This is a genomic window from Enterobacter cloacae complex sp. P38RS (genome assembly GCF_014930775.1).
In the GTDB taxonomy this organism is placed as follows: domain Bacteria; phylum Pseudomonadota; class Gammaproteobacteria; order Enterobacterales; family Enterobacteriaceae; genus Enterobacter; species Enterobacter bugandensis.
This window is the reverse complement of record NZ_JADBRS010000002.1, coordinates 460,740-503,428: the sequence shown is the minus strand read 5'-3', so window position 1 is coordinate 503,428 and position 42,689 is coordinate 460,740. Positions and strand designations below refer to the sequence as shown.

Sequence of the window (42,689 nt, the reverse complement as noted above, 5' to 3'; positions counted from 1 at the left end):
CGGAAACGGGTGAGCATTTCCGGATTCTTACACAGCCACTGGATCGGTCAACCGATCCTTAACTGATCGGCATTACAACCTGGGTTGCCGTTTTGCATTTACCTACGCTACATGATTCGCCGCGATATCCAGCAGCGCCATCTCTTCGCTGTTCAGCAGCTTTTCGATGTTCACCAGAATCAGCATACGCTCGCCGAGCGCCCCCAGGCCGGTCAGGTATTCGGTCGACAGCGTGACCGCAAACTCCGGCGCAGGACGAATCTGGTCAGAGGTCAGGGAAAGCACGTCAGATACGCCATCCACCACGATACCCACCACGCGCTGTCCCAGGTTGAGGACGATCACCACGGTATTGTCGTTGTAGTCAACGTCGCCCTGGCTGAACTTCACGCGCAGATCCACGATGGGCACAATCACGCCGCGCAGGTTGGTGACGCCTTTAATAAACGCAGGCGTGTTAGCGATGCGGGTAACCTGGTCGTAACCACGAATTTCCTGCACTTTCAGGATATCGATGCCGTACTCCTCATCGCCCAAAGTGAATACCAGGAACTCCTGCCCTGATGGCTCGCCCGCCAGTTTCGTTACATTACTCATACCGGTCATGTTATTACCTTCTACTTAATCAGGCGGCTGTGTACGCCACACGTTGTTCACGATTTAATCCCTGAAGCGCCGACACGTCGACGATCAGCGCTACGCTACCATCCCCCAGAATGGTGGCAGCAGAAATACCCGGCACCTTGCGGTAGTTGCTTTCGAGGTTCTTCACCACCACCTGGTGCTGACCAATCAGCTGATCGACCAGCAGCGCGTAGCGACGGCCCGCGCTTTGCAGGATCACCACGATACCCTGCGTGGCCTCGGTCTTCGCCCCGTCCACTTCAAACACTTTCCACAGCTCGACCAGCGGCAGGTACTCACCGCGCACTTCGAGGACGCGCTCGCCGCCCGCCAGCGGATGCAGATCTTCTTCACGCGGCTGGAGGGATTCCATCACCGCGTTCAGCGGCAGAATGAAGACTTCGTCCGCGACTTTGACCGACATGCCGTCGAGGATCGCCAGCGTCAGCGGGAGCAGGATGCGGATGGTGGTGCCGGAGCCCTGTTTAGACTGGATCTCAACGTGGCCGCCCATCTCCTGAATGTTACGTTTCACCACGTCCATGCCGACGCCGCGTCCGGAAACGTCCGTCACCTGCTCGGCGGTCGAGAAGCCCGGCGCGAAGATCAGCATGCCCACTTCTTCGTCGGTCATGTTTTCATTCACCGCCATCCCCTGTGAAATGGCTTTCGCCAGGATGCGCTCGCGGTTAAGGCCCGCGCCGTCGTCGGTCACTTCGATGCAGATGTTCCCGCCCTGATGTTCCGCAGAGAGGATGAGATTCCCGACTGGAGATTTCCCGGCGGCAATGCGGTTTTCCGGCAGTTCAATACCGTGGTCGAGGCTGTTACGCACCAGGTGCGTTAACGGGTCGATGATGCGCTCGATCAGGCTCTTATCCAGCTCCGTAGAGCTGCCCATCAGGGTCAGTTCAATCTGCTTATTCAGCTTGCTGGCAAGGTCGCGCACCAGGCGCGGGAAGCGGCTGAAGACATATTCCATCGGCATCATGCGGATGGACATGACCGATTCCTGCAGGTCGCGGGCATTACGCTGAAGCTGGCCCATGCTGGTGATCAGATCGCCGTGCGTGACCGGGTCGAGTTCGTTAGAACGCTGCGCCAGCATGGACTGGGTGATCACCAGTTCGCCAACCAGGTTAATCAGCTGGTCAACCTTCTCAACGGCAACGCGAATGCTGGTGGACTCACTGGAGCGCGCGGCAGGTTTTTCACCACGGCCAGGCACCGCGGCCTCTTTTGGCACCGCCTTCAGCACCGGGGCCGCTGGGGCCACAGCCGGTGCGGCGGCCTGGGCAACGACAGCAACCTCTTCTTCTGCAGCCGGAGCTGCTACCGCGGCGGCTTCCGTTTCGAAGGCGATCTGGTCGGCTTCAATGACAAAGCACAGCACCGCCACGATATCGTCCTGACTGATACCGTCATCGAGGGTCGCTGCGAGGCTGTCTTTGCCTTTCACTACGTTACTTAATTTCGCCAGGTTACCCAGCTCTTCTTCCAGCAGGTTAACTTCGCTCTCTTTCAGGCGTGACAGCACAACGCGCAGCTTGCCCGCTTGCGCGGCGGCTGGCGCGGCCTCTTCAGCAGCAGCCGCATCGACAACGCTCAGCTTTGCCACAGGGACAACGGCTGCAGCGACCTCACCTTTTGCTTCCAGGGCGAGCTGGCGCAGCGCATTGCAGATGTATTCAAAGCTGGCGGCATCAGGCTCTGCCGAACTTTTATAGGCGTCGAGCTGTTCCTGCATAATATCTTTGGTTTCCAAAAACAGGTTGATAATGTCGGTATTGAGCTGCATCTCACCGCGTCGTGCTTCATCAAGCAGGTTTTCCATTAAATGGGTCGTTTCCTGCAGGATGGTAAATCCAAACGTTCCGGCTCCGCCTTTAATAGAATGCGCCGCGCGGAAGATGGCATTGAGCTGCTCGGAGTCCGGTGCTTCGGGCACCAGATCGAGCAAATGTTGCTCCATATCCGCCAACAGTTCGTCGGCTTCATCGAAGAATGTCTGGTAAAAATCGCTAATATCCATGCTCACGCTATCACCTCGGATTGGCTGGTGGCGATGTTGGAACGGCAGCCGCAGGGACGGCCCCAGGCTGTTTTAAATCGTCCAGTGACTCATTCTGACTTTCGGCGTTTTCGTGCAGGATGGCCTGCTCCGCCTGCTGGTTCAGCACTAAAAGACTGATACGACGGTTGATGGCGTCATCCGGCCCGCGGTCGGAGACCCGCATGGTTGCTGCCATGCCGACCACGCGCAGTACCTTGCCATCATCAAGCCCACCTGCCACCAGCTCGCGACGCGAGGCGTTGGCACGATCGGCAGAAAGCTCCCAGTTGCTGTATCCCTTCTCCCCACTGGCGTACGGGAAGTCATCCGTGTGGCCCGACAGGCTGATTCGGTTAGGAATGCCGTTCAGCACCGGCGCAATGGCGCGTAAAATATCGCGCATGTACGGCTCAACTTCCGCACTCCCGGTTTTAAACATCGGGCGGTTCTGGCTGTCGATAATCTGAATACGCAGCCCTTCCTGGACCAGATCGATTTTCAGGTGCGGCCGCAGCGCGCGCAGTTTAGGATCTGCTTCAATCAGCTGGTCGAGATCGCCACGCAGTTTTTTCAGACGCGCCTGCTCCATCTTGCGTTTCAACTCGTCGATGTTCGGCTCTTTTTTCACCTCACCCTTCTGCTGGGTGTAATCATCGCCGCCGCCAGGGATCGGGCTTTCGCTGTTAGAGATACGCGGCCCACCGGTCACCGCCGTCGCCAGCGGGGTACGGAAATATTCGGCAATCTGGATAAGCTCCTTCGGGCTGGAGATCGAGATCAGCCACATCACCAGAAAGAACGCCATCATAGCGGTCATAAAGTCGGCGTACGCGATTTTCCAGGAGCCGTGGGAACCGTGCCCGCCGCCCTTGTGCTTGCGTTTTTTGACAATGACGATCGGATGGGACTGGTTTTTCATGCGTCCTCAGTTGTCGTCTGTTGGTTTGGGTTTTTCACCGCGCGCACGTGTTCTTCAAGCTCGATAAACGACGGACGCTCGCTGGAGTAAAGCGTTTTACGGCCAAATTCAACCGCGATCGGTGGCGCGTAACCGTTGAGGTTAGAGAGCAGCGTGATCTTCACGCACTGCATCATTTTGGTGGTTTCCGCGCTTTTCTGGCGCAGCACGCTTGCCAGCGGAGAGATAAAACCATAAGCCAGCAAAATACCGAGGAAGGTGCCCACCATCGCATGGGCAATCAGCGCGCCCAGTTCAGCCGCCGGGCGGTCCGCCGAGGCCAGGGCGTGTACCACCCCCATGACCGCCGCCACGATACCAAACGCCGGAAGGGAGTCGCCCACCAGCGCCAGGCTGTTGGCCGGCACTTCAGATTCGCTTTCGTGGGTTTCGATCTCTTCGTCCATCAGCGCTTCAATTTCGAAGGTATTCATATTGCCGCTGATGATGAGACGCAGGTAATCGACGATGAAATCCAGCATCATGGCGTCCGCCAGAATGCGCGGATAGCTGGCAAAAATTTCGCTCTCTTTCGGGTTTTCGATATCCCGTTCAAGCGAGAACATCCCCTGCTGACGCGACTTCGCCATCAGGCGATAGAGCAGCGCCAGCAGATCCATATACATGCTTTTGGTGTATTTCGAGCGACGGAACAGCAATGGAATTGCTTTCAACGTGCCCTTGATCGATTTACCGTTGTTGCCAACGATAAAAGCCCCTACCCCTGCGCCGCCGATGATAATAAGTTCAGCCGGTTGATAGAGTGCTCCAAGGTGCCCGCCGGTCATCATGTAACCGCCGAAAACTGTACCGAGAACTACCAGGTAACCTAATAAGATAAGCACGACATCATCCTTCCGCTAGTGACTATGGCAAGGACGTCCAGCTCGCAGCGTTTACCGTTTGCGGGGTAAAAAAAAGCAGCGGTAATGACTTACCGCTGCTGGAATCTTGCCCACACGTTCGGGTTAAACAGCTTGTTCGATCTGTTCATCCAGCAGTTGTGGAATAATATCGGCAGCATCCCGGGAAAGTTTACGTCTTTTTACTGCCCGGGACGGCGGCTGACATAAACTACAGGCGAAGCTGCCTGCAGGCTGATGAGCATGGGTAATAAAATTGCCGTCGCAACAATTGCAGCGCGACAGTTCAAGCATTCCGCTCTCAACAAAACGCACCAGCGTCCATGCGCGGGTCAGCGCCAGCAGAGGGCCTTCTTCCTGCTGTGGGCATTGTTCAAGGTAAAGTTTGTACGCTTTGATCACGGCGTCTACGCCGCTACACAAACCGGTTTTGAGAAGATACTGCCAGGCATTACAGAACATGGAAGCGTGGATGTTCTGCTCCCAGGTCATAAACCAGTCCGTAGAAAACGGCAGCATGCCTTTCGGCGGGGGACTACCGCGTAACTCTTTATACAGTTTGATGAGGCGACCACGGCTCAGCTGAGTCTCGCTTTCCAGCATTTGTAAACGAGCACCCAGCGTAATCAGCTCCATGGCCAGCTGTATGTCACGCGCTTCCTGAACAATGCTTTTTTCGCTCATTGCTAGGCCCTTTTCTTACGGGCTGCGTCATCAGGCTGACTGATGTCGCTAAGCAAGCGAGTGGAGAGCAGGATACCGGTATGGATCTGTTGCAGATCGTCCACGCGGGATTCCTGCGTCAGACGCGTTATCGTCTGCGGATTATCAAAACGGAACTGGCACACCAGTTGATTCGTTTCCGCCAGTTTTACCATCTGCGGGAGGGTTAATCCACCCAGCATGGTTGCCATTTCTTCGTTAATACCCAGACGAAACATCGCGGACGCTTTGTCCTGACTAATTAAACGCTGCGCGAGCAGTAAATATGACAAATTGATGTCATAGATATGTTTTAGCAACTCGGATGTATGCATTGTTCCCATCCCGAATAACCAACTATTATTTTTATGCGGAAAGACCGCACCCCGTGATGTCGCCGGGAAATCACCCGGTATAAAAAAGAAAAGGCTAAATGCATAGTTGAATCTAGGTTTGTATTCATCCAAACGCGTAAGGGATGCAACGCGGTTACATCTCTTACAGGTTTTATCATTTCTTACAAATAACTAAGATTTTTCCTAATTCGACGCAAACTCTACTCGCCAGATTTGACACATACAATGCAGCCACCCTCAAATTTAAAAAAAATGTGATCCGCGTCACACAATTTAAGTGAATGTTACCCATAAATCCATCAGTATGACTTCTAATTTGCTCATTTTTTAAGCAATCAGCACTGTTTTGTATTCTTAATCGACGAATACTCATGCATACGCGTGAGAATAAGTGGCACGCAATGTGCTTTTACCCGTGCGTGCGGTATCAGCAATCGTTTACATCGCGTATGCGTCAGGGACACATTTTGATTACTTCGATAAAACATACAGTTATGCATTTCTGGCAAAAAAATTGTTTCATTGCGTGATCATTCGAAATGCGTTTATAACTTGTTAGAACGATTTAATAGTGAAAGCGAGGATTTGTGTGACTTACGTTAAGTTGTTAATTTTTTTCATTTAGGCGCATTTATCAGTTATTCTTCTTATAAGAATAATTAATGAATAATTATGATAAGCTTCACACTAATGTCGTATTCAAGTCTTGCGAAACCAGGAAATTCGCGGTAATGGTGATGAAACGCTGTCTGTCAGGCATCTAAGGAGTGCGCCATGAGTTACTCCCATCTTCTTGTTTCTGTTGCCGTTTCCCCCGAAAGCCACCAGCTTGTCGCCCGGGCCGTTTCCATCGCCCGGCCGCATAATGCGCGCATCAGCCTCATTACCCTCGCGGCCGAGCCCGAGATGTACAATCAACTGGCGGCCCCGATGCTGGAAGATATTCGTGAGGTTTTGCAGGAGGAAACGCAGCAGTTTCTGCGAGAGCTTGTCGAAAAAGCAGAGTACCCCATTGATCAAACCGTTATTGCGACGGGGGAACTGAATGCCCATATTCTTGATATGTGCCGCAAGCAGAATATTGATTTAGTGATTTGCGGGAACCATAACCACAGCTTTATATCGAGGGCTACCTGCGCGGCAAAATCTATTATTGCCTCAAGCCAGGTTGACGTGCTGTTAGTGCCGCTTGGGGGGGCTTAACCCCCCCAGAGGAATATCAGGCGAGTTTAGGGAAGGTCGCGATCTTTTTTTGCAGATCGCCTTCGTGACTTTGCGGGGCTATTTCGCGTAGATCCTGAATAAAACGCGCCTGCCAGTGATTTATATCGTTATTCCGGATCGTCTCCATCATTTCGGCATGGCGGGAAATTCGCTCCGTCAGCGGCATGGTCAGCGCGCGGTTGAGGGCATTTGCCACATCATCCCGATCGTAAGGGTTAACGAGCAGAGCTGAGGTCAGTTCGTTCGCTGCCCCGGCAAACTGGGAAAGCACCAGCACGCCCGGATCCGCCGGGTCCTGAGCCGCCACATACTCTTTTGCCACCAGGTTCATCCCGTCACGCAGCGGCGTAACCAGGCCAACGTCGGCGTAGCGGAAGACCTTCATCAGGATCTTACGGTCAAAATGCTGATTCAGATAAAAGAGCGGCGTCCAGCCCAGTTGGCCGTAGCGCCCGTTAATGCGCCCCGCTTCGGTCTCCAGCTGATGACGAATATCCTGATAGGCCTGCACTTCCCCGCGCGACGTTGGCGCGATCTGGGTATAGCGGATTTTACCGTGGTGCTGAGGGTATTTATCCAGCAGTGTTTCATACGCCAGGAAGCGTTCCGGCAACCCTTTGGAATAATCCAGACGCTCTACCGAGAAGATATTCTTCACGTGCTTGAGTTCATTCTTAAGCTGGGCCAGCTTCGGCGGCAGCGGGCCCGAGGCCTGTTCCGCAATTTCGTCGGGTTCAATACCAATCGGATAGACCTCGGTGTGGAAGGTTTTTCCCCACGCCGTATGGGTTTTGCCGCCGTTGGTTACCAGGCGCGTTTTGCCTGACACGGAGTCCAGGAACGCGAGACGGTCATTTTCGGTCTGGAAGCCCAGCAGGTCATAATCACACAGCGCCTCCAGCAGTTCTTCATGCGGCGGCAGCGCGGTGAAAATTTCCGGCGTCGGGAACGGAATGTGCAGGAAGAAGCCAATTCGGTTATTGACTCCCCTTTTACGCAGCTCTCTGGCGAAGGGGAGCAGATGATAATCGTGGATCCATAAAATATCGTCTTCCTCAATTAAAGGCAGCAGTTTATCCGCCAGCAGCGCATTCACCCGCGAGTAGCCCTCGAAGGATTCACGCTGGAATTTCACCAGGTCAAGACGATAGTGAAACGCAGGCCACAGGACCGCGTTGGAGAACTGCGAGTAATACTCGTCATAGTCTTTCTCTTTGAGCGCAAATGATGCCCACGTAATGTTCCCGCGCGTTACCTTTTTAAGCGGTTTCTCTTGTTCATTGATTTCACCGCTCCAGCCAAACCACAGCCCGCCAGCAGCTTTTAAGGCACCTAATACCCCTACCGCCAGGCCACCTGCACTGGCTTTTTTATCATCAGGCGGTGCAATTCGGTTAGAGACGACGACTAAGCGACCCATAATGGTTTCCCCCTTTGTTTTGCGCTATTTGTTGTTGTTGCTGGTTAGCGATATCAGAAATCCACTGCCAGACGGCCTCGACATTCGCCAGACGCCACTCTGCGACAGTGTCACCAGGCCCTACCTTGACGGCGATCCCTCCGGCCTGTTTCACCACGCGAAAACCGGCCTCATCGGTCAGGTCATCGCCAAAAAATACCGGTGTACGTCCCTTAAATGGCGGTTCCGCCATAAACGCCGCAATAGCGGCTCCCTTATTGATGCCCTCAGGTTTTATCTCAACGACGCACTTCCCCGGCTGCAGCGCGAGCTGCGGATGTGCATCGGCCACGCTGCGGGCAATCGCAAAGATCGCCGCTTCGTGATGCGGAGCCTGCCGATAGTGCAAGGCGAACGCCATGCCTTTCGCTTCCAGTTCCGTGCCCGGGAGCGACGCCAGCGCAGAGGAGAGTTCAGTATGTAACGCCTGAATTAAGGTATCGGGGAGTGATACAACATGCAGTTGATCATGGATATCGCGGCGCTCCGCTCCGTGTACACCGGCCAGCGGAAAGTGGTAAGGACTGGCGAGCACGTCCAGCTCGGCCATTGAGCGCCCTGAAATCAATGCCAATGCGCCCTCGTTCAGTCGAGAGAGCTGCTGCAAATTCTCTAGCACCGTATCCGGTACGACCACGTCGTCAGGATGCGGCTGGATCCCGGCGAGCGTCCCGTCGAGGTCAAAAAAGAAAGCATATTTTCCGGGCAGTACAGGCGGTGCGGTTAACAAGTCAGCCACCCTAATCCTCCTTACGGTTTACGAGAGGTAAACGCCTTTACCTCTTTCATAGCCATGTAAGTATAGACAGTGTGATGGGCCTCGCCATTTGACAACCGCCCCGCCAGCAAAACTGGCGAGGCGGTTCAGAGGTCAACTATGGTTATTAGTTGAGCAATAAAAAGTCAGCGCTGGGGTTACACGGTACGCTTCGCTTTTTGCTTGTAACGGTCGAAAATCACGGCTGCCAGCAGGATCAGGCCGCGCACGACGTACTGAGAGAACGGCGAAATATTCAACAGGTTCATGGCGTTTTCCACCGTGCCCAAAATCAGGATACCGGCCACCACATATGAGATTTTTCCGATGCCTCCTTTAAGGGAAACGCCCCCTAAAACGCACGCCGAGATGACGATCAGCTCATAACCGATAGAAGTCATTGGCTGGCCGCTGGTCATACGCGACGCCAGAATAATCCCCGCCGCGGCGGAGACCAGCCCGGAGAGCACGAAGATAATAATCTTGGTGCGTACAACCGGCACCCCTGCCAGACGAGCCGCTTCTTCATTGCCGCCGATCGCCAGCGTATTACGGCCAAAGGTGGTGCGGTTCAGCAGGAAGCCGAACAGGATCAGGCAGGCCACGGTGAGCCAGATAGGCGCAGGCAGGCCCAGCCAGTTGGCGTAGCCCAGCGTAAAGAAGCGCTCGTCTTCAATCCCTACCGCTTTACCGTCGGAGATGATATAGGCCAGACCGCGGACTATCTGCATCGTTGCAAGCGTGGTAATCAGGGCATTAATCTTCAGGCGTGCGATAACAAAACCGTTCACCAGACCGCTGATCACGCCGAGCAACAGACCGGCAAAAACGCCAATCCACAGGCTTTCCGTCATGTTGATCACCACCGCCGTGGTGACGCCCGCGCAGGCGATAACCGAGGCCACCGACAGGTCGAAATCACCGGAGGCCAGACAGAAGAGCATGCCGCAGGCCACCATGCCGGACATGGAAATCGCCAGTCCCAGCCCTTTCATATTAATGAAGGTGGCAAAATTAGGGACGAAGATTGCACAGGCGATGAAGAGTGCGGCAAAGACCACCAGCATGCCGTACTGATCCCAGATGCGTCCAAAACTAAAAGCCGACTTCGGCGCTCCGGATGTAGTAACAGAGGACATCATTAACTCCTTACTCAGGCGACAGCCTGGCTGACTTTAGGCATGGCGAGGTTCAACGCCTGTTGTTCATTCGCCTGTTCATGAAGTAATTCACCGGCGATTTCGCCTTCGCGCATCACTACAATGCGGTCAGCAACGCCAAGCACCTCAGGCAGATCGCTGGAGGCGAACAGCACCGCCACGCCGCGTTTTGCCAGTTCATATATCACGTTGTAAATCTCGTGTTTTGCGCCCACATCGATACCGCGCGTCGGCTCGTCCAGCAGAATGACCTTCATATCCTCCGACAGCCAGCGGCCTAAAATGGCCTTCTGCTGGTTTCCTCCTGACAGATTCATAATCAGCTGTTCCGGTCCCGGCGTTTTGATATTCAGCGAGCGAATATGATGGTCGGCGTTGCTCGACTCCCAGCCGTCGTTAATCAGGCAACCCGCGCGGATAAATTTACGCCGGGCGGAAATGTTGATGTTGTCGCGCACCGAATGCACCGGAATGATCCCCTCCGCCTTGCGGTCTTCCGGGCAGAGCATCATCCCGGCCCTGATTGCGTGGGCGGGTTTCTGGATATCCACCTGCTCGCCGTCAATGGAGACCTGCCCTGCGGTAATGCGTGTACCGCCGAACAGCCCTTTCATCAGCTCGCTGCGCCCCGCCCCTACAAGGCCAAACAGACCGACGATCTCACCGCTGCGTACGGATAACGAAACCGGCGTCCGCACGCCCGGCGCTTTGACGTTGTCCAGACGCAGGCGCTCGGGGCCGTACTCGCGCGGTTTCCAGTGATAGATATCGCCCAGATCGCGCCCGACCATCGCCTGAACAAGCTGGTCATGGTTAACCTGCTGCATATCGGTAAAGGTGCGCACATAGCGCCCATCCTTAAATACGGTGATGGCATCGCTCAGCGCAAATATCTCCTCCATGCGGTGCGAGACGTACAAAATGGTGCGGCCTTCCTGCCGCAGCTCGCGGATCACGCGGAACAGGTTTTCGATTTCACGCGCGGAAAGCGAACTGGTGGGTTCATCAAAGGCAATAACCCTGGCGTTACGCGCCAGCGCCTTGGCAATTTCAACCATCTGCCACTGGCCGATGGAGAGGTATTTCAGCGGGGTCTGGGGATCGACGTCCAGACCAAGATGCTTAAGCTGCAGCCCCGCTTCATAATTAAGTAGCGAACGATTCACCACGCCGCTTTTGTGCGGAAGCTGGCCTAAATAGATGTTTTCGGCCACGGTCATCTCAGGGATGAGGTGCAGTTCCTGATAGATAATGGCGACACCGGCGTTGAGCGCCGCCGTGGTATCGGCAAAGGCCACCTCTTCACCGCGAATGGCCAGCGTGCCGGTTGTTGGCGCGTAGTTGCCGCTGAGGATTTTTAGCAGCGTGGATTTCCCCGCTCCGTTTTCCCCCATCAGGGCATGAACCTGGCCGGCATAGCAGTCGAAGCTGATATCGGTCAGCGCGTTAACACCGGGAAACGTTTTCCCGATGCCGCGAAAAGAGAGATACGGATTAGACTGTTGCATAACGACTCCGTGATTCCTGTAGTGTGTACGTCTGGCCCCTTACGGCGAGTAAGGGGCACAATCACAGCGTATTACTTACCGCCCAGTCCCTTTTTCGCCAGTTCTTCTTTGAAGTTGTCGCGGGTAATCAGCACCACGTCGGTCACTTCGGTAAATTTCGGCGGTTCAGCCCCTTTGGTGACCCAGTTGTAGAGCATTTCGCTGGATTTGTAGCCGTGAACGTCCGGGCTTGGCAGCAGAGAGCCGTAGAAGCCGGTGGCCTGCGCTTTGGACAGCTCGCTCACCGCATCCACGCCGTTGATGCCGATCCCGATAACGTCAGGCGCCTTGAAGCCCTGACCTTCCGTCGCACGCACGCCGCCCAGCACGGTGTTGTCGTTCATGCCGACCACCAGCCAGTGCTTCACTTCCGGGTGCTGGACCAGCATAGAGTTCGCCGCGTCAAAGGCGCCCGGGATGTCGTTAGATTTGGTTGGCACTTTATAGATCTGTTTTTCAGGGAAGCCGGCCGCTTTCAGCGCGTCCATTGAACCGGTCGTACGACGACGCGCCGTGTCCAGCTCGTCTGCGGTGATGGCCATGACGGCGGTCTCTTTCACATCCCAGCCGCGTTTCTGCATCTCTTTATAAAGCTCCTGCCCCTGACGTTCACCGATTTTGGTCGCCGCCATCATGACCAGCGGAACGCTGTCCATCGGTTTGCCTTTGGCGTTAACGAACTGATCGTCAACCGCAATAACCTTCATGTCGTAACCGCGGGCTTTCGCCGCAATTGCCGATCCGAGTTTTGGATCCGGAGTGCAGATAACAAAGCCTTTCGCGCCGCTGGCCGCCAGGCTGTCGATGGCGTTCAGGGTTTTTTCACCGTCCGGCACGGCGATTTTAATCACTTCAAAACCTAAATCTTTTCCGGCTTTATCAGCGAATTTCCATTCGGTCTGGAACCAGGGTTCTTCCGGCTGTTTTACCAAAAAACCGAGTTTTAAATTCTCAGCGATAGCGGATTGTGACATAACGGCAGCCAGACCGATGGCCGCCAGCGCTTTAGTAAATTTGTGCATGGTAAACTCCAGCTTTAGCATTCTTTTCTGTAGGGAAGATTTGCGTGCTTCTTATTTAATCGGACTTAAAACAAGGCATTAGCGCTTACCTCGTCATAAGCGTTATTGCTGGTGATAGTTTTAGCGGGAAATTAATCATCCATAAGAGAGCCCCATCACACCGCAGAATTACAGTAATTGCGTACATAAATTCAGCGAAAAATGACATAAAAAAGGCAGGAATTGTCTGACAAATGAAAGCAGGGTAAGCAGAATTATCCATAAGATTAGCTAAGAAATCCCTGATGCCTTACGGCGGATGTCGCTGTGGCTCTCCCCTGACGGGGGTCCATGCTTTTCATCAAAAAAACGAACGCGTCATGAAAAGGCGTTATTCCGTTAAAATTGACTTAGCGCAAATTCAGCAACGCATCATATATTTGAAATGAATAATCTGTATTTATTTTTCTTACAGAGCATTATTCCGGCTAAATGTTCACGAAAGTAAATCAGTATCCCTCGAAAGACACTTAACCTTTAATATCAACAGGTTAATAAAATTTCATTTGGTGGCTATATATTTGTATTTTTGTACTATATTAAACTTTGTAATGTATGGTAAACACAGCCTAATTAAGAGTTTTCTTAATCATAAGACAAAGGTATGCTTATTTATATCGAACACAGGAAGTGAATTTTCGATCGATTTTAGTCACTGCAAAAATTGCAATTCTGTTTTTCTTCGTATTTGCCTGGCTGTCAGGTTAAGCAGCGGACATCACGTCCCACAGTCTATAAGGATATGAGTATGGCTACCCAAACGATGATGCAAAAACTTAACGCGCAGATGAACCTTGAGTTCTACGCCTCGAACCTGCACCTTCACCTAAGTGCATGGTGTTCTGAAAAAAGTCTCACGGGCTCTGCCACGTTCTTTCGTTCACAGGCACAAAGCAACGTCACCCATATGATGCGCGTCTTTAACTTCCTGAAGGCCGCGGGGGCTAACCCGGTTGTTAAAGCCCTTGATGGGATCAACGAAAATTACTCTTCTCTGGAAGAACTGTTCCAGAAAACGCTGGAAGAGCATGAGCAGCGCTGTACGACGCTCAACAAGCTGGCCGATGAAGCCAGAGCACAGCATGACATCATCACTCTTAAATTTTTACGCGATATGGATAAAGAACAGCAGCAGGACGGTATGCTGCTGAAAACGCTGGCGGATGAGATCCACAATGCGCGCCAGGCCGGTTTACGCCCGGAGCAAGCCGACCGCCACCTGCTCGATCTTGTGACGGTGCAGCACCACTAAGCGTTTAACCTGCCTTGGCCCTGGTTCAGGGAGGCAGGTTCCTTCTTATCTCCCCAACCCTCTGCTTTTGCTGAAATTTAACAAATCAGATCTCGCTCTCAATGATTAACCCTACAAAATGTAATGATTTATTTAATTACATAATCATTGACGAGGGAAAAGCATGATCACCATTGAGTTTGTTGTCATTCTCCTCTGCCTGCTGACGGGAACACGTTTCGGCGGCATGGGGCTTGGGTTAATCAGCGGTATTGGCCTTTTTATTTTGTGTTTTGTCTTTGGGCTCCAGCCCGGCAAGCCTCCGGTTGACGTCATGTTAACCATTCTCGCGGTGATAGGCTGTGCCGCTACCCTGCAGACCGCGGGTGGCCTCAACGTCATGATGCAGTTTGCTGAACGCCTTCTGCGCAAACACCCGCAGCACATCACGCTTCTCGCCCCTTTTACCACCTGGATGCTGACCTTTCTGTGCGGCACTGGGCACGTGGTCTACACCATGTTCCCCATCATTGCGGATATCGCCCTGAAAAAAGGGATCCGCCCGGAACGCCCAATGGCGGTGGCATCGGTGGCATCCCAGATGGCGATCACCGCGTCTCCGGTTTCCGTCGCCGTTGTGTCGCTGGTCTCCATCCTGGCCGCACAGCATGGGATTGGGCACGCGTGGGGGATCCTGGAAATCCTCGCCGTATCGGTTCCCGCTTCGCTTTTCGGCGTCGCGATCGCGGCCCTGTGGAGTTTACGTCGGGGGAAAGATTTAGCTGACGACGGGGAGTTTCAGGAGAAACTGAAAGACCCCAAACAGCGCGAGTTTATCTATGGCGGCACGGAGACGTTAATGAACCAGCGTTTTCCGAAGCAGGCCTACTGGTCGACATGGATTTTCTTTGCCGGCATTGCGGTGGTAGTCCTGCTCGGGGCTTTCCCCGACCTGCGCCCGTCCTTCGAGCTGAAAGGTAAAATGACGGCCCTGTCGATGAACCTCGTCATTCAGATGATGATGCTCATCGCCGGTGCCGTGATGCTGATGGCCTGCAAGGTCAATGCCTCAGCCATCTCAAACGGTGCGGTATTCAAGGCCGGTATGGTGGCGATCTTCTCGGTGTTCGGGGTGGCGTGGATGAGCGATACCTTTTTCCAGGCGCATCTCGATGAGTTAAAGCTGGCGCTGGAAGGGGTGGTGAAAAGCCATCCGTGGACGTATGCCATCGTGCTTTTCCTGGTGTCGAAGCTGGTAAACAGCCAGGCGGCGGCCCTGACAGCCGTGGCGCCGATGGGATTGATGCTGGGCATCGATCCAAAAATGCTGATCGCCTTCTTCCCGGCGTCCTACGGCTATTTTGTTCTGCCGACTTACCCGAGTGATTTAGCCTGCATCGGCTTTGACCGCTCGGGAACAACCCGCATCGGCAAATTCATCATTAACCACAGCTTTATTCTGCCGGGGCTAATTGGCGTGAGCTGCGCCTGCGCGGCGAGCTACCTGCTGGTCCAGACCTTCTTTTAACGTTTTCAACGGGCGACACGCGCGGTCGCCCGTTCGCGTTTTAATGAGACTCGCCCTGCGGCGTAAAGCGCAGTTCAATCAGCGCGATGGCTTTCTGGATCGCGCGAAGCGTCACCGGGTCGGCAGCCGCGGGATGGCTGGCAAAATCGATGTTTTTCAGCTGCGTGGACATCTTCTCGCGCACTTCAACCGGTGCAATAACGTCCAGAACATCAAGAATTTGCTTGATAACCAGCTGACAGGCGACAACGTCAGAGACCAGTTCCTGATCGGCGCTCAGGTTTTGTGACATGGGGCTTTCTCCTTATTCAAAGGCCGCCATAGTATCAAAACGTGGCCCGTGACATCTGCCCTTCATTGCCGCAGGACACAAAAAAACCCGCCGAAGCAGGTTTTTTTTATCAGAACATGGCGCCAGGCGGCACGTCTTTAAAAGTGCGGCAGTAATTGGCCCACATACTTTTCAGGATTTTGCGCAGTTTCATTGTGATGCTCCATTAACTTGTTATACAACTTTATCGTCAATGTGCCTATAATATGACCATCGTCACAAAAATCAATATTTTTGTGACGAATATCACAATTTAAACTGCGCAGTGCGCATTACCCCACGATACTGCGAACAAAATCCTCGATCGCTTTATCCTGGCAATTTTCAAAGAAGCACTGCTGGAAACGCGGGCCGGAAACAGCGGTCTTCACCAGCTCAGGATCGATGGCGCGCAGCGAGTCAAGATAGTTATCTTTTACCACGGCCGCTTTTACCTGGTTCAGAATACCGGCGTTACGCACCTGCGGCTCTTTACGCTCTGGAGGATAACCCTCCCCTTTTCGGCCGGTAAATGCCTTTTCAAAGATAAAGCGAACGTTTAGCTCCGCTCCCCAGCCAAACCCTTTGGCAAAAGGCAGAGAGAGCGCATTGCCGTTATTGATTTGCGCGAAGAGAAACGCGTCTGCGGGATCGATGCAGTAGCCGCATATCACGCCAGGGTGGATGTTTAACGACATCAGCGCCCCCTGCCCGGTGCCGCAGCCGGTGACCACGAAATCCACCGCTTTCGCATTCAGCAAAATGCTCGCCATAATGCCCAGGTGGATGTAGGTCAGGTGATGATCGTTTTCGTCGCTCATACCCACGTTGTAAACCGGGAACCCTTTTTCATCGGCTACCGTTTTCAGCTCTTTTAATATGACTGGGTTTTTAGCCGCCTGGCTGTTTTCCATCATCAGTGCAATTTTCATCGTGTCTCTCCAGAATGCGCTGCGGGCACTCCCCGCCATGGATACCTGTTCCCGTTCATTCTGGCATCAAATAAACAGACTTTCAAAGTAAATGAAATGCAGTTTTAAAAACTAAATGCACGCTCACAATTTTGTGAAGGGGAGGATCTACGCCGTCCGTTGCAAAGAGTGAGGGTAGATCGTCCGGCTATTCCTGGCATTGCAGCGGGCATCTGCGGGTACGATAACGTATTTCCATCCACTCAGAGCGAACCATGAAAAGAGCCATCGTAGCCGCTACAGTCCTGCTGCTCGCGGGATGCAGCGTTAAACGCCAGGCGGAAATCAGCAGCCTCGACGCGCCGAACGGCATTGTCCGCCTCGACTATGGCCAGGCCGTGCTGCAAAACGCCTGGTCCGATGAATATGTTAATAACGGTACCGCGGTAAAAGCCTGTCAGAACATGGGCTATGCCACCGCCTCTGCCTACGGGCAACCGGTCAAAACCTGTACCCTGACAAGCGGCTCTTTGTGCCTGAACGAGAGCGTTACTATCCAGTATAAGTGCATAGGGTATGCCGTTAACCCTAAGGCAAATAATCCCTGGTATTAACCAAAGCTGCCAGCGTTTGCTGGCGCTTTATTTAACTAAGAACAAAAATAATTCGCATTAATAAAAATAAATATCGCCAATGCGTTTTATTCCCATTCGTATTTTAAAAGAACAAATATTTAATTTTACGTTTTGCAAATAATTAAATAACAAATTATAGTGTCGCTCATTATGAACCCGTAATAATAATCCGGAGCGCCACCATGCTGAAAACTGAAATGATCGACAAGCTCAATGCACAAATGAACCTTGAGCTCTATTCATCCCTTCTCTACCAGCAGATGAGCGCCTGGTGCAGCTATCACAGCTTTGAAGGTGCGGCCGCGTTTCTGCGTCGTCACGCCCAGGAAGAGATGACCCACATGCAGCGCCTGTTTGATTATCTGACCGATACGGGCAGCCTGCCGCGCATTGAGAACGTGGCATCGCCTTTTGCTGAATATAATTCTCTCGACGAACTGTTCCGCGCCACCTACGAGCACGAACAGCTGATAACCCAGAAAATTAACGAACTGGTTCATGCGGCAATGATCGGCCAGGATTATCCAACCTTTAATTTCCTGCAGTGGTACGTTGCGGAACAACACGAAGAAGAGAAGCTGTTTAAATCCGTGCTGGATAAATTATCCCTGGTGGGTAAATCCGGCGAAGGACTTTACTTTATTGATAAAGAACTGTCGACTCTCGATACGCAGAATTAATATCAGCGCGGTGCCGGTTTCCGGCGCCGCACTAATTTACCTTTCCCTGCATTAAAACACGCATTTTATTCCCCGTACGCCCTATTTACGTCACGCCTGACCGTCGCCCCACTCAGGATGGGCAGTAGCGCAATACGTAAACCTTTCATTACACTCCTTGTAACGGTGGTTTGACGAATTACCGCTTTTGCCTTACTCTGCGCCGCAGATTTTGTTGCGGTTAAGCGTCGTTGTAGAGGAAAGCGTGAAGAACAGAACCCTGGGAAGTATTTTTATCGTCGCCGGAACGACGATTGGCGCAGGAATGCTGGCAATGCCTCTGGCTGCCGCGGGAGTGGGATTTGGGATGACCCTGCTGCTGCTTGGCACGCTCTGGGCACTAATGTGCTATACCGCACTGCTGCTGCTTGAGGTTTACCAGCATGTGCCCGCCGATACCGGGCTGGGTTCGCTGGCGGCGCGCTACCTGGGACGCTACGGCCAGTGGATCACCGGCTTTAGCATGATGTTCCTGATGTACGCCCTCACGGCCGCGTATATCAGCGGTGCCGGGGAGTTAATCGCCTCCAGCGTCAACGACTGGTTTGGCTCTGACATTACCCCTGCAACGGGGGCTATCTTCTTTGCGCTTATTGGCGGCGGCGTGGTCTGCGTGGGCACATCGCTGGTCGATCTCTTTAACCGTTTTCTGTTCAGCGCCAAAATTCTGTTTCTGGTTGTCATGCTGGCGCTGCTGGCACCGCACGTGCACAAGGTGAACCTGCTGACGCTGCCGCTGGAGCAAGGGCTGGCGCTTTCCGCCATCCCGGTCATTTTCACCTCGTTTGGCTTCCACGGCAGCGTGCCGAGCATCGTCAGCTATATGGACGGCGATGTCCGCAAGCTGCGTCGTGTGTTTGTTATCGGCAGCGCCATTCCGCTGATCGCCTACATTTTCTGGCAGCTGGTGACGCAGGGTAGCATTGACTCTTCAACCTTCGTCGGGCTGATGGCGCAGCACGCTGGCCTGAACGGTTTTCTGTTGTCTCTGCGCGAGGTGGTCACCTCGCCGCACGTGGAGCTGGCGGTTCACCTGTTTGCCGACCTGGCGCTCGCGACCTCGTTCCTGGGCGTAGCGCTCGGCCTGTTCGATTACCTGGCCGACCTGTTCCAGCGTCGCAATACTGCCGCCGGACGGTTACAGACCGGAGCCATTACCTTCCTGCCGCCGCTGGCGTTTGCGCTGTTTTACCCTCGCGGGTTTGTGATGGCGCTGGGCTACGCGGGGGTGGCGCTCTCTGTCCTGGCCCTGCTGCTCCCTTCCCTGCTGGCGTGGAAAAGCCGTCAGCAGCATCCTCAGCAAGGATATCGCGTCGCGGGAGGAAAACCGCTGCTGTGCGTTGTGTTTGGCTGCGGGGTAATGATTATTCTGGTGCAGGTGTTGATTGCCGCCGGGATGCTGCCGGAAGTGGGTTAAAGATAAAAGGGGCTATCATCAGCCCCTTTTTTTATCAGTGCAGGCAGCAGCTCTTAAACTTCTTCCCGCTGCCGCAAGGACACGGATCGTTACGCCCCACTTTCGTGCCGTTCACGACAGGCTTCTTCGCTTCCGGCTGCTGCGGGTTCTCCACCCAGTAGTTGTATAAGCGCAGGGCCGCAGGCTGGATGCTCTCGATGCTGGCGATATACTCCTCTTCGGACAGTTCATCCAGCTTCTCGCTGTTCTCTTCCGTTCCGTGCAGGGCAATCACGTCGAGATCGGCCTTCAGGGTTTCCGGCAAGGCTGACCAGTCCGTCAGCGCCACGCCGCGCATGTAGCCATAGCACCACTCTTCGACCACGGTGTAACTCTCACCGTCAACGTCGTTATAGCCGAACAGCGGCTCAAACTGATCCGGATATTCGCTCAGGCGCTCGGCAATGTCGTTCATATGCTTAAAGCAGAGATCGATAAAACGGTTCATCTCGCGATCGTTTTTCCAGCGCGGGATGTACTTCTCCCCGCCCCACACCGCCACCAGCCAGGCATCTGGCTCAACGACAACAGGGCCGGAAAGCACTGCAGTTAGCATGCCGTCCAGTTCGGACACGTCAATCACGGACGCATCGTCATGACCGTAAGACATTAATGTCTCTTCCAGCCACGCCATTTCGCTTTCATTTAATGGACCTTCCGTCATCGCGGACACTCCTGATAAAAAAGGAAAGGATCCTACCACAGATCGCACGCCTGCCCTGGCTGAAGTTTAGGTCTTTATTGCTGCAAAAGTGTGCAAATCGTGACCGTTGCACAACTTATGGGCTTTATTGTTAACGATGTGTGATCTCCGCTGTAAATTCTTCTCCTGGCGCAGGGCGGGATAACGCGGCGCTCTATACTCAAACATGTCATAACCCCGTCAAGGGGTTAACCATTCTGGCAACGTTTTTGCTTGCTGTTCTTCGCGCGACGCTGCGCATGGAAACCTCGCCGTATCACGCAGGATGCCGTTCGTTTAGTGCATTTTGTTCTTGCTCGTGTTTTTGGATTGGCTGCGCCCTGGGCGTTCAGGCTTACGCCGTGGTGCAAAAACCTCTTTGCTAAGGAACATAATAATGTCGCTGAAATTTATCAAAACGCCTGTTTCTCTTGTGCTGGCCGGTTGTCTGGTAACGGCATTTTCCGCCCGGGCAGATATCGTGATCGGTGTCGCCGGACCGTTCACGGGCCCTAATGCCACCTACGGCGATCAGTACTGGCACGGCGCAACGCAGGCCGCCGAAGACATTAACGCCGCAGGCGGTATTGACGGTGAGAAGATCAAACTGGTTCAGGGGGATGACGCCTGCGAGCCTAAGCAGGCGGTGGCCGTCGCCAACCGCTTAGTCGACCAGGATAAGGTCAACGCCGTGGTCGGCCATTTCTGCTCCTCTTCCACCATGCCCGCCTCCGAGGTGTATAGCGACGCGGGCATCATCGCGATTACTCCCGGCTCAACTAACCCGCAGATCACCGAACGCGGCATGAGCGACATGTTCCGCATGTGCGGCCGCGACGACCAGCAGGGTCAGGTCGCCAGCGACTTCATTATCGACAAGCTGAAGGCCAAACGCGTGGTCATCATTCACGATAAAGACACCTATGGACAAGGGCTGGCAGACGCCACCAAAGCGGCGCTGGCGAAGCGCGGGGTCAAGGATGTGATGTATGAAGGTTTATCCCGCGGTGAAAAAGACTTTAACGCGCTGGTGACGAAGATCGGCGCGCAAAAACCGGACGTGGTGTTCTTCGGCGGCTGTCACCCGGAAGCTGGCCCGCTGGTTCGCCAGATGCGTGAACAGGGGGTGCAGGCGAAATTCTTCTCCGGCGACTGCATTGTCAACGAAGAGATGGTGACGGCAGCGGGCGGGCCACAATATACCAACGGCATTTACATGACCTTTGGTAAAGATCCGCGCCTGATCCCGGACGGTAAAGCGGTTATCGACAAATTCCGCGCCGGTAAATTCGAGCCGGAAGGTTATACCCTCTACTCCTATGCCTCCGTACAGGCCATTGCCGCAGCCTTCAAGGCCACCGGCGGCAAGGATTCCGCGAAAGCCAGCGAGTGGCTGAAAGCCAATTCTGTCGATACGGTGATGGGCAAAAAAGCCTGGGACAGCAAAGGCGACCTGAAAGTGTCTGACTACGTGGTTTACCAGTGGGACGACAAGGGAAAATATAAGGAAGTGCAGTAACGGGACGGAGTCACGCTCAACGTCGGCGGGCTTGCCCCGCCGGCGCGTAATAAACATCAGGCTGCGCGCCTCGCGCGGCCTATAAAACGAGCGCGCTAAGATGAGTACATTCTTCCTGCAGCAGTTAGTCAATGGCTTAACGCTGGGCTCCGTCTACGGCCTGATCGCCATCGGCTACACCATGGTGTACGGCATTATCGGGATGATCAATTTCGCCCACGGCGAAGTGTATATGATTTCCGCCTATCTCTGCGCCATTGGTCTGGCGCTGCTCTCTTTCTTCGGGCTTGAGTCCTTCCCCCTGCTGATTCTGGGTACGCTGGTGTTCACCATCGCGGTAACTGGCGTGTACGGCTGGACTATCGAGCGTATCGCCTACAGGCCGCTGCGCAACTCCACGCGCCTGGCGCCGCTTATCTCCGCCATCGGGATGTCGCTTATCCTGCAAAACTACGCCCAGCTGAGCCAGGGCCCGCGCCAGCAAGGGGTGCCGACCATGCTCGACGGCGTGATTCGACTGCATCTTGGCGACGGGTTCGTGCAGATAACCTACACCAAAGTGTTTATTCTGCTCGCCTCGTTTGCCGGCATGCTGGTGCTTACGTGGATAATCAACCATACCCGGCTGGGGCGGATGTGCCGCGCGGTACAGCAGGATCGCAAAATGGCCTCTATTCTGGGGATCAACACCGACCGGATTATCTCCCTGGTCTTTGTTATCGGCGCGGCGATGGCCGGCCTGGCGGGCGTGCTCATCACCATGAATTACGGCACCTTTGATTTCTACGTCGGGTTTGTGATTGGCATTAAGGCCTTTACGGCGGCGGTGCTCGGCGGTATCGGTTCCCTGCCCGGCGCCATGCTCGGTGGCCTTATCCTGGGCGTCGCGGAAGCCCAGTTCTCGGGCATGGTGAACTCGGACTATAAAGATGTCTTCTCGTTTGGCCTGCTGGTCATGATCCTGATTTTCCGGCCCCAGGGTCTGCTCGGGCGCCCGGTTGTGGCCAAAGTGTGAGGAAGAGAATGATGACATCGCACGGTTTTTCTCTAAAGCGCTGCGTTCTGGACGCGATTTTTTCCGGGCTGATTGCGCTGATTATCTTCGGCCCGATTGCTGGCGTGGTGCTGGACGGGTACAGCTTTAACTTTGCCGGACAACGGCTGGCCTGGATGGTCGGCATTGTAATGCTGGGGCGTTTTCTCTTGAGCGCTTTTTTGGGTACCGCCGCGGGCGCTCGTTTCCAGGCTCGCTTCGAAGCCGATAACGCGGGCGTCTATGTTAGGTCTCCGGACTACAAAAGCCGCATGCGCTGGATTATTCCTCTGGTGATTGCGCTTGCGGTTTGCTTCCCGTTTGTCGCCACCAAGTATGTACTGACCGTCGCCATTCTCGGGCTGATCTACGTGCTTCTCGGTCTGGGGCTGAACATCGTCGTGGGGCTGGCCGGCCTGCTGGACCTGGGATACGTCGCCTTCTACGCGATTGGCGCGTACGGTCTGGCGCTGGGGTATCAGTATCTGGGGTTAGGCTTCTGGAGCATGCTGCCGCTGGCGGCAATCATGGCCGCCGCTGCAGGCGCCCTGCTCGGCTTTCCGGTACTGCGCATGCACGGCGACTATCTGGCGATCGTCACCCTCGGGTTCGGGGAGATCATTCGCCTGATCCTGAACAACTGGCTGACCTTCACGGGGGGGCCAAACGGCGTGTCAGCCCCTCCCCCCACCTTTTTCGGCCTGGAATTTGGACGACGCGCGAAAGAAGGCGGCGTGCCTTTTCACGAGTTTTTCCACCTGACCTACAACCCGAACATGAAGTTTATTTTTATCTACGCGGTGCTGTTCCTGGTGGTGATGCTGGTGCTCTACGTCAAACACCGCCTGACGCGGATGCCGATTGGCCGGGCGTGGGAAGCCCTGCGAGAAGACGAAATTGCCTGCCGCTCGATGGGGTTGAATCACGTCCTGGTGAAGCTCTCCGCCTTTACGCTGGGCGCGTCGACCGCGGGGATTGCCGGGGTGTTCTTCGCCACCTATCAGGGGTTTGTGAATCCGACCTCCTTTACCTTCTTTGAATCCGCGCTGATCCTCGCCATCGTGGTGCTGGGCGGCATGGGCTCTACCCTTGGCGTGGTGCTGGCCGCTTTCGTGCTTACGGTAACGCCGGAGCTGCTGCGCAGTTTTGCGGAGTACCGCGTCCTGCTGTTTGGCATGCTGATGGTGGTGATGATGATCTGGCGTCCACGCGGCCTGATCCGCATTAACCGCAGCGGGTTTGCCGTGCGTAAGGGCGTGGCGCCATGAACGGGACGATATTGCGCGTGGAACATCTGATGATGCACTTCGGTGGGATTAAGGCGCTTAACGACGTTAATCTGGACGTGCAGCGCGGCTCCATTACCGCCCTTATCGGGCCAAACGGAGCGGGAAAAACAACCGTGTTTAATTGCCTGACGGGTTTCTATAAGGCTTCCGGCGGCAATATTTTATTTTCTACCCGCACTAAAACGACCAACGTTATTCAGGTCCTCGGACAAAAATTCCAGCCGGGCGACTGGATTAACCCCGCGCAGTTCGGGCAGCGCCTGTTCTACAAAATGTTTGGCGGAACGCACCTGGTGAACCGCGCCGGGCTGGCGCGCACCTTTCAGAACATCCGCCTTTTTCGCGAGATGTCTGTCGTGGAAAACCTGCTGGTCGCGCAGCATATGCGCGTTAACCGCAATCTTCTCGCCGGGATCTTAAACACGCCGGCATATCGGCGGGCGGAAAGCGATGCCCTGGACAGGGCCTTCTACTGGCTGGAGGTGGTGGACCTGGTGGAGTGCGCCAATCGCCTGGCGGGAGAGATGTCGTACGGGCAGCAGCGGCGTCTGGAGATCGCGCGGGCAATGTGTACCGGGCCCGAGATGATCTGTCTGGATGAGCCTGCCGCCGGGCTTAACCCGGTCGAAACGCATAAGCTGAGCAGCATTATTCGTTTCCTGCGCGATCGCCATGACATCACGGTCTTACTGATTGAACATGATATGGGGATGGTGATGGAGATTTCGGACGACATTATCGTGCTCGACCACGGCGATGTGATTGCCAGAGGTAAACCCGAGCAGATCCAGCATGATGAAAAGGTCATTGCCGCCTACCTGGGTACGGATGAGAGCGAGGTGTCCCTATGAGCGAACCGCTGCTGGCTTTTCGCAAGGTGGATGTGTTCTACGGCGCCATTCAGGCGCTGAAGCAGGTCTCCCTGGAGGTCAATAAAGGTGAGACCGTGGCGCTGATTGGCGCTAACGGCGCGGGTAAATCCACATTGCTGATGTCTATCTTTGGCCAGCCGCGCATCCGGAGCGGGCAGATTCTGTTCAATGGTGACGACATCAGCCATCAATCCACCCACTACGTCGCCTCCGGCGGCATTGCGCAGGCGCCTGAAGGCCGGCGTGTCTTCCCGGATATGACCGTCGAAGAGAACCTGCTGATGGGAACCATCCCCATCGGCAACCGGTTTGCGGCTGAAGATATGCAAACCATGTTCGACCTGTTCCCTCGCCTCAAGGAGAGGCGCAAGCAGCGCGCGATGACCATGTCAGGCGGGGAACAGCAGATGCTGGCGATCGCCCGGGCGCTGATGAGCCGTCCCAGGCTGCTGTTGCTGGATGAACCGAGCCTGGGCTTAGCGCCGATAGTGGTGAAACAGATCTTCCAGACGCTGCGCGAGCTGGCCCGCAACGGCATGACCATTTTTCTGGTGGAGCAGAATGCGCACCATGCGTTGAAGCTTTCCGACCGCGGATATGTGATGGTTAACGGGCAGATCCGGTTGAGCGGCAGCGGCGAGGAGCTGCTCGGAAATCAGGAGGTGAGGAAGGCGTATTTGGGCGGATATTAAAACGCCCGCGATAGCGGGCATAAAGATGCCGTATGGATTAACCAAACACCATTATCCAAACAGATAGTGGTTTAATTCCGATCACCCTTATTTACAAAAAACTGCAACTTCCAGGCGTAATGTTTCCCTTGTTAACCATTAAGTCTATAAGGGATTAAATTATGTGGAGTGCCCATAAAGCCGCAGTTTATGCCCGCCAGCATGCGGGCGAGCATAGCCAGAAAAGATGTGCAGAATTTGTTTCAAAAGCCATTCGCGCTGGCGGTGCTAATCTGCAGAACACACATTATGCTAAGAATATGAAAAGCAATTTGATTTTGGCTGGCTTCCATCAGATTTACGGCGAGCCTGTTGAGGGTGACGTGGCAGTGATCCAGCCTACAGCCCACCACCCCTATGGCCATGCATGCATCTATGGCGGGAACGGCGTCTGGTACTCTGATTTTGTTCAGCGAACAATGTATCCGGGAAAAGAATACCGGGAAGTAAAGCCAGCGTATGCAATATACAGGCATGACTAACATGAAAAAAATAATTCTTGCTGCCCTGCTTCTGCCCACTCTCGTATCAGCTGCACAGAAGCTACCCCCTGAGGCATCCGCCGCCCTTCAGTTTAATAAGTGGTACATCTCGCAGATTCTTAGCGGGAAAGAGCCAATAAAAAACTATGAAGCGCTGAGCCGATACGTTACCCGCGAAACAATCAGCAAGCTCAAAGCCATGGATAAGCTGGATCCGGATGAATATGACGTGCCTGACGTCGATATGTTCATAAAGGCCCAGGGATATGATGATGACTGGGGCATCGTCAGTGCGCGGGCATTAGATTACGATGCCGCATGCATGCAGGTGTATATATCATTCGGCAAAAAGCGGGATCACACCGTGATTGACTGCATGGTCAAAGAAAATGGCGCATGGAAAGTTCAGTCCGTGGCAAGCGTGAATATTTCTGACAACCTGAGCGCAGAATGATATCGGCGATATGACAGGGGTACTGATGCAATGCATCTTCGCGAATCCCTGTCGTATCGCCGACAAATACACCTTCGCTCTGGATAACTGAATAACTGAATAACTGAATAACTGAATAACTGAATAACTGAATAATAACAATGATGCAAGAAAGTAGATTTCAGGCACAAAAAAACCACCTTTCGGTGGTTTCACGACACTGCTTATTGCTTTGATTATTCTTTGTTTCCCATGGTACCCGGAGTGGGACTTGAACCCACACAGCGCGAACGCCGAGGGATTTTAAATCCCTTGTGTCTACCGATTCCACCATCCGGGCTCGGGAAGAAAGTGGAGGCGCGTTCCGGAGTCGAACCGGACTAGACGGATTTGCAATCCGCTACATAACCGCTTTGCTAACGCGCCGTAAAACTTTTCTAACTGACACCCGCTATTGCGCATGTCTTTAATCTGGAGCGGGAAACGAGACTCGAACTCGCGACCCCGACCTTGGCAAGGTCGTGCTCTACCAACTGAGCTATTCCCGCATGTTATCAAGTTAACTGCTAACCACTTGATTTCATTATCGTCCGGCTTGCTGTGCCGCCGTTCGATGCGTTGCATTCTACTGATATGACGTGATGAGTCAACGTTATTTTTTGCTTGTCTGGATTGTTTGCTGAAAATTACGGCGAAACGATCACTGATCAAGCAAATCCCCGCGCGCAGCGTTCAAATATTGCAGCATTGACCACAGCGTCAGCACCGCCGCGACCCACAGGAGACCGATGCCCGCCCACTCAACCCAGGCGTTCGGGCGCCAGAGCATCCATACCAGCGAGGCCATCTGCGCGGTGGTTTTTACTTTACCAATCCAGGATACCGCCACGCTGCTGCGTTTCCCCAGCTCCGCCATCCACTCACGCAGCGCAGAGATGATGATCTCACGGCCAATCATAGTTGCGGCGGGCAGCGTCACCCACCAGGTATGATAGTGCTCAGCCACCAGCACCATCGCGATCGCGACCATCACTTTATCCGCTACCGGATCGAGAAAGGCGCCGAAACGGGTGCTCTGGTTCCAGCGGCGCGCCAGATAGCCATCAAACCAGTCAGTTACCGCTGCAATAAGGAAGATCAATGCGCAGGCGAACGGTGCCCAGACGACCGGCAGGTAAAACGCCAGCACAAAGAACGGAATGAGTACAACACGAAAGAGAGTGAGCAACGTAGGGATATTATATTGCATAGTGACGGTAACTATTTGTTGTCAGTAAAATTTAGCTCTATGTTGCTACAGAGCCCTCAATGTTTCAACGAGTAGTAGATCTTTTCTGCCAGCCCTTGCGAAATACCCGGCACTTTTGCAATTTCCTCCATACTGGCGTTGAGTAATCCTTGCAATCCGCCCATATACTTCAGCAGCATCTGGCGGCGTTTTGGCCCAACGCCCTCAATAGTCTCAAGCGTGCTCGTGTTTTTGACCTTCGCCCGTTTTTTGCGGTGGCCGCTGATGGCATGGTCGTGCGACTCATCGCGAATATGCTGAATGACGTGCAGCGCCGGGGAGTCCGGCGGCAGGCTGAAGCCCTCACCTTCCGGCTCAAAAAACAGCGTTTCCAGACCGGCCTTACGATCGGCCCCTTTTGCCACGCCTAACAGCAGCGGATGGTTTTTGTCCCACTCAACGTCGAGCGACTCGAATACCGCTTTCGCCTGACCTAGCTGCCCTTTCCCACCGTCGATAAGAATCACGTCCGGGATCTTGCTCTCTTCAATCGCTTTACCGTAGCGACGGCGCAGCACCTGATTCATGGCAGCATAGTCATCACCCGGCGTGATGCCGGTGATGTTATAGCGGCGATACTCGGCGCGAAGCGGGCCGTTGGCGTCAAATACCACGCAGGACGCCACCGTCTGCTCACCCATCGTATGGCTGATATCGAAACATTCCATTCGCTTCACTTCCGGCAACTTCAGGAGCGTCGCCAGCGCGGTTAAACGCTGGCTAACCGTCGATTGCTGGGACAGTTTAGTGGTGAGCGCCGTCGCCGCGTTGGTCCGCGCCAGCTTCAGATAGCGTGCACGGTCGCCGCGCGGTTTGGTTTGAACATTGACCCGACGCCCGGCCAGTTCGGAAAGCGAATCGGCCAGCAGGGTTTTGTCATCAAGGCTAAAATCGAGCAGGATCTCCGAGGGCAGCGTACGCATCTGGCTGCCCTGAAGATAAAACTGGCCAACAAAGGTTTCCACCACTTCACCCAGCTCGGTGCCGCCAGGCACCTTCGGGAAATAGCTGCGGCTGCCGAGCACTTTGCCCTGGCGAATAAACAGCACATGCACGCAGGCCATGCCGGCGTCGAAGGACACGCCAATAACGTCGAGATCGTCGCCGGTATTTGAGACAAACTGTTTCTCAGTGACTCTGCGCACCGCCTGGATCTGGTCGCGGATCCGCGCAGCCTCTTCAAACTCAAGTGCGGCGCTGGCTTTTTCCATTCTGGCGATCAGCTGGGTTAAAACCTGATCGTCTTTGCCAGCTAAGAACAGGCGTACGTATTCCACCTGCTGCGCATACTCGTCTTCACTGACCAGCCCGGCAACACAGGGGCCAAGGCAACGCCCAATCTGGTACTGTAAACACGGGCGCGAGCGGTTGCGGTAGACGCTGTTTTCACACTGGCGGATCGGGAAGATTTTTTGCAGCAGCGCCAGCGTCTCTCGCACGGCATAGCCATTCGGGAAGGGGCCGAAATATTCCCCTTTCGCGTGTTTTGCGCCGCGGTGCATCGCCAGACGCGGATGGGTGTCACCACTCAGAAAGATAAACGGATAGGATTTGTCGTCCCGCAGCAGCACGTTATAGCGCGGCTGGTAGAGCTTAATATAGTTGTGCTCAAGCAGCAGCGCTTCCGTCTCGGTATGCGTCACGGTGACATCAATATTCTGAATGAGTGAGACCAGCGCTTCGGTCTTACGGGAGGCAAGGTTACTGCGGAAATAGCTGGAAAGACGCTTTTTAAGATCTTTGGCCTTCCCTACATAGATAACCGTACCGCCAGCGTCATACATCCGATAGACGCCTGGCTGGCTGGTTACGGTTTTCAGAAATGCTTTTGAATCGAATACATCACTCACTGACTTAACAACGTCTCCGCGTTACATAAACCGTGCCGGATGGCCAGATGAGTCAGTTCAACATCACCATGAATGTTCAGTTTACTGAACATACGATAACGATAGCTGTTGACCGTTTTCGGGCTGAGATTCAGCTGCTCTGAGATCTCATTCACTTTCTGACCCTTGGTGATCATCAGCATAATCTGCAATTCACGCTCAGACAAACTGGCAAACGGTGATTCCGTTTTCTCGGGTTCGATCTGGCTCAGCGCCATCTGCTGCGCAATGTCGGAGGCAATGTAACGCTGGCCGGCAAATACAGAACGGATAGCATTTACGACCTCCTGCGGTGCGGCGCCTTTGCTAAGGTAACCGGCTGCCCCCGCCTGCATCACCTTCGCGGGAAGCGGATTTTCAGTATGCACGGTCAGCATGATGACTTTTGTATCAACAAAGGTACGCGCGATTTTGCGTGTTGCCTCAAGGCCACCGATACCGGGCATATTCATATCCATCAGCACCACATCGGCCGAGTTTGTGCGGCACCATTTTACAGCATCTTCCCCACAGCACGCCTCACCGGCAACTTTAATACCTTTAATATCTTCAAGAATGCGTCGTATCCCTGCGCGCACCAGTTCGTGGTCATCAACAAGAAGGACGTTGATCAAAGGAAATGTCTCCAGAATAGGGATAACGCTACTGAGTGATAATTTGGCTTATATTAACGGTTTTCATCACAAGATTAAAACGTTAAAAAATCGGCTATTCGATTTTGCTCTCGTTTTTGGAAATTAGCCTGTACAGTCCATGGAAAGAGAGCCCTTGCCATCAGAGCTTTTGCGGCTATTTTTAAGCATCTGTATTCAAAAAGTTACAAAAAGCTTGCACGCTTTCCTCGCGGAAAAACTGTTCTCAATTTTTGTAACAATAATTAACGGCAAGTAAACCAGGCGCAAACAATTAATAGCCGTACCAGAGCATCAGTTTACCGGCTGGCTCTGTTTACGCAAATAAACACTGGCGTAAAAGTACGAAAAACAACCGCTGCATTTTTTGCTGCAGCTTGTGGTATACTCCGCCGCCTTGACTTTCGTCGTCGCGCTTTAGCGCCGTTTAATAATGAGGAAAATAAATGAGCACACCTGAATTTGCCACTGCGGAGAATAACCAGGAACTGGCACAGGAAGTAAACTGCCTGAAAGCGCTGCTAACGCTGATGCTGCAGGCGATGGGCCAGGCTGATGCTGGTCGTGTGATCATTAAAATGGAAAAACAAATCGCGCAGATGGAAGACCAGGCGGAATCGGCCGTATTTGCTAACACCGTTAAGCAAATCAAACAAGCGTACCGCCAGTAACAAAAAACGGCTGGATGCAGTGCATTCAGCCGTCCACCCGTCTGTCACGCAGAACGTACTCTCTAATCAGATCAGTCCCGTAGCCGCCGCATAACAGGCAATCTGCGTCTTGTTTGGCGCATTAAATTTTTTCTGCATATTCTTCTGATGGAAGTTAACCGTATTCTCTGAAATAGAGAGAATGATCGCTATTTCCGCCGACGTCTTACCTTCCGCGGTCCATTTCAAAATTTCTCGTTCGCGTTTGCTGAATTTCATCTCAGGCGGCATAACCATCTTATCTTCAAAACGCAGCAGCGCTGTTAATGCCATTTGCACCAGCATCTGCAGCCGCAGCTCTATTTCCTCGCCGGCAAACGGTCCTTCCTGCGCGCGAGTACGGGAAACTGAGAGGAAGCCGAGCGCATGATTAGGCAGCATCAGACACTGCGTTATTCCCGAACGTAGACCGAAGTCCTGCGCCCTATGCCATAATTCCTGAGCATCCGCAAATAATTCGTCCGTCCAGGGTAAATGCCCCTGAATGAAATTCTCCGGCTTTAGCACCGGATCGATGGTGAAATAGTTCTCTGATTGATATTGCGCCAGCCACTGTTGCGGATAAGTGGCATGCACAGCGATTTTAGGCCGCGTAAACGGCACCGGATGGCGCACACAGAGTGAGTAATAATCGAATTCCAGCGCCTGAGTTTGTCGCTGAAGTTCATGATATACCTCGGCGACACAGGTCAATTCCTGAAACCGCAGGGAGCAATCCCGTCGCCAGGTGAAAAAGTCTGAATCCTTCATACTTACTAAAAGAAGCCTCTGAAAAGATAATCATTATTATGGTGAATATAACCTAACACATAAAACTTATTTCTAACTACAAAATATCGGTACTAGCACAATTAACTGTGCTATGGATAAGGATTATTCTGTTCGGGTAGAATAAAAGAACACCGTTTAAGGCGAAGAGCGAGAATAATTTGCTCCAGAAGAACTTTCTGGAGCAAATGAGTACATAAATGCTACTGCATAAGGAATTTTTCCAGGAATTGACGGGTTCGCGGCTGCTGAGGGTTAGCAAATAAGCTTTTCGCCGGTCCCTGCTCTACAATCCGCCCCTGGTCCATAAAGATGGCTCTGTCCGCCACGTCGCGCGCAAAGCTCATTTCATGGGTCACGATAACCATCGTGCGTTTTTCCTGCGCCAGCTGGCGGATGGTGTTCAGCACCTCACCCACCAGTTCGGGATCGAGCGCGGAGGTCGGTTCATCAAACAGGATCACGTCAGGGCGCATCGCCAGCGCGCGCGCGATGGCCACGCGCTGCTGCTGTCCGCCCGACAGGCGGCGCGGATAGCTGGTCTCTTTCCCTGCCAGCCCGACTTTGGCGAGCAACTCGCGGGCGCGTGCCGTCGCTTCCTCTTTGGGCTCACCTTTTACAATGACTGGTCCTTCAATAATATTTTCCAGCACCGTGCGGTGCGGGAATAGATTGAAGCTCTGGAACACAAAGCCAACATGCTGACGCAGGCGGCGAATCAACCCTTTCTGCTGGCTGATGGATTTACCGGTATCAATCGTTATCTCCCCAACCCGAATGGTGCCCCCTTCCGGCTGCTCAAGCAGGTTGATACTACGCAGCAGCGTGGTTTTCCCCGACCCGCTCGGGCCAATAATCGCCACGACTTCGCCCTGCTCAACTTCCAGGTCGATGCCGTGGAGCACCGTTTGCCCGTGGAATTTTTTCACCAGGTTTTTGACGTCAATTGCACTCATTTTGGATCACGCTCCTGGCGGTTAAGCTGGTTTTCAAAGTAGTTTTGCAGAGCAGACAACACCGTCGCCATCACCCAGTAGATCAGCGAGGCGGCCAGATACATGGTGAAAACTTCAAGGGTGCGCGAGGTAATGAGCTGCGCCTGACGGAACAGCTCCGGCACCTGAATGGTTGCCGCCAGAGAGGTATCTTTCACCAGGCTGATGAAGCTGTTGCTCAGCGGCGGAAGCGCTACCCGCGCCGCCTGCGGCAGAATGGCGCGTCGCAGCGTCTGCCACGGCGTCATCCCGATACTGGCCGCCGCTTCCCACTGACCTTTATCAATCGACGAGATCGCCGCGCGCAGGGTTTCGGAGGTATAGGCCGCCGTGTTAAGCGACAGGCCAATCATCGCCGCCGGGATCGGATCCAGCTCGATGCCGAACTGCGGTAAACCGTAGTAGATCATAAAGAGCTGAGCGATAAGCGGCGTACCGCGAAATACGGAAATATAAAAGCGCGCCAGCCAGCGTACCGGCAGGATGGGCGACATGCGCATTAAGGCCAGTACAAAGCCCAGCACAAGACCGAAGAACATCCCGCCGATACTGAGCTGTAGCGTGAATACCGCACCTTTCAGCAGGAATGGCAGGGAATCAATAACCAGTTGAATACTTTCTTGCATTATTATTTTTCGACCTGATTTTTAGACATGAGGATGATAAGCAAACAGCGCGGGCGCCCCGCCGGTGTGCACAAATAAAATCGGCCCTTCATCCTTAAAGCGTTTCTGCGCAATGCCATCGATAAGCCCGGCCATCGCTTTACCCGTATAGACCGGATCGAGCAGTATACCTTCAAGGCGCGCCAGCAGCTTAACGGCTTCCATCCCCTCTTCATTAGGCGTACCGTAGCCCGGCGCAAAATAGTCATCCCAGAGCAGGATCTCGGCCCTGGCCTTCAGCTCCAGCTGCTCTGCCACCGCCTGTTGCAGCGCCACTACTTTTGGCTTCTGGTCCGCGACGCTGCGGGAAACCGTCACGCCAATCAGCTCGACATCCGGCAGAAGCTGTTCCAGCCCCACCGCCAGCCCGGCATGCGTGCCCGCGCTTCCGGAGGCGACAACGACCGACGAGAGGCTAACGGCGCCCTCGCACTGCTGGGCGATTTCCAGCGCGCTTTCCACATAGCCCAGCGCGCCCAGCGCGTTCGAACCGCCGACGGGAATAACGTAGGGGCGGAAACCCTGCGCTTCCAGACGCGTAGCCAGATCGTCGAGCTGTGCGGTCGGGTCGGTCAACGCATCCACCATCTCCACCTGCACGTTGAACAGGTCTAAAAGCAGACGGTTACCGTTGGACAGATAGTTTTCCGCCCGCGTGCCAATCGGGTTTTCCAGCAACGCCACACAGTGAAGACCGAGTTTTGCCGCCACGGCGGCCGTCTGACGAACATGGTTGGACTGAATGGCCCCGGCAGTAATAAGCGTATCCGCGCCTTCGCGCAGCGCGTCGGCCGCCAGAAACTCCAGCTTGCGCAGCTTATTGCCCCCCATCGCCATCGGCGTCACGTCATCGCGCTTAATAAAAATATCGCGTCCCAGATAATCAGAAAATCGCGGCAGGTACTCCAGCGGCGTCGGCGCACCGATAAATTCCAGACGGGGAAAGCGCGTTAAATTCTGTAGTGACATGGACTCTCCGGTAACTCAGACAAAATGTGATATTTTTCATTATGCACGCAGACGCGTAAGAAATAAAAAAGGCGCTTTTAAAAGCGCCTTTTTTCCAGGTCAGCGACTTATTTGGTGACGTCGGCCCCGAACCACTTCTCAGACAGCGCCTTCAGGCTGCCGTCTTTCTGCATGTCAGCAATCGCGGAATCAATGGCTTTCACCAGATCCTCGTTGCCTTTACGGACGGCCACGCCGGATTCCTGACGAGAGAACGCATCACCCGCTACTGCCAGGGTATTGTTGGTTTTCTTCACCAGATCCAAAGCGGCCAGACGGTCAACCAGAATGGCGTCGATACGGCCTACGCGCAGGTCCTGATATTTCGTCGGGTCATCATCATAGGTGCGGATGTCCACGCCCTGAACGTTCTGGCGCAGCCACTCTTCGTAGTTAGTTCCCAGACCGACGCCGACTTTTTTGCCTTTCAGATCGGCAGCGGATTTAATGGAGCCTTCGTTACCTTTCTTCACCAGCGCCTGAATACCGGACACGGTGTACGGCGTGGAGAAGTCATACTTCTTCTTACGCTCGTCAGAAATGGTCACCTGGTTAATCACCACGTCAATACGTTTTGAATCCAGCGACGCCAGCATACCGTCCCATTTGGTCGGTTTCAGGGAGGCTTTAACGCCGAGGTGCTTCGCCAGTTCTTCTGCAAATTCCACTTCAAAACCGGTCAGCTTGCCATCATCGCCCTGGAAGCTGAAGGGAGGATAGGTTCCTTCCAGCCCGACCAGCAGCGTACCGCGCTCTTTTACTTTATTCAGCAGGTTTTCTGCAGCGAACGTTTTCACGCTCATGCCCGCAACCAGCGCGACGGCCATAACACCCATCAGCGCCTGACGACCCAGAAGTGCAAATTTCATAAATACCCCGATATAGTGGAATTTTTACGTAGTGTAGAGAAATCGCCTGCAACGTCAAAGGCGACTGTGCTACATCTTATTCTTTTTTAATATATATCAGAAGTTGTTCCGGCGAGCGCTTTCTGCTTCACGGAACCCGGCATTTGCACCTTATATTGCGCATACTTGCGCAGCGCAATACGGTAGTTGTTGGTGCTGGTTGCAGGCAGCCACGGCTCCAGATTTTCATCCAGGTAACCGGTCTTCAGCAGATCGCGAGAGATATTGTTAACGCTCAGATGCTGCCCAAGACGGCGCAGGCGAACCACATATTCGCGCACGGTGCCGTGGCTCATCTCCGTTTGTTCAAACAGGAATTGTTTGAAGCCGATGATATCGAAGAAGTCGCTTTGCTCTTTGCAGTGGAGATCGCCACAGAAACGGCAAAGCGCCACCCACTCTTTTTGCTCTTCGAGCCACGCGGCTTCATCCATTAACGTGTCGAGGCGAGAGATAGCGATTTTATTCACGATCTCGCCGCGGCGAACCAGCGTGATACGATCGAGTAATTTGTTACAGTGGGCGCAATGCGTCTGGCTGTGTTTAAAGTCTTTAAGGTAGCGGCTTAAAGGCCGTCTTTTAGATTGCTGCACCGTCATGATAACTCCTGGTTGTCAATACGTTGTGCGGCATTTTTCGGGTGATTGGATCACCTATAACTTACCCAGTTTGGTTCGTAAGCGTTTAATGGCCTGGCTGTGCAGCTGGCTAACCCGCGACTCCCCCACCTCCAGAACCGCGCCAATCTCTTTGAGATTAAGCTCTTCCTGGTAATAAAGGGTCAACACCAGCTGTTCGCGCTCGGGCAGAGCTTCAATCGCTTCCATTACGCGCTGGCGTAAATTCCCTTCCATTAAATGGTGTAACGGGTTTTCCTGCTGGTGCTCGTCCGTCACCAGCTCGATGCTATCGCCATGCTCTTCGCGCCACTCGTCATAGGAGAAGAGTTGGCTATTATTGGTATCGAGCAACATCTGACGATACTCTTCAACAGCAATGCCAAGACGTTCCGCCACTTCGGTTTCCGTTGCGTTGCGTCCCAGTTCCTGTTCCAGCTGCCCCATCGCATGCGCCACTTCGCGCGCGTTGCGGCGAACGCTGCGCGGCACCCAGTCGCGGCTGCGCAGCTCGTCCAGCATCGCACCACGAATACGCTGAACTGCGTAAGTCGTAAATGCCGTTCCTTGCAGAGCGTCGTATCGGTCAACTGCATTCAATAACCCGATACCGCCCGCCTGTAGCAGATCGTCAAGTTCCACGCTCGCCGGCAAACGCACCTGGAGGCGCAATGCTTCGTGACGCACCAGCGGGACATAACGCTGCCACAGCGAGTGTTTATCCATTACACCTTCAGCGGTATAGAGTGAATTCACGATAAACAGCCCTGCGTTAGTTGAGTTATCGGCATGATTATCCGATTCTGCAGGGCGTTCAATTGGATGAATAATGGGTGAAATGGGGGGTTATTTTGAGATTAGATCAGGAAAAACAGCAGCCAGTGGTTTTTCCGCAACTGGCTTGCTGAATGTTATAATGCACTCTTTAATGACTAACTGCATATTTTTTATAGATTTTTTCCAATTGCCGAGTGACTTTTTTTGTATTCTCAATAGTAATATCAGTAGGCATGAGACCACGCTTTTGTTTAAAACGTTGCAAAGCCACTGTCACTATCGCCCTGAAAGTGAGTTCGCCTGAAATTGTGGATTGCTTAGTACTCCATCCTTCATCACCAATATAATCTTGTGAGTCTGCGATGTCTGCAAAATAACCGAACGGAGGATGCATGCCAGCATCAATAATCGCAATAGTATGATCAACATGCTCAAGAGCATTATAGAAACGTTCGTCCATCAGACCCACTGTATCGAGCGCCAATGCAGTGTAGTAACTAAATGCTCCCACGCAGGAAGGGAACATAAATAGTTTTTCACTTGCATAATCGCACCGCATTCGCACGAGTGGCTGTCCCTGTGGATTAACATTCAGTAACCCATGCTGACTAAAATTAAAATGTTGTATGCCTGTGAGTCGGGCCATTTCAATATAGCGAAGAAAAACATCATCCCGTTTAACAAAAACGTCATCCTCAATAAGAAAATAGTGGTCAACGCCTTTTTCTTGCAGATATGACAGGGCCCGATTTTTGCTGCACCCGACCCCGAGATTTTCCTCATTCAAAATATAACAACAATCAAGACCTGAATACTCAGGATAATGTTGTCCGTCATTAATAATAACCAGTTCATCAATATATTGGCGCGGCAGAGAGTTAAATAGTTTAAGCAAACCGTCTTTACGATTAAAAGTGACGATCCCCACACCAATTTTTTCACCCTGATACATACATCATTTACCTATTCTTCGTTTCAGACACCGCCAGTTTCTGACGCTTTCCCACTTGGGTACAAGCATTAGCCTATCCAGGCACGTTGCCAATCATCCAGACCACTCTCTCTTAGCATCCAGTCTCGGTGTACTGCGTTGCGCAGTTGTTCCCCAGCCTTATTAAGTGCATTCCTGTCGTAAATATGCTCACGAACAGCAGAAATCCACGCACTGGGGGTATTTTTTACCCGATGAACGGGCAGGCCACAGCGATAGGGTTCGATATCGGTGCAGATAATGGGGAATCCACAACTTCCCAGTTCTAAGAGACGAAGATTACTTTTACATTCATTGAACCGATTCTGTTCAAGCGGGACCAATGCCAGATCAAGATCAAGTTCACTCAACTTTTGCGGATAATGTTCAAAAGGTACAGGTAAATGGAATTCACAATTGACACCTGCAGGTTTCATCCCCATAAACACCCATTCCACTTCATCCTGTAATTCATGAATGATAGGTAACAATATTTCAAGATCGCCCGTATGGCTCGAGCCTCCTGCCCAGCCTACACGAGGTTTTTTGCCACAACGTTTAGCAGACTTGAGGGTTCCCCACAGTTCCATATCCAGACGATTTTTTGCCACACGGATATCCGAATGGAAACGAGAATAAGCTTCAGCCAGCGGCTCAGTCGAAACAACAACCCAGTCGGCCAGAGCAAGGGCTGAACTCAGGCGATTCTGAATGTCTTTTGGCACATTCTCCCTGAAAATATTTTTCTCCGGGACGTCTAAATAGTAATCATCAAATTCCATAATAATTTTGGCATTACAGACCTGACGATAGCGTTTTACTGTCTGAGGAATATCATCAGCAATAGGTACTTCAAGAATCAGTCGATCGGGCTGGAATTGGGCCACTTCCATCACCGTTGGCAGTCCCAAGATCAATCCACCATCAGCTTTCAGCTCTTGCTGAAGTGCATGAAGAGGTTTAATGACGCGATAATTACCACATCCTGTCCAGTTAATGTGGGTCCCCATGATCACAGGTAACGGCCTTCCTGGCAGCGCATTCGGTAAGCGCGACATACGTGTATTTAGGCTGAATGTCGACCCGAGACGGTTCATATTAGAATTATAATAAGGATCACGTGCCAGTTCTGCTCCCCATTTATCAAGTAGCGCATCATGACATGCTTCATCCGCATGAGTAGCGACTGAAAATTTTTCTGGGAACAAACGCGAAGCTCCGCCAAGGTGCTTAACGCTGCTAAAAGGTGTCCACAAGGTGATATAACCTTGCGCTTTTGCTTTTAATGCCAAATCAACGTCAGCGTAGTAGATCGGGAAATTCTCTTCATCGAATCCGCCAAGCTCATCAAATACTTCTTTACGCATCATCATGCAGGCCGCACTTACTGCATGAGCGCCCCGAGGGATCTTCAACCGGCTAAGAAAGCCGCTTTCTTCCTGAGAGCTTCCTCTCCCACAGACAGTCACGCCGTCATTGATGCCCGTGATATACCCACCATGCTCCAGCGTGCCATCAGGATAGACAAGTTTACTACCTACTATACCGACTTCCGGGCGTTGAGCGAGTTCGAGCAATGCCCCCATCCAGTTGCCTTCATTAATTTCAATATCATTATTCATAAACAACAGGTATTCACCTGTTGCATAACGGCTGGCATAGTTGTTGATAGAGGCAAAGTTAAACGCCGCATCCCAGCGCAGAACTTTAATTTGCGCCAACTGCATGGACTCAAGCTGGTCCAAGTACTTTCTCGCATCTTCATCAGTAGAACCATTATCAACAATAATAATTTCATACAGATGGTACGCCGTTTTCTCCATCAGAGAGTCTATACACCGCTGGAGTAACACCAGACGGTCCCGTGTTGGAATAATCACCGACACCTTTGCGATGGCTGGAAGTTGATACATCACGAACTGAACGCCAGGCTCTTCGCCAGCTACGATCTTTGCATGTATGCCACAGCGTGAAAGATGCGCGGCAGTGATGATTTTCATTTCATCCATGATGGCGGGATTTTTACACCACTCACTAATGCTGATGGTCCCGGAGATCAACGCCTCAGGAATATGGCCGATTACGAGAGGACCTTTTTCTTCAATTAATTTCCAACAAATATCGATATGACTCAAATACTGATAGTCAGTATTAAAGTCATTGTGGCGACTTACTGCATCTTTTGAAACAAAGACACTGGAACCGATGTAAGGATGTGCACGCAGCATATCTATATCACATTCCGGCTTCAGAATTAAGCCATCTTCATCATCATTACGTATAACGAGCTCGTCAAAATACCAAAGTTCCCGCCGGGGATCACGCATCGTAAACTCGGCACAGGTAAGTAGCGCATGCTCTTCCAGAGTATTGCCCGAGTCCATAATGAGCAGATTAGTTGACGTGATTTCATCCACCGCCCGGTTGAGATTATCCACGAAGCGTATTGTCGGGCAATCGTTAATATCAAATGATGGCAGTTTTCCTACTACGATGATTGCGTCGGCACTTAGTGTTTGGTTATTAACAGAAAGCAAACTCGCACGCAGCTTATTTCTATCGCCTTCGCGATCAATAATTATGACAGTAATACTGGCACAGGTAGGGAAAGACTGAAGCAAAGTCCCTATAATAGCGGAACGCAGCGGAGTTGGTTTTCTTTCATTTATCCAACTACTCACCGATCGCGTTGTTTCTTCCCCAAAACTGTCCATAACCTTACGATGAAATTCAAGGTTACTGTGCTGTTCCTGCGAAATTTGTAGTTTTTTCGGCGCAGGTAAACGATCCAGTATCTTGCCTACGCAGGTGTCTAAAGAAAATTGCGCGTTTGCTTCAGCCCGGTATTCCCAGGCCCAGCAGGCTGCCTGCGGGTAACCGTCAAGGATTTCTTTGACCCAGCGGTTTTGGTTAACAATTTTGGAAGCACCTGTCAGTGCAAAATGATAATCAGTTCGTTCCAACAGATTTGCTTCTGTTAGATAACCATGCGAGGAAATACCGTCTGATATCACAACCGGCAACCCCATACTCATGGCATATACAGCGCGCGCTTCATCGCCAATAATTAGCTGATATTGTGACAGCAATTCTGGGGTTACGGGGCCAGGCGCAGAGTCCAGATTATAATAATCTAGTTCAATATTTTTGGTCTTGAATAACTCAATAAGCTCCACTAAATTCTTATTATAACCAGTAGAAATCAGCAGTGCTTTTTCGAGTTTATCTGTGAAGACCCTTCCGGCAGAAGAAAATTGATTATTAATGGTAAGCGGAAAAATCTTGATCCGCGGTTGTTTAATGCCCTTTTCAACTAAGCGGACATAGCTGGCGGTTGAGCAGGCAAAACTGGTGCTAGAAAGCGCATTTTCAGCATCTGCGCCATAGGGTAAATCATAGTCAGCATAGCTGTAAAAATGATGAAAGAAGACCCTGGAAACACAATCTCCTCGCATAAAAGTCGTATTCAGTACGGCCGGGATATAGCCGTTAAATATCCACATCAGGTCGTAGGAAGCATGCAACTTACCATTGGGTTGTTCCAATAACCGAATGTTTTTATTTTCATTTATGACATTTAAATTGTTGAGCCAATACCGACCCGTTGTTTTGGCAACAACATCGACCTGCCAGTTATGACGATGAAAATATTCTATCAAATCAAAAAATATACTCTCGTGTTGACCGTAGTGTTCGAACCTGTCAATGGTAAGTAAAATTTTGCGCATAATATTTTCAAGTCTATCAACATAAAAGTGGAGTGAGGCAATATAACAAAAACCCGGCAACGCCGGGTTTTGAAATATCAAGGGCGTAAGAATTAACGCAGCAGAGACAGCATTGCCTGAGGAACCTGGTTTGCCTGAGACAGTACAGAAGTACCAGCCTGTTGCAGGATCTGTGCACGTGACATGTTAGACACTTCGGTTGCGTAGTCAGCATCCTGGATACGAGACTGTGCAGCAGACAGGTTAGTCACTGAGTTGTTCAGGTTGTTAACTGTAGATTCGAAACGGTTTTGCATTGCACCCAGGTTGCTACGCGCGCCGTCGATACCTTTAAGAGCAGTATCAACTGCATCAATAACCGCTTTTGCAGTGGCGTTGTCGCTAATTGCTGCAGTGCCGCCAGAAAGTGCAGTACCCGATGCCAGGGAGCTCAGTTTAGCATTGATCAGAGAATCAGAGCCGATGCTGATGGTATCACCGGCTTTAGTGTTCGCACCAACCTGAATGGTTACGCCGCCGCTCTGAGAACCATCCAGCAGGTTTTTACCGTTGAAGTTCGCAGCACCTGCGATACGGTCAATTTCAGATAGACGCTGGTTGATCTCGGTATTGATAGAGGCCATGTCAGTATCTTGGTTGGTGCCGTTTGCTGCCTGTACAGACAGTTCACGGATACGCTGCAAGTTGGTGTTAATTTCGTTCAGGTTGCCTTCAGCAGTCTGAATCATAGAGATGCCATCGTTGGCGTTACGAGCAGCCTGAGTCATGCCCTTGATCTGTGAATTCATGCGGTTAGCAATCGCCTGACCAGCAGCATCGTCTTTCGCGCTGTTGATACGCAGGCCAGAAGACAGACGCTCAATCGCAGTACCCAGAGCAGACTGAGATTTATTCAGGTTGTTCTGAGTAGACAGGGATAACAGGTTAGTATTGATTACTGACATATTTTAATTCCTTCAAATTGGATTCTAGGGTCGGTGCTTAACACTCACGGCGTCTCTCACCGTCAAAAAGGTTATCGACGAACGTCATGAAGACTTTAGAATTTTCATTGAGTTTTTTTTAATTAACTGATTTTAAATGAAAAATATTCATCAGCATGGTAAAAAACCACGATTTCTACTGGCGTTCAGCCTTTT

General features: G+C 52.6%; 42 protein-coding genes and 3 tRNA genes. 14 read left to right on the top strand and 31 right to left on the bottom strand.

The window, feature by feature from the left end:
* Positions 1-102: 102 nt before the first annotated feature.
* The 6 genes from cheW to flhD form a co-directional block, all read right to left on the bottom strand.
* Positions 103-606 (bottom strand): chemotaxis protein CheW, encoded by a 504-nt coding sequence (gene cheW / locus IM303_RS05825; protein ID WP_014884351.1) that lies wholly within the window; start codon positions 604-606, stop codon positions 103-105.
* A gap of 19 nt (positions 607-625) precedes the next feature.
* The gene (gene cheA / locus IM303_RS05820) at positions 626-2,662 is read right to left on the bottom strand and encodes a chemotaxis protein CheA (RefSeq protein ID WP_049001185.1); all 2,037 of its coding nucleotides are present in this window, start codon (positions 2,660-2,662) and stop codon (positions 626-628) included.
* Positions 2,663-2,666: 4 nt separating this feature from the next.
* Positions 2,667-3,596, bottom strand: a complete 930-nt coding sequence (gene motB, locus IM303_RS05815; protein WP_028013653.1) for a flagellar motor protein MotB — start codon at positions 3,594-3,596, stop codon at positions 2,667-2,669.
* Positions 3,593-4,480 (bottom strand): flagellar motor stator protein MotA, encoded by an 888-nt coding sequence (gene motA, locus IM303_RS05810; protein ID WP_008500417.1) that lies wholly within the window; start codon positions 4,478-4,480, stop codon positions 3,593-3,595. The genes motB and motA overlap by 4 nt, the downstream gene beginning before the upstream one ends.
* Positions 4,481-4,603: 123 nt before the next feature.
* On the bottom strand, positions 4,604-5,182 hold the full coding sequence (gene flhC, locus IM303_RS05805) for a flagellar transcriptional regulator FlhC (protein ID WP_013096051.1): 579 nt from the start codon (positions 5,180-5,182) through the stop codon (positions 4,604-4,606).
* Positions 5,183-5,184: 2 nt separating this feature from the next.
* Positions 5,185-5,535: a flagellar transcriptional regulator FlhD gene (gene flhD, locus IM303_RS05800; RefSeq protein ID WP_028013654.1), complete on the bottom strand. Its 351-nt coding sequence runs from the start codon at positions 5,533-5,535 to the stop codon at positions 5,185-5,187.
* A gap of 795 nt (positions 5,536-6,330) precedes the next feature.
* On the opposite strand from flhD, the gene uspC reads away from it, so the two are divergent.
* Positions 6,331-6,759 carry a universal stress protein UspC gene (uspC, locus tag IM303_RS05795; protein WP_028013655.1) on the top strand — a complete coding sequence of 143 codons (429 nt, stop codon included), beginning with the start codon at positions 6,331-6,333 and terminating at the stop codon, positions 6,757-6,759.
* A 16-nt stretch (positions 6,760-6,775) separates the two neighbouring features.
* On the opposite strand, the gene otsA is transcribed toward uspC, so the two are convergent.
* From otsA to araF, 5 genes are all read right to left on the bottom strand, one after another.
* Entirely contained in the window at positions 6,776-8,200 is a 1,425-nt protein-coding gene (otsA, locus tag IM303_RS05790) for an alpha,alpha-trehalose-phosphate synthase (protein ID WP_028013656.1), read from the bottom strand.
* Positions 8,175-8,978, bottom strand: coding sequence for a trehalose-phosphatase (otsB, locus tag IM303_RS05785; protein WP_028013657.1), 804 nt, complete (start codon positions 8,976-8,978; stop codon positions 8,175-8,177). Before otsB ends, otsA begins: the two co-directional genes overlap by 26 nt.
* 176 nt (positions 8,979-9,154) lie before the next feature.
* The gene (araH, locus tag IM303_RS05780) at positions 9,155-10,135 is read right to left on the bottom strand and encodes an arabinose ABC transporter permease AraH (protein ID WP_032644894.1); all 981 of its coding nucleotides are present in this window, start codon (positions 10,133-10,135) and stop codon (positions 9,155-9,157) included.
* A gap of 14 nt (positions 10,136-10,149) precedes the next feature.
* Positions 10,150-11,664, bottom strand: coding sequence for an L-arabinose ABC transporter ATP-binding protein AraG (gene araG / locus IM303_RS05775; RefSeq protein ID WP_028013659.1), 1,515 nt, complete (start codon positions 11,662-11,664; stop codon positions 10,150-10,152).
* 71 nt (positions 11,665-11,735) lie between these two features.
* On the bottom strand, positions 11,736-12,725 hold the full coding sequence (gene araF / locus IM303_RS05770) for an arabinose ABC transporter substrate-binding protein AraF (protein WP_008500409.1): 990 nt from the start codon (positions 12,723-12,725) through the stop codon (positions 11,736-11,738).
* Positions 12,726-13,512: 787 nt separating this feature from the next.
* Here araF and IM303_RS05765 point away from each other — a divergent pair.
* Both IM303_RS05765 and IM303_RS05760 read left to right on the top strand, forming a co-directional pair.
* Complete coding sequence (locus IM303_RS05765; protein ID WP_028013660.1) at positions 13,513-14,016, top strand: non-heme ferritin-like protein; 504 nt, start codon at positions 13,513-13,515, stop codon at positions 14,014-14,016.
* Positions 14,017-14,179: 163 nt separating this feature from the next.
* Positions 14,180-15,523, top strand: a complete 1,344-nt coding sequence (locus tag IM303_RS05760) for an anaerobic C4-dicarboxylate transporter (RefSeq protein ID WP_049001187.1) — start codon at positions 14,180-14,182, stop codon at positions 15,521-15,523.
* 40 nt (positions 15,524-15,563) lie between these two features.
* Here IM303_RS05760 and IM303_RS05755 read toward each other — a convergent pair whose 3' ends face one another.
* From IM303_RS05755 to IM303_RS05745, 3 genes are all read right to left on the bottom strand, one after another.
* Positions 15,564-15,815 (bottom strand): DUF2766 family protein, encoded by a 252-nt coding sequence (locus IM303_RS05755; RefSeq protein WP_008500405.1) that lies wholly within the window; start codon positions 15,813-15,815, stop codon positions 15,564-15,566.
* A gap of 109 nt (positions 15,816-15,924) precedes the next feature.
* The gene (gene azuC, locus IM303_RS05750; RefSeq protein ID WP_014884364.1) at positions 15,925-16,008 is read right to left on the bottom strand and encodes a stress response protein AzuC; all 84 of its coding nucleotides are present in this window, start codon (positions 16,006-16,008) and stop codon (positions 15,925-15,927) included.
* Between the two features lie 118 nt (positions 16,009-16,126).
* The gene (locus tag IM303_RS05745; protein ID WP_028013662.1) at positions 16,127-16,765 is read right to left on the bottom strand and encodes an RpiB/LacA/LacB family sugar-phosphate isomerase; all 639 of its coding nucleotides are present in this window, start codon (positions 16,763-16,765) and stop codon (positions 16,127-16,129) included.
* Between the two features lie 254 nt (positions 16,766-17,019).
* On the opposite strand from IM303_RS05745, the gene yecR reads away from it, so the two are divergent.
* The 3 genes from yecR (at position 17,020) to tyrP (ending at position 19,515) form a co-directional block, all read left to right on the top strand.
* Entirely contained in the window at positions 17,020-17,358 is a 339-nt protein-coding gene (gene yecR, locus IM303_RS05740; protein WP_049001189.1) for a YecR family lipoprotein, read from the top strand.
* A gap of 203 nt (positions 17,359-17,561) precedes the next feature.
* Positions 17,562-18,059, top strand: coding sequence for a non-heme ferritin (ftnA, locus tag IM303_RS05735; protein WP_028013664.1), 498 nt, complete (start codon positions 17,562-17,564; stop codon positions 18,057-18,059).
* A 244-nt stretch (positions 18,060-18,303) separates the two neighbouring features.
* A complete protein-coding gene (gene tyrP / locus IM303_RS05730) occupies positions 18,304-19,515 on the top strand; it encodes a tyrosine transporter TyrP (RefSeq protein WP_193359700.1) in 1,212 nt (403 codons plus the stop codon).
* 34 nt (positions 19,516-19,549) lie between these two features.
* Here tyrP and IM303_RS05725 read toward each other — a convergent pair whose 3' ends face one another.
* A complete protein-coding gene (locus IM303_RS05725; protein ID WP_049001195.1) occupies positions 19,550-20,218 on the bottom strand; it encodes a YecA family protein in 669 nt (222 codons plus the stop codon).
* 415 nt (positions 20,219-20,633) lie between these two features.
* Between IM303_RS05725 and IM303_RS05720 the strand changes: the two genes are divergently transcribed.
* The 7 genes from IM303_RS05720 to IM303_RS05690 all read left to right on the top strand — a co-directional run bounded on the left by IM303_RS05720 (position 20,634) and on the right by IM303_RS05690 (position 26,616).
* Positions 20,634-21,755: a branched-chain amino acid ABC transporter substrate-binding protein gene (locus tag IM303_RS05720; RefSeq protein ID WP_193359699.1), complete on the top strand. Its 1,122-nt coding sequence runs from the start codon at positions 20,634-20,636 to the stop codon at positions 21,753-21,755.
* Between the two features lie 100 nt (positions 21,756-21,855).
* Positions 21,856-22,770: a branched-chain amino acid ABC transporter permease gene (locus IM303_RS05715; RefSeq protein ID WP_028013668.1), complete on the top strand. Its 915-nt coding sequence runs from the start codon at positions 21,856-21,858 to the stop codon at positions 22,768-22,770.
* Between the two features lie 11 nt (positions 22,771-22,781).
* The gene (livM, locus tag IM303_RS05710) at positions 22,782-24,056 is read left to right on the top strand and encodes a high-affinity branched-chain amino acid ABC transporter permease LivM (protein ID WP_049001199.1); all 1,275 of its coding nucleotides are present in this window, start codon (positions 22,782-22,784) and stop codon (positions 24,054-24,056) included.
* Positions 24,053-24,928 (top strand): ATP-binding cassette domain-containing protein, encoded by an 876-nt coding sequence (locus IM303_RS05705; RefSeq protein WP_048956507.1) that lies wholly within the window; start codon positions 24,053-24,055, stop codon positions 24,926-24,928. The genes livM and IM303_RS05705 overlap by 4 nt, the downstream gene beginning before the upstream one ends.
* The gene (locus tag IM303_RS05700; RefSeq protein WP_049001202.1) at positions 24,925-25,641 is read left to right on the top strand and encodes an ABC transporter ATP-binding protein; all 717 of its coding nucleotides are present in this window, start codon (positions 24,925-24,927) and stop codon (positions 25,639-25,641) included. Before IM303_RS05705 ends, IM303_RS05700 begins: the two co-directional genes overlap by 4 nt.
* Before the next feature lie 161 nt (positions 25,642-25,802).
* Entirely contained in the window at positions 25,803-26,162 is a 360-nt protein-coding gene (locus tag IM303_RS05695) for a hypothetical protein (RefSeq protein ID WP_049001204.1), read from the top strand.
* A gap of 1 nt (position 26,163) precedes the next feature.
* Positions 26,164-26,616, top strand: coding sequence for a DUF3828 domain-containing protein (locus IM303_RS05690; protein WP_028013673.1), 453 nt, complete (start codon positions 26,164-26,166; stop codon positions 26,614-26,616).
* 232 nt (positions 26,617-26,848) lie between these two features.
* Here IM303_RS05690 and IM303_RS05685 read toward each other — a convergent pair.
* The 6 genes from IM303_RS05685 to uvrY all read right to left on the bottom strand — a co-directional run bounded on the left by IM303_RS05685 (position 26,849) and on the right by uvrY (position 30,386).
* Positions 26,849-26,935 (bottom strand) — tRNA-Leu (locus IM303_RS05685).
* Positions 26,936-26,947: 12 nt separating this feature from the next.
* A tRNA-Cys gene (locus IM303_RS05680) sits at positions 26,948-27,021 on the bottom strand.
* A 46-nt stretch (positions 27,022-27,067) separates the two neighbouring features.
* Positions 27,068-27,143, bottom strand: a tRNA-Gly gene (locus IM303_RS05675).
* 152 nt (positions 27,144-27,295) lie between these two features.
* Positions 27,296-27,844, bottom strand: a complete 549-nt coding sequence (pgsA, locus tag IM303_RS05670) for a CDP-diacylglycerol--glycerol-3-phosphate 3-phosphatidyltransferase (RefSeq protein WP_041909393.1) — start codon at positions 27,842-27,844, stop codon at positions 27,296-27,298.
* 56 nt (positions 27,845-27,900) lie between these two features.
* Positions 27,901-29,733, bottom strand: coding sequence for an excinuclease ABC subunit UvrC (gene uvrC / locus IM303_RS05665; protein ID WP_047367835.1), 1,833 nt, complete (start codon positions 29,731-29,733; stop codon positions 27,901-27,903).
* Positions 29,730-30,386 (bottom strand): UvrY/SirA/GacA family response regulator transcription factor, encoded by a 657-nt coding sequence (uvrY, locus tag IM303_RS05660; protein WP_013096026.1) that lies wholly within the window; start codon positions 30,384-30,386, stop codon positions 29,730-29,732. Before uvrY ends, uvrC begins: the two co-directional genes overlap by 4 nt.
* A 464-nt stretch (positions 30,387-30,850) precedes the next feature.
* Here uvrY and IM303_RS05655 point away from each other — a divergent pair, with 464 nt between their 5' ends.
* Positions 30,851-31,075, top strand: a complete 225-nt coding sequence (locus IM303_RS05655) for a DUF2594 family protein (RefSeq protein WP_014832453.1) — start codon at positions 30,851-30,853, stop codon at positions 31,073-31,075.
* Positions 31,076-31,141: 66 nt separating this feature from the next.
* On the opposite strand, the gene sdiA is transcribed toward IM303_RS05655, so the two are convergent.
* The 10 genes from sdiA to IM303_RS05605 all read right to left on the bottom strand — a co-directional run bounded on the left by sdiA (position 31,142) and on the right by IM303_RS05605 (position 42,494).
* Complete coding sequence (sdiA, locus tag IM303_RS05650) at positions 31,142-31,864, bottom strand: transcriptional regulator SdiA (protein ID WP_193359698.1); 723 nt, start codon at positions 31,862-31,864, stop codon at positions 31,142-31,144.
* 221 nt (positions 31,865-32,085) lie between these two features.
* Positions 32,086-32,838 (bottom strand): L-cystine ABC transporter ATP-binding protein TcyN, encoded by a 753-nt coding sequence (gene tcyN, locus IM303_RS05645; RefSeq protein WP_041909387.1) that lies wholly within the window; start codon positions 32,836-32,838, stop codon positions 32,086-32,088.
* On the bottom strand, positions 32,835-33,503 hold the full coding sequence (gene tcyL / locus IM303_RS05640) for a cystine ABC transporter permease (RefSeq protein WP_028013677.1): 669 nt from the start codon (positions 33,501-33,503) through the stop codon (positions 32,835-32,837). The genes tcyN and tcyL overlap by 4 nt, the downstream gene beginning before the upstream one ends.
* Before the next feature lie 21 nt (positions 33,504-33,524).
* Positions 33,525-34,511, bottom strand: coding sequence for a D-cysteine desulfhydrase (dcyD, locus tag IM303_RS05635; RefSeq protein ID WP_045260342.1), 987 nt, complete (start codon positions 34,509-34,511; stop codon positions 33,525-33,527).
* 107 nt (positions 34,512-34,618) lie between these two features.
* Positions 34,619-35,419: a cystine ABC transporter substrate-binding protein gene (gene tcyJ, locus IM303_RS05630; protein ID WP_028013679.1), complete on the bottom strand. Its 801-nt coding sequence runs from the start codon at positions 35,417-35,419 to the stop codon at positions 34,619-34,621.
* 86 nt (positions 35,420-35,505) lie between these two features.
* Entirely contained in the window at positions 35,506-36,057 is a 552-nt protein-coding gene (gene fliZ, locus IM303_RS05625) for a flagella biosynthesis regulatory protein FliZ (protein ID WP_028013680.1), read from the bottom strand.
* 54 nt (positions 36,058-36,111) lie between these two features.
* Entirely contained in the window at positions 36,112-36,831 is a 720-nt protein-coding gene (locus IM303_RS05620; RefSeq protein WP_014170714.1) for an RNA polymerase sigma factor FliA, read from the bottom strand.
* 169 nt (positions 36,832-37,000) lie between these two features.
* On the bottom strand, positions 37,001-37,804 hold the full coding sequence (locus IM303_RS05615) for a glycosyltransferase family 2 protein (RefSeq protein WP_053087964.1): 804 nt from the start codon (positions 37,802-37,804) through the stop codon (positions 37,001-37,003).
* A gap of 68 nt (positions 37,805-37,872) precedes the next feature.
* On the bottom strand, positions 37,873-41,550 hold the full coding sequence (locus IM303_RS05610) for a glycosyltransferase (protein WP_192987302.1): 3,678 nt from the start codon (positions 41,548-41,550) through the stop codon (positions 37,873-37,875).
* A gap of 92 nt (positions 41,551-41,642) precedes the next feature.
* Positions 41,643-42,494, bottom strand: a complete 852-nt coding sequence (locus IM303_RS05605) for a flagellin domain-containing protein (RefSeq protein WP_049000131.1) — start codon at positions 42,492-42,494, stop codon at positions 41,643-41,645.
* Between the last annotated feature and the right edge of the window lie 195 nt (positions 42,495-42,689).

Bases quoted from the DNA above. Each gene is read 5' to 3' on its own strand.
- cheW (WP_014884351.1), bottom strand. From the start codon at position 606: ATGACCGGTATGAGTAATGTAACGAAACTGGCGGGCGAGCCATCAGGG.
- motB (WP_028013653.1), bottom strand. From the start codon at position 3,596: ATGAAAAACCAGTCCCATCCGATCGTCATTGTCAAAAAACGCAAGCAC.
- flhC (WP_013096051.1), bottom strand. From the start codon at position 5,182: ATGAGCGAAAAAAGCATTGTTCAGGAAGCGCGTGACATACAGCTGGCC.
- flhD (WP_028013654.1), bottom strand. From the start codon at position 5,535: ATGCATACATCCGAGTTGCTAAAACATATCTATGACATCAATTTGTCA.
- uspC (WP_028013655.1), top strand. From the start codon at position 6,331: ATGAGTTACTCCCATCTTCTTGTTTCTGTTGCCGTTTCCCCCGAAAGC.
- otsA (WP_028013656.1), bottom strand. From the start codon at position 8,200: ATGGGTCGCTTAGTCGTCGTCTCTAACCGAATTGCACCGCCTGATGAT.
- araH (WP_032644894.1), bottom strand. From the start codon at position 10,135: ATGTCCTCTGTTACTACATCCGGAGCGCCGAAGTCGGCTTTTAGTTTT.
- araG (WP_028013659.1), bottom strand. From the start codon at position 11,664: ATGCAACAGTCTAATCCGTATCTCTCTTTTCGCGGCATCGGGAAAACG.
- araF (WP_008500409.1), bottom strand. From the start codon at position 12,725: ATGCACAAATTTACTAAAGCGCTGGCGGCCATCGGTCTGGCTGCCGTT.
- IM303_RS05765 (WP_028013660.1), top strand. From the start codon at position 13,513: ATGGCTACCCAAACGATGATGCAAAAACTTAACGCGCAGATGAACCTT.
- IM303_RS05760 (WP_049001187.1), top strand. From the start codon at position 14,180: ATGATCACCATTGAGTTTGTTGTCATTCTCCTCTGCCTGCTGACGGGA.
- IM303_RS05755 (WP_008500405.1), bottom strand. From the start codon at position 15,815: ATGTCACAAAACCTGAGCGCCGATCAGGAACTGGTCTCTGACGTTGTC.
- azuC (WP_014884364.1), bottom strand. From the start codon at position 16,008: ATGAAACTGCGCAAAATCCTGAAAAGTATGTGGGCCAATTACTGCCGC.
- IM303_RS05745 (WP_028013662.1), bottom strand. From the start codon at position 16,765: ATGAAAATTGCACTGATGATGGAAAACAGCCAGGCGGCTAAAAACCCA.
- yecR (WP_049001189.1), top strand. From the start codon at position 17,020: ATGAAAAGAGCCATCGTAGCCGCTACAGTCCTGCTGCTCGCGGGATGC.
- ftnA (WP_028013664.1), top strand. From the start codon at position 17,562: ATGCTGAAAACTGAAATGATCGACAAGCTCAATGCACAAATGAACCTT.
- IM303_RS05725 (WP_049001195.1), bottom strand. From the start codon at position 20,218: ATGACGGAAGGTCCATTAAATGAAAGCGAAATGGCGTGGCTGGAAGAG.
- IM303_RS05720 (WP_193359699.1), top strand. From the start codon at position 20,634: ATGTCGCTGAAATTTATCAAAACGCCTGTTTCTCTTGTGCTGGCCGGT.
- IM303_RS05715 (WP_028013668.1), top strand. From the start codon at position 21,856: ATGAGTACATTCTTCCTGCAGCAGTTAGTCAATGGCTTAACGCTGGGC.
- livM (WP_049001199.1), top strand. From the start codon at position 22,782: ATGACATCGCACGGTTTTTCTCTAAAGCGCTGCGTTCTGGACGCGATT.
- IM303_RS05705 (WP_048956507.1), top strand. From the start codon at position 24,053: ATGAACGGGACGATATTGCGCGTGGAACATCTGATGATGCACTTCGGT.
- IM303_RS05700 (WP_049001202.1), top strand. From the start codon at position 24,925: ATGAGCGAACCGCTGCTGGCTTTTCGCAAGGTGGATGTGTTCTACGGC.
- IM303_RS05695 (WP_049001204.1), top strand. From the start codon at position 25,803: ATGTGGAGTGCCCATAAAGCCGCAGTTTATGCCCGCCAGCATGCGGGC.
- IM303_RS05690 (WP_028013673.1), top strand. From the start codon at position 26,164: ATGAAAAAAATAATTCTTGCTGCCCTGCTTCTGCCCACTCTCGTATCA.
- pgsA (WP_041909393.1), bottom strand. From the start codon at position 27,844: ATGCAATATAATATCCCTACGTTGCTCACTCTCTTTCGTGTTGTACTC.
- IM303_RS05655 (WP_014832453.1), top strand. From the start codon at position 30,851: ATGAGCACACCTGAATTTGCCACTGCGGAGAATAACCAGGAACTGGCA.
- sdiA (WP_193359698.1), bottom strand. From the start codon at position 31,864: ATGAAGGATTCAGACTTTTTCACCTGGCGACGGGATTGCTCCCTGCGG.
- tcyN (WP_041909387.1), bottom strand. From the start codon at position 32,838: ATGAGTGCAATTGACGTCAAAAACCTGGTGAAAAAATTCCACGGGCAA.
- tcyL (WP_028013677.1), bottom strand. From the start codon at position 33,503: ATGCAAGAAAGTATTCAACTGGTTATTGATTCCCTGCCATTCCTGCTG.
- dcyD (WP_045260342.1), bottom strand. From the start codon at position 34,511: ATGTCACTACAGAATTTAACGCGCTTTCCCCGTCTGGAATTTATCGGT.
- tcyJ (WP_028013679.1), bottom strand. From the start codon at position 35,419: ATGAAATTTGCACTTCTGGGTCGTCAGGCGCTGATGGGTGTTATGGCC.
- fliZ (WP_028013680.1), bottom strand. From the start codon at position 36,057: ATGACGGTGCAGCAATCTAAAAGACGGCCTTTAAGCCGCTACCTTAAA.
- IM303_RS05615 (WP_053087964.1), bottom strand. From the start codon at position 37,804: ATGTATCAGGGTGAAAAAATTGGTGTGGGGATCGTCACTTTTAATCGT.
- IM303_RS05610 (WP_192987302.1), bottom strand. From the start codon at position 41,550: ATGCGCAAAATTTTACTTACCATTGACAGGTTCGAACACTACGGTCAA.
- IM303_RS05605 (WP_049000131.1), bottom strand. From the start codon at position 42,494: ATGTCAGTAATCAATACTAACCTGTTATCCCTGTCTACTCAGAACAAC.